Genomic DNA, 55006 nt, shown 5'->3' on the forward strand with positions numbered 1-55006 from the left:
TGCTGCTGGGCGCGGTGCTCGGGCCCGGAGCGCTCGCCCTGCCCCACCTGCCGGCCGCCGCCGCGGGCCCGGTCCCGATCGTGGCCTGGGCCGCGCTGCTGGCGCTCAGCGTGCCGGTCGCGCTGACCTTCGCGGCGCTGGGCGGCCGGTTCCCCGACGGCGGCTGGGCGGCGGAGTTCGCCGCCCGGGCCTTCGGGCCCCGCACGGCCGCGGTGACCGGCTGGTGGTTCTACTTCGCCGTCCCGGTCGGAGTGCTGGCCGGAGCGATGATCGGCGCCGAGTACGCCGCCTCGGCCCTGGGCCTCGGCGCCGCCGGGACCGTGGCGGTGACCTGCGCCCTGCTGGCGGCGGCGTTCGCCGCCAACCACGCCGGCCTGCGCTTCTCCGGCGGGCTGCAGCTCCTGCTGGCCGCGCTGCTGGCCGCGCTCCTGGTCGCCGCCGTCGTGACGGCCCTGCCCGCCGTACGGCCCGGCAACTTCGCGCCGTTCGCCCCGCACGGCTGGGGCGGGGTCGCCGAGGCGGCCGGGGTGCTGTTCTTCGCCTTCGTCGGCTGGGAGGCGGCCAGCCACCTGTCGGCGGAGTTCGCCGACCCGCGCCGCCGGCTGCGGCAGGCCACGGTGCTGACCCTGGCCGTCGTCGGCGTGCTCTACCTGGGACTGGCCGTGGCCACCGTGGGCGTGCTCGGCGGGCGGGCGGCGACCTCCCCGGTGCCGCTCGCGCTGCTGCTGGAGCGGGGCGCCGGAGAGGCGGCCGGGCCGGTCACCGCCGGGGCGGCCCTGCTGCTGAGCTTCGGCGCGGTCAACACCTACATCGCCGGGGGCGCCCGGCTCGGCGCCGCGCTCGCCAGGGACGGGGCGCTGCCCGCCCGGCTGGCCGCGGGCGCGGCCCCGGGCGAGGTGCCGCACCGCAGCCTGCTCCTGCTGGCCGTGCTGACCGGCGTGCTCACCGCGGTGGCGGCGGGCTCCGGGATCGGGCTCGACCCGCTCATGCGGACCACCTCGGCCTGCCTGGCCGCGGTCACCGCGGTGGGCGTGGCGGCCGCCACCCGGCTGCTGGCCGGGCCCGGCCGCCGGCTCGCCGCCGTGGCCACCGCCTTCACCGGGGTGCTGCTCGTCTCCTGCGGGCCGTACCTGCTGGCGCCCGCGCTGCCGGTGGCGGCGGTCGCGGCGGGCGCGGTGGTTCAGAAACTCCGGGGCAGGCCCAGGACCCGGGTGGCGAGATAGTTGAGCAGCAGCTCCTCGGTGACCGGGACGACCTTGCCGATGCGGGCCTCGGCCAGCAGCCGGGCGACCGGGTACTCCAGCGAGTAGGCCATGCCCCCGTGGGTCTGGAAGGCGCGGTCGGCTGCCTCCCAGGCCGCCTGGGAGGCGGCCAGCTTGGCGATGTTGGCCTCCGTGCCGCACGGCAGCCCGTTGTCGAAGAGCCAGGCGGCCTTGTAGGTCATCAGCCGGGCCAGTTCGATCTCCGCCTTCACCCGGGCGAGGGGGAGGGCGACGGCCTGGTTGGCGCCGATGGGGCGGCCGAAGACCTCGCGCTCGGTGGCGTAGCGCACGGCGGCCCGCAGCGCCACCTCGGCGCCGCCGAGCGCGGAGGCGGCCAGCAGGACGCGCTCGGGGTTGAGGATGTCCCACAGTACCCGCGCGCCCCGGTCCACCTCGCCGACGACGTTCGCCGCCGGCACGCGCAGGTCGTCGATGAAGACCATGTTGGACGGGGTGGTGTTGGACCCCATCTTGGGGATCGGCCGGTAGGAGAGCCGGCCCGCGGCGACGGCCTCCGGCACGTTCACCAGCAGGACGGTCAGGCCGTGGCTGCGGGGCTCGGCCTCGGCGGCGGGGACGGTCCGGGTGACCAGGAGCATCCAGGTGGCGCGCTGCACGCCGGTGATCCAGATCTTCCGGCCGCTGACGACGAACGCGTCGCCGTCGCGGCGGGCGGAGGCCGAGATGCTCAGCGCGTCCGAGCCGGCGTCCGGCTCGGTCAGCGCGAAGCAGGTCTCGATCTCGCCGGTGGCCAGCCGGGGCAGCAGCTCCGCGCGCTGCCGCGCGCTGCCGTGCCGGGCCAGGGTCATCGCGCCGAACCCCGGCGTGAGCACGTAGGTGAACGCCGAGCCCCCCGCGGCGCCGGACGCCGAGAGGGTCTCGGTGGCCACGGCCAGCTCCAGCAGGCCCTGGCCGCCTCCGCCGTGCTCCTCGGGTACGGCCAGCCCCAGCCAGCCCCCCTCGGCCAGCTCCGCCCAGACCTCCTCGGGCCAGCGCTTGCCGCTCTCGCAGCGCTGCCAGTAGTCGAGGTCGTAGCGGGCGCAGATGTCGGCGATGCCGCGCTGGACGGCGAGCGCGCTCTCCGGAAGCGTGAAGTCCACCGTGGTCGGCTCCGTTCTGGTTGCACGCGCAAATACCCGGTTGTGCGCGCAATAGTAGAACGAAGTTCGGTTCGTGGCGAGGATCACACGCGCGGCCGGGAGCGCGGGGAGACCTGCGGAGCGGGGGCTCCGGCCGGGCGCGGAGGCCCCGGGGCGCCGTCCGGGACGCCGCCGGGGCCGTGCGCGTCACACGCGGGGCCGCCGCGCGTGGTACACGAAGGCGGGGGGCACGTTCCCCCACACCGTCCGGCCCGCGACGACCTCCTCGAAGGTGGCGTGCAGGCGCCGCCGGAACCGCCGCGCCGGCGGCAGGTGCCGGGCGAAGCCGTAGGCGAAGGTGGTGAAGGCGGAGTTCGGACCCATCACCGCGGCGACCGCCTCCAGCAGGCGGACCTGGACGTCCTCGGAGAAGGCCGCCCACGGCAGCCCGCTCACGACCGCGTCGGCCCGCTCCAGGCCCCGCTCCCGCAGCAGCTCCGGCAGCTCCGCCGCGTCGGCGACCACGACGTCCACCCCCGGGTGGCGGCCGGACAGGAACTCCGCCAGCCGCGGGTTGATCTCGACCGCGAGGTGGTGCCCCCGCCCGCCCAGCCGCCGCTGGATCTCGGTGGTGAACGCGCCCGTGCCAGGACCGAGCTCGACGATGACGGGCTCGCCCTGGTGGGGGACCGGTGCGGTCACGGCCTCGGCCAGCCGGCGGGAGCTCGGCGCGACCGCCCCGGTGGTGCCCGGGGCGCGCATCCACTGCCCGAGGAAGAGCGCGGTGTCGTTGGTCATGGCGTGAAGGATAGGGATTCCTGACGCCGTATTGACCGGTCTTCCGGCCGATCTTCCGGCCAGTAGGAGGAGGCGCCCCCCTTCCCGGGGAGGAGCGCCGCCTCTCCCGGAGGAGCGCCGCGGGGGCGCGGGCGGATACCTTTTCGCCATGAGATCGCGCGGTCCGGTGCTGAACGCCTCCCTGGCACTCGCCGGGGTCGCCCTCGGCCTCTTCGTGTCGGGCAAGACGGGCGGGCCCGTGCAGTGGCCGGTCGCGGTGCTGCTGTCGCTGCTGGCCGGGATCCCCCTGGGGTTCGTCTGGCGCCATCCGCTGGCGGTCTGCGCCTACCAGTCCGCCCTGCTGATCGTCTCCGACCGCTTCTCCGTGTTCACCACCGACACCGTGCAGACCCTGCTCCCGGTCGTGGTGGGGCTACTCGCCTACCGCGGCACCTGGCGCGCCATCGTGCCCGGCGCGGTGCTGGCCGGGGCCGCCACCGCGGTCAACCTGGCCGACGCGGGCACCGCGCTCGACTTCGGCTTCTGGTACTTCCCGCTGGGGATGAGCGCCGTCCCCGTCATCGTCGGCCGCTACCTGCGCAGCCCGATCGAGACGGTGGCCGAGGTCGAGCGCCGTCCCGGGCTCGACCTGCTCCTGGCCTGCTGCGGCGTGGCGTTCATGGTCCTCGACACCTGGACCGGCTGGCACGCCGGGCCGTGGCCGGTCTGGGGGGTGGGCTGGTTCGTGATCGGCTGCGGCCTCACCGCCGGGCTGGTCCGGCTGCTGCCCGGCACGGCCTTCGCGCTGCAGGCCCTGCTGGTGGTGCTGGCCGACCAGAACGCGCAGTTCGCCGCGAACTCGCTGCAGGGCCTCTTCCTGGTCACGCTCGGCGCGTTCGCGATGTACGCCTCCTGGTCCTGGACCTTCGTCGCCTACCTCGTCGCGAGCGTGGTGACGGCGCTGAACATCGTCGACGGGACCACGGAGGTGACCCCGCTCCGGGTCGCCTCCCTCATGGCCATGGTGGCCGCGCCGGTCATCGTCGGCCGCTACCTCGGCGTGCGCCGGGCGGCCGCGGAGCTGCAGCTGGCCATGGCGGAGGAGGCCCGGCAGCTCGCCGCCGAACGCACCCGGGCCGACCTGCTGGCCGAGCGCGAGCGCATCGCCAGGGACGTGCACGACATCGTGGCCCACCACGTCGGCGCCATGGTGCTGCGGGCCGGCGCCGCCCAGTACGCCGCGCCGTCGGGACCGGTGGCCGAGGCGCTGGCCGACATCCGCACCACCGGCCACCGGGTGCTGGAGGACCTGCGGGGCCTGCTCGACGTGCTGCGCGACCCCGGGCAGGCCCATCTGCCCGTCGCCGACCCCGAGGAGGTCGTCCGCGACGCGGTGGAGCGGATGAACGCGGCCGGGCTGGAGGTCGAGCTCCGCCTCGGCCCGGGGACCGAACTCGCCCCCCTGGTCACCCGCGCCTCGGCCGCCCGGATCGTCCAGGAGGGGCTGACCAACGTGCTCAAGCACGCCGGGCCCGGGACCCGCGCGGTCGTCGAGCTGAAGGAGAGCGGCGGCGCGCTCCAGGTGAACGTGCTCAGCGGCCCGCCGCCCGGCCCCCGTGACGCGCTGCCCTCCTCGGGGCGGGGCATCACGGGCATGCGGGAGCGGGCCCGGGCGCTGGGCGGGGACCTGTCCGCCGGCCCCGGACGGGACGGGGGCTGGCGGCTGACGGCCGTGCTGCCCGTGGAGCGCGCGGGCCACTCGTGCGGGATGACGCCGCAGCACAGGCTGCTGCCCTGGCGGCGGGAGGAAGGGGAGCTGGTGTGAACGGGTACGGTGCCCCGGAGGCGGGGGCCGGCGGAGGAGGCGGCGTCATCCGGGTCGTGGTCGCCGACGACCAGGCGCTGGTGCGCGCGGGGGTGCGGATGCTCCTGGAGGCCGCGGGGGGGATGGAGGTCTGCGCCGAGGCCGTGGACGGCGCGCAGGCCGTGCAGTACGCCGAGCGGTTCCGCCCCGACGTGCTGCTGATGGACCTGCGCATGCCCCGGGTGGACGGGCTGGAGGCCGCCCGGCGGATCCTGGCGTCGTGGCCCGCCGCGCGGATCGTCATCCTCACCACCTTCGCCGAGGACGAGAACGTCTACGCCGCGCTGCGGGCCGGGGCGATCGGCTTCATGGTCAAGGACGACGAGCCGGGGCGGATGGTCGACGCCGTGCGCCGGGCCGCCGCGGGGGAGCCGCTGCTGGCCCCGTCGGTCCTGCGCCGGGTGGTGGAGCGCGCCCTGGCGGCCGAGGAGCGGGCCGGGGCGCACATCCCGGCGGGGCTCACCGACCGCGAGGTGGAGGTGCTCTCCCTGGTCGGGGCGGGCCTGTCCAACGGTGAGATCGCCGACGCCCTGCACGTGGGCGTGACCACCGTCAAGACGCACGTCTCCACCGCGATGGACAAGCTGGGCCTGCGCAACCGCATCCAGGCGGCGGTGGTCGCGCACCGCATCGGCCTGGTCGACGCGGACTTCCGCCCGGTGCGCGGTACGCCCCGCGGGGGACCGGGGAGTCCGCCCGCAGGCTGACGACCGGGTGTCCTCCCCGCGGCCAGGATGGGCGCGGCAAAGCAACGACCGCGAGGAAGGACACCGCTCATGCAGGAGGTCGTCACCCAGGGATCCGCCGTGCGGGACCGCCCGGTCCCCGCCGGGCCGCTGTACGGCCTGCGTCTCCTGGCCACCGCCCAGGCGGCCGGCCTGATCGTCGCCGCCTCGTTCGCCGGCCAGGCCGTGAACGGCGGGGCGGACCTGGCCGAGACCCACGTGATGGTGGGGATGGTGGTCCACCTGATCGCCCTGCTGCAGATCGTGGCGGCGGTGCTGGTCTGGCGGCCGGGCCGGGGCGCGGGCTGGCCCGCGGCGGCCAGCCTCGGCCTGTTCCTGATCGGCATGGGCCAGCACTTCAGCTGGGAGGCGCTGGGCACCCACGTGCCCAGCGGCCTGGCCCTGTTCGGGCTGACGGTGGCCGTGCTCGTGTGGGCCTGGTCGCCCCGGGCCGCCGTGCGCCGCTCCTGACGCGGGCCGGCCCCCGCCGCCGGGGCCCGCGGGCCCTCGGCGGGGAGGCCGGGAGAGCGGCGGGAGCGGCTCAGTAGCGGAAGCGGGAGACCAGCTCGTGCAGCCGGTTCGACAGCCCGGCCATCTCGGCCGCGGCCCGCCGGCTCTCGCCCACGCCCTCGGCCGTCACCCGCGCCGCCTCCGCCAGCACCGCGATGCCGGACGCGATGCCGGAGCTGCCCTGCGCGGCCTCGGCCACGCTGCGGTTCATCTCGCCGGTGGTCGCCGTCTGCTCCTCCACCGCCGAGGTGATCGTCAGCTGGTAGTCGTTGATCCTCTCGATGATCTCCGCGATCTCGGCGATCGCCGCCACCGCGCTCTCGGTGTCGGCCTGGATGGCCTCCACCCGCTTGGAGATGTCCTCGGTCGCCTTGGCGGTCTCCTGCGCCAGGTCCTTGACCTCGCCCGCCACGACCGCGAAGCCCTTGCCGGCGTCCCCGGCCCGGGCCGCCTCGATGGTGGCGTTGAGGGCCAGCAGGTTCGTCTGCTCGGCGATCGAGGTGATCGTCTTGACCACGTCGCCGATCTCGGCGCTGGAGGCGCCCAGCTTGGCGACGGTCTCGTTGGTGGCGGAGGCGACGGCGACCGCCCGCGAGGCCACCTTGGCGCCCTCGCCGGCGTTGCGCGCGATCTCCTGGATCGAGGCGCCCATCTCCTCCGAGCCGGCCGCGACGGTCTGCACGTTCTGCGAGACCTGCCCGGCGGCGGCCGCCGCGCGCCCGGCCTGCGCCGAGGCCTCCTCCGCCGAGGCGGCGATCCGGTCGCTGACCTCGGTCAGCCCGCCGGAGCCCGCCGCCAGGGTGTCCGCGCTGGCGGCCATCGAGGCGACGGCCTCCCGGATGGCCTCGTTGGCCTGGTTGACCGCCACGGCCATCTGGCCGACCTCGTCGCGGGAGGTCACCTCGGCCGTCCGGGTCAGGTCTCCACGCGCCATCGCGGCGAGGGTCAGGGACAGGGCCCTCATCCTGCTGACGATCATGCTGGTGACCAGGCGGGCCGCTCCCACCGCGAGCAGGAGGCCGCCCACCAGCAGCACGATGACCGCGATGCGGGCGCTGCCGTACCGGTCGGAGGCGTCGGCGGCCATCTCCGTGCCCACCTGCCGCTCGTGCTCGGCCAGCGTGTCCATGATGGTGTTGATCTCCGTGGAGGACGCGGCGAGCCGTTCGACGGCCGCCGCGGCGTCCACGCCGGCCGGCAGGGGCGCCCCGAACATCACGGCGTCGCGCATCGTCCGGAACTCCTGCCAGGTCTCCTCGAAGGCGGCCAGGGACTCCTGCGAGCCGGGCAGGCCCGAGACGCCGGCCTCGTACGCCTCGAACGCGTCGGTCACCTTGTCGGTGGAGTCCTGCACCCGCTCGACGAGGGCGGCCCGCGCCTCCGCGGAGGACGTCTCGATCACGGATCCGACGGAGTAGTTGTACATGTCGGCCATGCGGGCGCGGATCTCGCCGAGCCGGGACAGGTTGACGTTGGACTGGTGCATCACCTGCGAGTTGTCGTTCATCGTCGACATGCGGTTCAGCGCGGTCAGGCCGATGGCCCCCGCCATGAGGGCCACCAGCCCCACGGCGACGAGCACCTTGGTGCCGATGCGCAGGTCGGCGATCCAGCCGAGCAGGCGGTTGCGGCGTACGGTCACCACGGGCGCCGGGGCGCCGGCGACGGGGTCGGTCATGGTCGGGGTCCTTTCCGGGGCGGGCCTACGGCCGCCGGGGAAGGTCGCGGACGGCGCGGCTCAGCTTCCATCGGCACGCGGACGCCTCTCCTGAGGAGAAGCGGCGGGCCCGCCCGAGGAGGCCCCGCGCCCCGGGCGGCGGAGCCCGGGGCGCCGGCGGGCGGCGGAGCCCGGGACCCCGCCGCGGCCGTCAGTCGGCCAGGGGGAGGTAGACGCGGTGGCCGCCGGCCGCGAACTCCTCGGCCTTGGCCCGCATCCCGGCCTCGACCTCCTCGGGGGGCAGGGCCGCGCCGCCGTACGCCGCCGCGATGTCGTGGCTGATCCGCATCGAGCAGAACTTCGGGCCGCACATGGAGCAGAAGTGGGCCGTCTTGGCCGGGGCGGCGGGCAGGGTCTCGTCGTGGAAGGACCGGGCGGTGTCGGGGTCCAGCGACAGGTCGAACTGGTCCTCCCAGCGGAACTCGAACCGGGCGTCGGACAGGGCGTCGTCCCATGCCTGCGCCCCCGGGTGACCCTTGGCGAGGTCGGCCGCGTGCGCGGCGATCTTGTAGGTGATCACGCCGGTCTTCACGTCGTCCCGGTTCGGCAGGCCCAGATGCTCCTTGGGGGTGACGTAGCAGAGCATGGCGGTGCCGTACCAGCCGATCATCGCCGCGCCGATCGCCGAGGTGATGTGGTCGTAGCCGGGGGCGACGTCGGTGGTCAGCGGGCCGAGGGTGTAGAACGGCGCGTCGTCGCAGAGCTCGCGCTGCAGGTCGACGTTCTCCTTGATCTTGTGCATGGGGACGTGGCCGGGGCCCTCGACCATCACCTGCACGTCGTGGGCGTGGGCGACCTTCACCAGCTCGCCCAGCGTGCGCAGCTCGGCGAACTGCGCCTCGTCGTTGGCGTCGGCGATCGACCCCGGGCGCAGGCCGTCGCCCAGGGAGAACGCCGCGTCGTAGGCGGCGAGGATCTCGCAGATGTCGGCGAAGTGCTCGTACAGGAAGCTCTCGCGGTGGTGGGCCAGGCACCAGGCCGCCATGATGGAGCCGCCCCGGGAGACGATGCCGGTCTTGCGGCCCGCGGCCAGCGGCACGTGGGCCAGACGGACCCCGGCGTGCACGGTGAAGTAGTCGACGCCCTGCTCGCACTGCTCGATCAGGGTGTCGCGGTAGACCTCCCAGGACAGCTCCTCCGGCCGGCCGCCGACCTTCTCCAGCGCCTGGTAGAGCGGGACGGTCCCGATCGGCACCGGGGAGTTGCGGATGATCCACTCGCGGGTGGTGTGGATGTTGCGGCCGGTGGACAGGTCCATCACGGTGTCGGCGCCCCACCGGATCGCCCACGTCATCTTCTCGACCTCCTCCTCGATGGTGGAGGTCACGGCCGAGTTGCCGATGTTGGCGTTGATCTTCACGAGGAAGTTGCGGCCGATGATCATCGGCTCGCTCTCGGGGTGGTTGACGTTGGCCGGGATGATCGCCCGGCCGGCGGCCACCTCGGCGCGGACGAACTCCGGGCTCACCCCCTCGCGGACCGCGACGAACTCCATCTCCCTGGTCACGACGCCGCGCCGGGCGTAGGCGAGCTGGGTCACCGGCGCCCCCGAGGCCCGCAGCGGGCGGTGCCCGCCGCCGGTGAAGACGGCGTCCAGGGAGCGCAGGTCGCGGTTCCAGGAGGCGGGGTCCCGGTGGCCGTCGTCGGCGGGGACGACCGGCCGGCCGTCGTAGCGGGCCACGTCGCCCCGGGCCAGGATCCACTCCTCGCGCGGCCGGGGCAGGCCGCGGGTGATGTCGACGGAGACGGCGGGGTCGGTGTAGGGGCCGGAGGTGTCGTACAGGGTGACGGACTCGCCGTTGGTCAGCCGCACCTCGCGCATGGGCACGCGCAGGTCACCGGAGTAGATCTTGGAGATGGACGGGCGCGCGTCGGACATCGCGCAAACTCCCTTCGCCGGCATTATCCGGAGCAGGTTCTGGCGGTCGGCGGCCGTTCCAGCCGTCCTCTCAGCCCGGTTCTCCGGGCTCCCGCGTTGGTCGGCCGCAACCATAACCCGATCTCCGCGCGGGTGGCCACCTGCCGTCCGGGTGAGGCGTTCGTCACCCGCCCGCCGCGGCGCGCGGCGCCGCCACCGGCGTGGTCCCCGCCGCGGCGCGCGGCGCCGCCACCGACCCAGTAGTGTCACCATGAAGTGCGGGGAGGGAGAAAAACGGTTGAAAGTGGAAGTGTCGGGAGCCGAGGACCGGATCTGGACGGTTCCCAACGCGCTGAGCCTCGCCAGGCTCCTCGGCGTGCCGGTCTTCCTCTGGCTCGTGCTCGGCCCCGAGGCCGACGGCTGGGCCGTCGCGCTGCTGATGGCCGCCGGGTTCTCCGACTGGCTCGACGGCAAGCTCGCCCGCGCCTGGAACCAGACCAGCAAGCTCGGCCGCCTGCTGGACCCGCTGGCCGACCGGCTCTACATCCTGGCCACCCTCCTGGGCCTGGCGCTGCGCGGGATCATCCCGTGGTGGCTGGCGCTGGTCATCCCGCTGCGCGACGTGATGCTGCTGGGCATCCCGCCGATCCTGCGCCGCCTCGGGTACGGCCCGGCGCTGCCGGTGCACTTCCTCGGCAAGGCCGCCACCGCCAACCTGCTCTACTCCTTCCCGCTGCTCTTCCTGGCCCACCACGACGCGTGGTACGCCGACCCCGCCCGGATCGTCGGCTGGGCGACGGCCATCTGGGGCGTGGGGCTGTACTGGTGGGCCGGTGTGCTGTATTGGGTACAGGTGCGGCAACTTCTCAAAGGAGCTGGAACGCCTTAATGAGGTGATTCGTGAAGGCCGTCGTGATGGCGGGCGGGGAGGGGACACGGCTGCGGCCGATGACCGCGAACCAGCCCAAGCCGCTGCTGCCCGTGGTCAACCGGCCGATCATGGAGCACGTGCTGCGCCTGCTCAGGCGGCACGGGCTCACCGAGACGGTGGTGACCGTGCAGTTCCTGGCCTCCCTGGTCCGCACCTACTTCGGTGACGGCGAGGAGCTCGGCATGGACCTGTACTACGCCACCGAGGAGATGCCGCTCGGCACGGCCGGGAGCGTCCGCAACGCCGCCGACCGGCTCCGCGACGACCGGTTCCTGGTCATCTCCGGCGACGCCCTCACCGACATCGACCTGACCGACATGGTCCGCTTCCACCGGGAGCAGGGCGCCCTGGTCACCATCGGGCTCAAGCGGGTGCCCAACCCGCTGGAGTTCGGCATCGTCATCGCCGACGAGCGGGGCCGGGTGGAGCGGTTCCTGGAGAAGCCCACCTGGGGCCAGGTCTTCTCCGACACCGTCAACACCGGTGTCTACGTGATGGAGCCCGAGGTCCTCGACGAGGTCGCCGCCGGCGAGCCGGTCGACTGGTCAGGGGACGTCTTCCCCCGGCTGCTGGCGCGCGGCGCCCCGATCTTCGGCTACGTGGCCGACGGCTACTGGGAGGACGTCGGCACCCACGAGAGCTACCTGCGGGTCCAGGCCGACGTGCTCTCCGGCCGCGTCGCGGTGGACCTCGACGCCTTCGAGCTGTCGCCCGGCGTCTGGGTGGCCGAGGGCGCCGTGGTGGACCCGGAGGCGGTGCTCAAGGGCCCGCTGTACATCGGCGGGTACGCCAAGGTCGAGGCGGGCGCCGAACTGCGCGAGTACACCGTGCTGGGCAGCAACGTGGTGGTCCGGGAGAACGCCTTCCTGCACCGCGCCGTCGTCCACGACAACGTCTACGTCGGCCCGGGCGCCCACCTGCGCGGCTGCGTCATCGGCAAGAACACCGACCTGATGACGAGCGCCCGCGTCGAGGAGGGCGCCGTGGTCGGCGACGAGTGCATCATCGAGGCCGAGGCCTACGTCTCCTCCGGGGTCAAGGTCTACCCGTTCAAGACGATCGAGGCCGGGGCCGTCGTCAACACCAGCGTCATCTGGGAGTCCCGGGGCCAGCGCAGCCTGTTCGGCCCGAGGGGCGTCTCCGGGCTGGTCAACGTCGAGATCACCCCCGAGCTGTGCGTACGGCTGGCCAGCGCCTACGCCACGACCCTGAAGAAGGGCACCGCGGTCGTCATCTCCCGGGACTCCTCCCGCGCCGCCCGGGCCCTGAAGCGGGCGGTGGCCAGCGCCCTGAACGCCGGCGCCATCGACGTGCTCGACCTGGAGGCCACCCCGCTGCCGGTCGCGCGCTTCCACACCGCCAAGGAGAACGCCGGCGGCGGGATCGCGCTGCGCACCACCGCCGGCGACCCGCAGAGCGTGGACATCGTGTTCATGGACGCCGGCGGCGCGGACCTGTCGCAGTCCGCGCAGCGCAAGCTGGAGCGGGTCTTCTCCCGGCAGGAGTTCCGCCGCGCCTTCCCCGGGGAGATCGCCGAACTCGTCTTCCCGCCCCGGGTGATCGAGGACTACACCCGCGACCTGCTGCGCTGCGTGGACATGACCGGGGTGCGCGACGCCGACATGAAGGTCGTGGTCGACTGCGCCGGGGGCACCTCCTCGCTGGTGCTGCCGAGCCTCCTGGGCCGGGTCGGGGTGGACGTGCTGACCGTGAACAACCGGCTGGACGAGGCCTCGCCCACCGAGACCTTCGCCGAGCGCCGCCGCGACCTGCAGCGCCTGTCGGAGCTGGTGGGCTCCTCCAGGGCGGCGTTCGGGGTGCGCTTCGACCCGGTGGGGGAGCGGATCTCGCTGGTCGACGAGACGGGCCAGCTGATCAGCGAGGAGCGCGCCCTGCTGGTCGTGCTGGACCTGGTCGCGGCCGAGCGGCGCGGCGGCCGGGTGGCGCTGCCGGTGACCACCACCCGGGTGGCCGAGCAGGTCTGCCGCTTCCACGGGGTGCAGGTCCAGTGGACCTCCACCGCGCTCGACGCGCTCACCGCCGCCGCCCGGGAGCCCGACATGGTGTTCGCCGGGGACGGGCGGGGCGGGTTCATCGTGCCGGAGTTCGGCGCGGCGGTGGACGGCCTGGCGGCGTTCCTGCGCCTGCTCGGCCTGGTCGCCAGGACCCGGCTCTCGCTCAGCCAGATCGACGCCAGGATCCCCGAGGCGCGGCTGCTGCGCCGTACGGTGCCGACCCCCTGGGCGGCCAAGGGCGCGGTGATGCGCTCGGTGATCGAGGCGGCCGAGCGCCAGCGCATCGACACCACCGACGGCGTGCGGGTCGTGGGCGAGGACGGCGGTTGGGCGCTGGTGCTGCCCGACCCCGCCGAGGCCGTCACCCACCTGTGGGCGGAGGGGCCGGACGCCGACTCCGCGCAGGCCCTGCTCGAGCGCTGGGCGCAGGTCGTGGAGCGGGCGGCGGGCCTGTGAGGGGCGGGGCCGCCGGGCGGGCGCCCGCGCGACGCGCCGGGCTTGCCGAAGATATGGACCTTGGACCGTGCTCGCCTGTAACTTTGTCACGACCGAACCCCCGGTCCAGTGCTCGCCTTGACCTTTGCGCCTCAGGGGGCGTAAGTTGCTGCATTCGCAGTTTGAGCAAACACTTGAGAAGCGAAGAAGCGAGGCGCGCATCCCCGAGCACCGTTGCCGCGCCTTCGCGGTAGGAGGCCGAGCCGATCGATGCCGAGCGTCTACTGCACGCAGTGCGGTCATGCCAACCCCGAGGACGCCCGTTTCTGCTCCCGTTGCGGATCGCCGCTGACCCGAGTCGAGACACCCGGAGACAGCACGACGACGATCTCCCTCTCCGGGATCGAGAACTACGAGGCGGAGACAGGGGAGACGCTTCTCGCCGAGAGGCAGGCCGTCGAGCAGTTGCCCCCGGGCACGGCGCTGCTCGTCGTCCAGCGCGGCCCCAACGCCGGCAGCCGCTTCCTGCTGGACAGCGACCTCACCACGGTGGGCCGCCACCCCGAGAGCGACATCTTCCTGGACGACATCACCGTCTCCCGGCGCCACGTGGAGTTCTACCGCCGTGGCGGAGGCGTGTTCACCGTCCGTGACGTGGGCAGCCTCAACGGCACCTACGTCAACCGCGAGCGGATCGAGGAGGTCCCGCTCTACAGCGGCGACGAGGTGCAGATCGGCAAGTTCCGGCTGGTGTTCTTCACCCGCGGTGCCGCTGGAGGATGATGAGCTCGCAGGCCGCTCGTACGCACATGAGCATCGGGGAGGTGCTCGCCCTGCTGCAGGGCGAGTTCCCCGACGTCAGCATCTCCAAGATCCGTTTCCTGGAGGGCGAGGGGTTGATCGAGCCGGAGCGCAGCCCCTCCGGCTACCGCAGGTTCACCTACGCCGACGTCGAGCGGCTCCGCTACATCCTCAGCGAGCAGCGCGACCGCTACCTGCCGCTCCGTGTGATCAAGGACCGGCTGGACGCGGCCGACCGCGAGGAGCGGCCCGTCGCCCGGCCGCGCGCCCTGCCCTCCGAGGCGCAGCAGGAGGTCCGCCTCAGCCGCGAGGAGCTCCTCGCGGCCGCCGAGATCGACGAGGAGACCCTGGCCGAGCTCGAGGACTACGGCCTCGTCGCGGCGGTGGCCCGCCACTACGACGCCGACGCCCTGGCCGTGGCCCGCAGCGTCGGCGCGCTCGCCGCCTTCGGCCTGCGCGCCCGGCACCTGCGGGCGGTCAGGGCCGCCGCGGAGCGGGAGGCCGGGCTCGTGGAGCAGGCCGTGGCCCCGCTGCTGCGCCGCCGCGCGCCGGGCGCCATCGACCGGGCCGACGAGGCGGCCAGGGAGATATCCGGCCGGTTGCTGGAATTGCACGCGGCGCTGCTGCGTTCCGGTGTGCGTGGGGTCCTGGGCAGGTGAGGGCCTGACCGGGCACTCGCGGCCCCGCGGGTGTTACGTTGAATGAGACGGTTGGAACCCAGCGAAAGACGGAGCAGCCCGTGTTGCAGATGGAGGTCGTGGGCGTCCGGGTCGAGATGCCCTCCAACCAGCCGATCGTCCTGCTGAAGGAGACACACGGGGAGCGCTACCTGCCGATCTGGATCGGGATGACGGAGGCGACGGCGATCGCCATGGCCCAGGCGGAGGAGCCGCCGCCCCGGCCCCTCACGCACGACCTGTTCCGCGACGTGCTCGACGCGCTCGGGGTCCGGCTGAACACGGTGAACATCGTGGCGCTCCGGGAGGGGATCTTCTTCGCGGACCTGGTGTTCTCCAACGGCGCCGAGGTGAGCGCCCGCCCGTCGGACTCGATCGCCCTGGCGCTGCGCACGGGCGCCCGCATCTTCGCGAGCGAGGACGTGGTCCGCGAGGCCGGAGTGATCATCCCGGAGGACCAGGAGGGCCAGGAGGACGAGGTGGAGAAGTTCCGGGAGTTCCTTGACCAGATCTCGCCGGAGGACTTCGGCCGTGCGGGGTAGGAATTTCGGTGCATTTACGCTTCACGACGCGCCGAGTGGGGTCGTTGACTGAGGCAGATCCCAGTCTTACGGTGCGAGTGAACCTGTGGCCGTGCACAAACCCCCAGATCAGGCCACGGGATGAGAGAAAGCCGGAGGTCCGCAGTGGCGGTCAGCAGCGGCGAAGGAAAGGCGGCCGGCCAGGATGATCCGGTGCGGCGCCGGTCGGCGCGCCAGCGCGCCGGTGAAGAAGGTCTGCTGTTCGACGGGCGACCGGTGAGCCCGCCCGCCGACGTCGGCTACCGAGGCCCGACGGCCTGTGTCGCTGCCGGCATCACCTACCGGCAGCTCGACTACTGGGCCCGCACCGGGCTGGTCGAGCCCACCGTCCGGGCCGCGCACGGCTCGGGCTCCCAGAGACTGTACGGCTTCCGCGACATCCTCGTGCTGAAAGTCGTCAAACGACTGCTCGACACGGGCGTCTCCCTGCAGCAGATCCGGATCGCCGTGCACCACCTGCGCTCCCGCACGGTCAGCGACCTCGCCCAGATCACCCTGATGAGCGACGGCGCCAGCGTCTACGAGTGCACCACGCCCGACGAGGTCATCGACCTGCTCCAGGGCGGTCAGGGGGTGTTCGGCATCGCGCTGGGCCGGGTCTGGCAGGAGGTGGAGGGCTCGCTGGCGGAGCTGCCCGGCGAGCGCGCGCAGGGCGACGAAGGCCCTTTAGGCGGGCACCCCGCCGATGAGCTGGCCCGTCGCCGCCAGGCCCGTCGCACGGGGTAAAGTTGGTCTCGCCGATGACCCTGTGCGGGAGAGACCCCGACATGATCGGGGCGCCGAAGGAGCAACCTCCCCGGAATCTCTCAGGCACCCTGTACCGCACGGACGAGGCGACTCTGGAAAGCAGGCGCGCCCGCCAGGTGCGCCTCACCGACGGTGAAAGCCGCCCCGGCAGGGGTCGGTGAAGCTCTCAGGTCGAGATGACAGAGGGGGAGATCCGGCCGTACGCCGCGCCCAGCGCCGGTCTCCACCGCCTCGGGAGGCTTTCCATGACCGACCTGTCACCGCTCAGCGAGCTCACCCCCCCGCCGTTCGCGACCCGCCACATCGGCCCCGACGGCGCCGACCAGACCCGCATGCTGGAGGCGGTCGGATTCGACTCCGTCGCCGACCTGACCGCGGTGGCCGTACCCGAGGCGATCCGCGCCGCGGACCGGCTCGACCTGCCCGCCGCGGCGAGCGAGACCGAGGCCATCGCGGAGCTGCGTGCCCTGGCCGCCCGCAACACCGTCCTCACCTCCATGATCGGCCTGGGCTACCACGACACGGTCACCCCCGCCGTCATCCGCCGCAATCTGCTGGAGAACCCCGGCTGGTACACCGCGTACACGCCCTACCAGCCGGAGATCTCCCAGGGCCGCCTGGAGGCCCTGCTCAACTTCCAGACGGTCGTCTCCGACCTGACCGGCCTGCCCATCGCGGGCGCCTCCCTGCTGGACGAGGCCACCGCCGCGGCCGAGGCGATGACCCTGGCCCGCCGCGCCGCCAGGGCGAAGTCCGACGTGTTCGTGGTCGACGCCGACGCCCTGCCGCAGACCAAGGCCGTGCTGCGCACCCGCGCCGAGCCGCTCGGTATCGACCTGGTCGAGAGCGACCTGACCGCCGAGCTCCCCGAGTGCTTCGGCGTCCTGGTGCAGTACCCCGGCGCGAGCGGCCGCGTCCGCGACTTCCGCGCCGTCGCCGAGGCCGCCCGGGCCCGCGGCGCCCTGACGGTGGCCGCCGCCGACCTGCTCGCCCTCACCCTGCTGGCCGCGCCCGGCGAGCTCGGTGCGGACATCGCGATCGGCTCCTCGCAGCGCTTCGGAGTCCCGCTGGGCTTCGGCGGCCCGCACGCGGCCTACATGTCGGTCCGCGAGGGGCTGCAGCGCCAGATGCCCGGCCGCCTGGTCGGCGTCTCCCAGGACGCCGACGGCCGCCCCGCCTACCGGCTCGCGCTGCAGACCCGCGAGCAGCACATCCGCCGGGAGAAGGCGACCAGCAACATCTGCACCGCCCAGGTGCTGCTCGCCGTGATCGCGGGCATGTACGCCGTCTACCACGGCCCCGAGGGCCTGCGCCGGATCGCCCGGCGCGTCCACCGGCACGCCGCCGTGCTGGCCGAGGGGCTGCGCCAGGGCGGGGTGGAGGTCGTGCACGACGCCTTCTTCGACACCGTGCTGGCGCGGGTGCCGGGCCGCGCCGAGCAGGTCGTCGCCGCCGCCCGGGAGGGCGGCGTCAACCTCCGCCTGGTCGACGCCGACCACGTGGGCGTCAGCTGCGACGAGAGGACCGAGGCGCTCCACCTGGAGAAGGTCCTGGCCGCCTTCGGTGCCGGCGCCGCGGTCCTGGCCGACCTGGACACCGCCGCGCACGACGCGCTCCCCGCCGAGCTGGCGCGCACCGGCGACTTCCTGACCCACCCGGTCTTCCACTCCCACCGCTCCGAGACCGCCATGCTGCGCTACCTGCGCCGGCTCCAGGACAAGGACATCGCGCTCGACCGGTCGATGATCCCGTTGGGCTCCTGCACCATGAAGCTCAACGCGACCACCGAGATGGAGCCGATCACCTGGCCGGAGTTCGCCGGGATCCACCCGTACGCGCCGCAGGACCAGGCGCGCGGCTACCTGGAGCTGATCGGGCAGCTGGAGCGCTGGCTGGCCGAGGTCACCGGCTACGACGCCGTCTCGATCCAGCCCAACGCCGGCTCCCAGGGCGAGTTCGCCGGACTGCTGGCCATCCGCGCCTACCACCGGGCCCGGGGCGAGGAGGGGCGCGAGGTCTGCCTCATCCCGTCCTCGGCGCACGGCACCAACGCCGCCAGCGCCGTCATGGCGGGCATGAGGGTCGTCGTGGTCGCCTGCGACGAGAACGGCAACGTCGACCTCGGCGACCTGGTCGCCAAGATCGACGCGCACCGCGACCGGCTCGCCGCGATCATGGTGACCTACCCGTCCACGCACGGCGTGTACGAGGAGACCATCACGGAGGTCTGCCGGCTGGTCCACGAGGCCGGCGGCCAGGTCTACGTCGACGGCGCCAACCTCAACGCGCTGGTCGGCCTGGCCAAGCCCGGCGAGTTCGGCGCGGACGTGTCCCACCTGAACCTGCACAAGACCTTCTGCATCCCGCACGGCGGCGGCGGCCCCGGCGTCGGCCCGGTCGCGGTCCGCGCCCACCTGGCCGACTACCTGCCCGGCCACCCGCTGCACGACGGCTCGGCGGTCGGCCCGGTCGCCGCGGCGCCGTACGGCTCGGCGAACATCCTGCCCATCTCCTGGGCCTACATCCGGATGATGGGCGGCGACGGCCTGCGGGCCGCCACCGAGCAGGCCGTCCTGTCGGCCAACTACCTCGCCCGCAGGCTGGCGCCGTACTACCCGGTCCTCTACACCGGCCGGGGCGGACTGGTCGCCCACGAGTGCATCGTCGACCTGCGCCAGATCACCAAGGAGACCGGCGTCACCGTCGACGACGTGGCCAAGCGCCTGATCGACTACGGCTTCCACGCGCCGACCATGTCCTTCCCGGTGGCCGGCACGCTGATGATCGAGCCGACCGAGAGCGAGGACCTGGCCGAGCTCGACCGGTTCTGCGACGCGATGATCGCGATCCGGGGCGAGATCGACAAGGTCGCCTCGGGCGCCTACGACCGGGCCGACAACCCCCTGCGCAACGCCCCGCACACCGCCGACTGCGTCACGGCCGACTCCTGGGACCACCCCTACGGCCGGACCGAGGCCGCCTACCCGGTGGCCTCGCTGCGGGAGGGCAAGTACTGGTCGCCGGTGCGCCGCATCGACCAGGCCTACGGCGACCGCAACCTGGTGTGCTCCTGCCCGCCGCCGGAGGCCTTCGAGGACTGATCCGGGACCCGTACGGGCCGCGCCGCCGGACCGTACGGATCGCGCGTATGCGCAGGACGCGGACGGCACCGAGTCGTTAGGCTCGGTGCCGTTTCCTTACCCGGGGAGGATCTTGAATGCCGGACGTCGACACGCACCCGCTGGAGGTCGCGCGCAGGCTGGCCGAGGGCGGCGACCTGGACGGAGCCGCCGCGATCTTCGCGGAACTGGCCGCCGACGCCGACGGGCCCGACCGGGCCCAGGCCGCGGTGGGGCTGGCCGTGGTGCTGCAGGAGCGCGGGGACGTGCCGGGGGCCCGTGCCGCCGCGCGCACCGCGCTGGCCACCGGGCACCCCGAGTTCGCCGCCCAGGCGGCCTGCCTGCTGGCGGGAAGCTTCGAGAGCGAGGAGCTGACCGACCAGGCCAGGGCCGCCTGGCAGGCCGCCCTGGGCCTCGGCAACCCCGCCTACGCGCCGCTGGCGCACATGGCGCTGGCCCGGCTCGCCGGGGACGAGCAGGAGATGGCCGAGGCGCTGCGGGCGGCCCTGGCCACCGGGGACCCGGAGATCGGCTCCCGCGCGGCCCAGCGGCTGGCGGAGCTCTTCCTGGACGAGGGAGAGCCCGCGGAGGCGGCGGACGTGCTCCTGGAGGCGCTGGCCATCCCCGGGGTCGCGGACACGCCGAGGCTGCGGGTGCTGCTCGGCGTCGCGCACCTGGAGCTGGCGTGCGCGGAGTTCGAGGGCGCGGTGGAGGAGGGCGCGGCGGAGGGCGGGGACGCCGAGACCAGCGCCCTGGCCATCGAGCTGCTGGCCCGCACGCTTCCGCTGCGGGGCCGCGACGAGGACGCCGAGCGGGTGTGGCGCTACGGTCTCGAGCACGCCGACGCGCGCCTGGCCGAACAGGTCCGCCTCCGCCGGGACCGCGACCTGTGAGGGACCGCCGGCGTCCCGCCTGAGACCGGGCCGGGGGCCGGTGCGGTCAGTGGCGGTGGCGCAGGCGGCCGAGGGAGTGGGCGAGGTTGACCGCGACGATGCCGGCCCAGGCGAGCAGCAGCCCGCCGGCCCCCGCCTCGGCCGCCGCGACGGCGGTCAGCGGGATCCCGATGCCCAGGGAGCCCAGTGCGACGGCGACGGAGCCGTTGCCCTTGGGCTTCGGCTGGGGCGGGGCGTACGGGGAGGGCCCGTACGGGGAGTACGGCGCCGCTCCGGCCGCGTGCAGCTCGGCCTGCACCCGGGCGGCGATGGTGGCGTCGATCCGCTCGACGAGCGACTCGACGAGCGCCGCCTCGTACTCCGGTCCCAGCTCGCGCCGGGCGTGGAGGGTGGCGTGCATGTCCTGGCGGATGTCGTTGCTGTTCTGCACGCCTCCAGTCTGCACCCGGGAACGCGAGACGGCATCGGCCATGAGGACGAGATCTCCGGACCGCCCCGGTACGGTTCCCCCATGGAGATCGTGACACCGCACGGGCCGGCGCGGGTGGAGGTCGACCCGGTTCCGGACCCCCGGTTCCTGCTGGTGCTCACCCACGGTTCGGCCGGGGGAGTGGACGCGCCGGACCTGCTGGCCGTACGGGACGCGGTGGCGGGGATCGGGGGGCTGGTCGCCCGGGTGACCCAGCCGTTCAGGCTGCGGGGGGCGCGGGCGCCGGGCTCGCCGGCCAAGCAGGACGAGGCGTGGGCGGCGGTGGTGGAGGAGGTCCGCCGGAGCCGTCCGGGCCTGCCCCTCGTGCAGGGCGGGCGGAGCAACGGGGCCCGGGTCGCCTGCCGTACGGCCCGCGCCGTGGGGGCCGAGGCGGTGGTCGCGCTGGCCTTCCCGCTGCACCCGCCGGGGAAGCCGGAGCGCTCCCGCGCGCCGGAGCTGCGCGGGGCGGGCGTGGACGTGCTGGCGGTCAGCGGGGACCGGGACCCGTTCGGCGTGCCGGAGGCGGCGGACGCCGCCCGCCTGGTGGTGCTGGCGGGCGAGGGGCACGACCTGAAGAGGGATCCCGCCCGGGTGGGCGAGGCCGTGGCGGGGTGGCTGGAGGAGAGGATGCCGCGCAGCCCGCGGTGACGCCTGCGGCGCCGGGGCGCGGGCTGTCGGGCGGCCGGGTGCGCCCGCGGGCGCACCCGGGGCTCAGGAGACGCCTGCCAGGGGGCGATGGGGCTCGATCACGGCACCGTCGGGCAGGAGCTCACCGGTGTCCTCGAACAGCACCACACCGTTGCAGAGCAGGCTCCAGCCCTGTTCGGGGTGGGAGACGACCGTGCGGGCGGCTTCGCGGCCCGGCCCATCGGCGGACGGGCAGGACGGCTCGTGCGGGCACATCGGCGTGCCTCCAGATCTCTCGTGTCGGCTCGCCGGGATCGGCGGCGGGAGATCGGCGGGACCGTCCCCCGACGGGACCCCGTTCCCTCGCGGGAGGGACGAGCGGTTGCGGTTATCTACGGCCGTGCGCGCCTCGGGCAGGGTGAGGCGTGCACGTTGGACAGGTCCAGTGTGCGGCAGGTCACACCTGTGGGACATAGTCAGTTCGGACCGTTTGAGGACCATTGGAAGTGGTCCTCCAGGTCCCGTCCGGGGATTGTGGCCTATGACACAGGGTGCCTCATCCGCCGATAACCGGCCAAGCGCGACACGCCGGGGACGGCGGGTCGCGGGCGCCTCGCACGCTCCCGCGACCGCCCGGTCTCCGCGGGCGCGGGCGGCGTCTCGCGAGGAGGGGCTCAGGCCCCGGCCAGGCCGGCCAGCAGCGCGTCGAGCCCCCGCTCGAAGTCGGCGTCGGCCTCCGCGCTGCCCCCGCCGCGCGACGGGGGCAGCCACGGCTCCGCCTCGCCGTCCCCGCCGGGCGGCTCGGCCCAGCCCGACTGCTGCACCTCCACGGCGACCGCGCCGAGGACGTAGGCCCGCAGGGCCCGCACGGCCGCCGGCGCGTCCGGCACGCCGGCCTCGGCGAGCTGCTCGATCTGCTCCCTGACCGCCGCCGCGGCCCGGCCCTTGGGCGGTTTGGTGAGGGCGAGCGCCAGCACGCCCGGGTGCTCCCGCAGCGCCGCCCGGCTCGCCCGGCACCACGCGCGCGCCGTCTCCTGCCAGCTGCCGGCGGGCTCGGCGTGGACGGCGGTGACGTGCTCGGCCAGGGCGTCCATCAGCGCGTCCTTGCCGCGGGGCAGGTGGTGGTAGATGGCCATCGCCTCCACCTGGAGGGCGTCGCCCAGCCGCCGCATGGTCAGCCGCCGCAGCCCCTGGCCGTCGGCGATGTGCAGGGCCGCCTCGATGATGCGCTCCCTGGTCAGCGGGATCGGTGGTCGTTTGGCAGGCATGGGGGCCATCCTGCCACCCGCTGCCTTACTGTGTAAAGGAAGGGGTGCGGTGACGCGGGGCCTGAGTACGGGCGGACATCGGGAACGGCGTAGGCTACGGCTGTCACCGGCAAGACAGTCAGGGGAGAGAGGGCAGACGATGGCGTTTTTCCGACCGCGGGTGAGCCGGGAGGCGGAGGTCCGCTACCACGCCGACCAGGAGGTCGGGAAGAGCTTCCCCGAGCTGCTGCGCAAGGCCGTCGCCGCGGAGGCCGCGCTGCGCGAGGTGCAGGTCACCACCACCTCCTCCGCGGAGCGGCGGGCCGCCGCCCTGGTCCTGGACAGGGCCCTCACCGAGGCGCTGCGCGCGGCCGAGGCCAACCAGCGCGTGGCCTACGGCCCCGGGGCCTACGACGACCGGATCCGCCGCCGCAAGGGCCGGGCCACCCCGGAGGGGGCCAGGTGGACCACCGAGGTGGAGCGCCTGCGCACGCTCCGCGAACGCAACCGCCTGGTCAACATCCCGAGGGACGTGCTCCCCGTCGGCACCGCGAACCGCGCCGGCACCACGCCCTGACACCGCTTCCCGGGCGCCGCGGAACGACGAAGGCGCCGCCGCGGACGATGCCGCGGCGGCGCCTTCGTTCGTGTTCCGCCCGCGGGCCGTACCCGTCGTACGGCCCGCTCCGGGCTCAGCTGGCCCAGTCGAGCAGCGGACGGGTGTTGCTCGGGTGGCGCAGCTTGGACAGGGACTCCTTCTCCAGCTGCCGGATGCGCTCGCGGGTCAGGCCGAGGTGCTTGCCGATCTCGTCGAGGGTGTGCGGCTTGCCGTCGACGAGGCCGAAGCGCAGCGCCATGATCCGGGCCTCCCTGGGGGAGAGGTTGCCGAGCACGCCGCGCAGCTGCTCGGCCAGCAGCTGGCGGTCCACCACCTCCGAGGCCTCGGGGGAGTCGACGTCCTCGATGAGGTCGCCGATGGTGGTCTCACCGTCCTCGCCGATGGTGGCGTTGAGGCTGAGCGGCTGGCGGCTGGTGCGCAGCAGCTCCTCGATCTGGTCGGGGGTCTTGTCCAGCTCGACCGCCAGCTCCTCGGGCGTGGGCTCGCGGCCCAGCCGCTGGTGCATGTCGCGCTCCACGCGGGAGAGCTTGGAGAGCATCTCCAGCACGTGCACGGGCAGGCGGATGGTGCGGGCGGAGTCGGCGAAACCCCGCTGGATGGCCTGGCGGATCCACCACATGGCGTAGGTGGAGAACTTGTAGCCCTTGGTGTAGTCGAACTTCTCCACCGCGCGGATCAGCCCGAGGTTGCCCTCCTGGACCACGTCGAGCAGGGCCATGCCGCGGTCGGTGTACTTCTTGGCGACGGAGACGACGAGCCGGAGGTTGGCCTCCAGCATGTGGTCCTTGGCGCGCCTGCCGTCCTCGGCGATCCACTCCAGCTCCTCGCGCAGGTCGGCGGGGATGCCCGGCTCGGACTCCAGCTTGGCCTCGGCGTACAGGCCGGCCTCGATCCGCTTGGCGAGCTCCACCTCCTGGGCGGCGGTCAGCAGCGTGCGGCGGCCGATCGACTTGAGGTAGGTGTGCACCGAGTCGCCCATGACCGAGGACTGGTCGTCCAGGTCGACGGCCTGCTCGGCCTCCGCCTCGATCTCGGCCTCATCGGTGGGGGTCCACTCCTCGTCCGCCAGCGGCGCCTCGAGGTCGTCGGGCATGCCGGGCTCGGCCGCCGTCCCGCCGGGGCGGGCGCTCCCGGCGGTCCTGGTCTTCCCGTCGGTCGCGGTCTTCCCGGCGTCCGCGGTCCTGCCCGCGGGAGCGCCGTCGGCCGTGCGCGAGGCGGACGCGCGGGTGGTCGTCTTGCGGGCGGGCGCCTTGGCGGCGGCCTTCTTGCCCGAGGTCTTCCTGGTCGCGGCCTTCCTGGTCGCCGCGGCGAGCGTCGGCTCGTCCTCGGCGCCCAGGCTCACCCCGGCCTCGGTGAGGTCGCGCAGGATCGTCCGCCCCTCGGCGGGGCTGATGCCCGCCTCGGCGAAGGCGTGACGGAGCTCCGCGAGAGAAAGGTGACCCTGGACTCGCCCTCGGTCAAGGAGCTGCTCAAGGGTCGTCGGGGCCTCGGGAGAGGTCGCGGCGGTTTGGGGCATGAGGACACCTCCTCCATGACGGAGTCGTCTGTGTGCAGGCTGTAGGTGTTGACACGCTGCCAGGTGGGGCGGCCGGGGGACCGCTCAGCGCACCAGTACCAATAACCCCGCCGAAGACCGTTCTGTTCCCGACTTGACGGGGAAAATATGATGGGGTGGTTCGGCACCAACCGATCCACCCCGTCTCTGCCCCGGAAGCGGCCGCCTATTCGGTCGCGTCCACCGGGCCCTCTCCGGCGCCGACCGGGCCGTCCCCGCTCACGTCCGCGGGGCCCTCGACCACCGGCATGGGCATCGGCTGCGCCGCGTCGAGGCGCTGCTCGGTCCAGTAACGCGCGACCTTCTCCGGGTCGGGGCCGACCTCCGTGGACACCACGTAGTCCTCCGCCGGGGCGGTCGGCTCCGGAGCGGCGGGCGGGACCGTCGGCGACGGAGGCGCCGCCCCCTCGGGGGCCGGGAGGCCGGGCTCCACCGCGGGCGCGGGATCACCGGTCCCCCCGATCCCGGCCGCGGAGGCGGCCGCCGTGACGGACGCGCCACCGGTGAGGATCACGGCGACGACTCCGGCGGAGACCCACGTCTTGCGGGTTGGCTTCATCGGGCTCGTCCTTCCTGCCGGTGTCGTCTCTTCGACGTGCGGGACGCCTTCACGGTTCCCGCCGGCGGCCGTGGCGGAGCGCGGCGAGGTCCGGCTTGCCGTTCGGCAGGAGCGGCAGTTCGGGCAGGACGACCAGTTCGGCGGGGGCGGCGTAGGCGGGCAGCCGCTCCTTGACGAAGGCGCGCAATTCGGCCAGGGACGGGGGAGCGGGGGAGGCCACGACGGCGACCACCCGCTCGCCCCACTCGGGGTCCGGGCGGCCGACCACCGCCGCGTCGGTCACCGCGGGGTGCTCGGCCACGACGGAGGCCACCGCTGCCGCGACGACCTTCTCGCCGCCGGTGTTGATCACGTCGTCGGCCCGGCCCAGCACGCGCAGCCGGCCGCCGTCCAGCTCGCCCAGGTCGGAGGTGACGAACCAGCCGCCGTCGCGGGCGGCGGCGGTGAGGTCGGGCCGGAGCCGGTATCCGGAGAACAGCACGGGACCGCCGAGGCGGATCCGGCCGTCGTCGCCGATCAGCAGATCTACATTGTCAAGGGGGCGGCCGTCGTAGACGCAGCCGCCGCAGGTCTCGCTCATGCCGTACGTGGTGACGACCCGGGCGCCGGCGGCCCGGGCCTCGGCGAGCAGGCCGGGGGGAGCCGCGGCCCCGCCCAGCAGGATGGTCCGGAACACCGACAGGTCCGCCGAGACGGCGAGCAGGCGGCGGAGCTGGGTCGGCACCAGCGAGACGTGCTCGGCCCCCGAGCCGAGCACCGCCCGCGGGTCGAAGCCGCCGTGGACGACCGGCTCAGTCCCGCCCAGCAGGGACCTGACCAGCACCTGCAGGCCGGAGACGTGCGAGGGCGGCAGGCAGCACAGCCAGCGCTCGCCGGGCCCGGCTCCCAGCCGGGCCAGGGAGGCCGAGGCCGAGGCGCGCAGGGCGGCGGCCGACAGCTGCACCCCCTTGGGGGCGCCGGTCGTGCCGCTGGTGGCGATCACCACGGCCACCTCGGGGGGCACGGGCTCGCCGTCCGGGCAGGGGCGTCCGTCGAGGCGGGTGGGCCGCAGGGCCGCGAGCGCCGCACGCAGCGCGGGGGCGGGCAGGCCCGGGGCCAGGGGCAGGAGCGCGGGGCCGTCGCCGTCGAGCGCCGCGGCGACCGCGCGGAACAGCTCGGGCCCCGGCGGCAGCGTCACGGCGTGCAGCTCCCGGCCGGACCGCCCGGGGGCGGAGCCGGCGGGCGGCTCCACGTGCACGGCCCCGTCCATCACGGTCGTAAGGTTAATGCCGACACGCCGGACGAGGACCAACGGGCCGGCACGGCGGAAGGGACAAGGCGATCGTGACGGTCGACTGCAGGCGGTCGGGGGGCGAGGGGGCCCGCGAGGGCCGCGGCGCGCCGGAGGAGAGGCGCGCGTCCGCCGTCGCCGCCTCCCCGCGCCGGCCGTGATGGGCGCGATCCCGGGGTCCGGCGTGCGGTCCGGTCGCGCGCGGCGGGAGGCGGGGGAGCGGTCCGGCGGGGCGCCGCGGGTCTTCCGGATCCCGATGCGGACCCGCTTCCGCGGGCAGACCGTCCGCGAGGGCGTGCTGCTGCACGGCCCCGCCGGGTGGGGGGAGTTCTCGCCCTTCCCCGAGTACGGCCCGGCCGAGTGCGCCCGCTGGCGGGCCTGCGCGGAGGAGGCCGCCTTCACCGGCTGGCCCGCGCCGCTGCGCGATCGGGTCCCGGTCAACGCCATCGTGCCCGCCGTCGGCCCCGAGCAGGCGCACGCGATGGTACGGCGGGCCCGCTGCGGCACCGTCAAGGTGAAGGTCGCCGAGCAGGGCCAGGCGTTCGCCGACGACCTGGCCAGGGTCGAGGCCGTACGCGACGCCCTCGGCCCGGCCGGCAGGATCCGGGTGGACGCCAACGGAGCCTGGGACGTCGGCACCGCGGCGGCCCGGATCGCCGAGCTGGACCGCCGCTTCGGCCTGGAGTACGCCGAGCAGCCGTGCGCCACCCTGGACGAGCTGGCCCGCGTGCGCAGGCGGGTCGAGGTGCCGGTCGCGGCCGACGAGTCGATCCGCCGCGCCGAGGACCCGCTGAAGGTCAGGGCGGCCGAGGCGGCCGACATCGCGGTGGTCAAGGTGCAGCCGCTCGGCGGCGTCGCGGCCGCGCTGCGCGTGGTCGAGGCCTGCGGGCTGCCCGCCGTGGTGTCCAGCGCGGTGGAGACCTCCGTCGGACTGGCCGCCGGGGTGGCGCTCGCCGCCGCGCTGCCCGAGCTGCCCTACGCCTGCGGCCTGGGCACCGCAGCCCTGCTGGAGGGGGACGTGGTGGCCGACCCGCTCGTCCCGGTCGACGGGATGCTGGCGGTGCGCCGCCCCGGGGTGGACGAGGCCGCCCTGGCGCGTTACGAGATCGAGTCACCCGGCTGGGTGCGGCGCCTTGAGGAGGCGGTGCAGTGAACCCCGCGACCGCGCTCGCGACCGTCCTGGTCGACGAGCTGGTGCGCTGCGGCCTGACGGACGTGGTGATCGCGCCAGGTTCGCGTTCGACCCCGCTCGCCCTGGCCGCGCACGCCGACAGCCGGATCCGGCTGCACGTGCGCATCGACGAGCGCTCGGCGTCCTTCCTCGCGCTGGGCCTGGCCCGGCGCGGCGAGCGCCCGGTCGCCCTGGTCTGCACCTCCGGCACCGCGACCGCCAACTTCCATCCGGCGGTCATGGAGGCGCACGAGTCCGGGGTGCCGCTGCTGGTGCTGACCGCCGACCGCCCGCCCGAGCTGCGCGACACCGGAGCGAGCCAGACGACGGACCAGCTCAAGCTGTACGGCACGGCGGTGCGCTGGTTCGCCGAGGTGGGCGTCCCCGAGGAGCGGCCCGGTCAGATCGCCTACTGGCGCTCCCTGGCCTGCCGCGCCTACCAGCGCGCGCTGGGGCCGTACGACCCCGGTCCGGTCCACCTGAACCTGGCCTTCCGCGAGCCGCTGGTCCCCGACGGCGACGCCTCCTGGTGCGAGCCGCTCGACGGCGGCACGGCCGGGCCGTGGGTCCGCGCGCGGGTCGCGCCCCCGGCGGCCGCGCTGCACCTGCCGCCGACCCGCAGGGGCGTGCTGGTGGTCGGCGACGGCGCCGTCGGCACCCGCAGGTACGTCGCGGCGGCCGGCATGGCAGGGTGGCCGGTGCTGTCGGAGCCGCACGGCGGCGCCCGCTACGGCGACAACGCGATGTCGGCCTACCACCACCTGCTGTCCACCGCGGAGTTCGCCGAGGCGCACCGCCCCGACGTGGTGGTCACCCTGGGCCGGCCCAGCCTGTCCAAGCCGCTGCTCGCCTGGTTGCGGCACGTCCCCGAGCACATCGTGGTCGCCCCCGACCTGACCCGCTGGCCCGACCCGACCCGCTCGGCGACCCAGGTGGCGCAGGCGGTGGAGATCCCGGTCGCGGCCGGGGACGACGGCTGGCTGGCCTCGTGGCGGCGCGCCGACGCGGCGGCACGGGCCGCGGTCGACGAGGTCCTGGACGGCTCGGGGCTCAGCGAGCCGCGCCTGGCGCGCGACCTGGCGGACCTGATGCCCAGCGGGTCGCTGCTGCTGGTCGGCTCGTCCATGCCGATCCGCGACCTGGACCAGGCGATGCGGCCGCGGCGGGGGTTGAGGATCATGGCCAACCGGGGCGTCGCCGGGATCGACGGGGTGGTGTCGACCGCGATGGGCGCGGCGCTGGCCCACAACGGCCCGGCGTTCGCGCTGATGGGCGACCTGACCTTCCTGCACGACCAGAACGGGCTGGTCCTCGGCCCGCTGGAGCCCCGGCCGGACCTGTGCCTGGTCGTGGTCAACAACGACGGGGGCGGGATCTTCTCGATGCTGCCCCAGGCCGCCTTCCGCGACCCGTTCGAGCGTCTCTTCGGCACCGCGCACGGGGTGGACCTGGCCTACCTGGCCGCGGCGACCGGCACGCCGTACACGTCGGTGAGCGAGCCGGAGCAGCTGGACAAGGCGCTGCGCGGCAGCGGCGTGCGGATCGTGGAGGTGCGCACGGACCGGGCGGCCAACGCGGCGCTGCACGCCGCGGTGCGGGAGGCGGCGGGCGCGGCGGTCCGCGCGGCCCTGGCCGGCTGACCGGCCCGGGGGCGGTCAGCCGGAGGACTGCGCCGCCCGGTAGCGCGACGGGGAGATCCCGTAGCGGGCGACGAACGCCTGGCGCAGGGTCTCGGCCGACCCGAAGCCGCAGCGGGCGGCCACGCCCGCCACGGGCAGGGACGTGGAGGCCAGCAGGTGCGCGGCGGCCTCGGTGCGGGCCCGCCGGACGAACCGGCCCGGCGTGAGGCCGAGCCGCCTGAGGAACAGCCGGGTCAGATGCCGCTCGCTCACGCCCGCGCCGGCCGCCAGCGCGGACGTGCTCAGGTCGGCGGCGAGGTTGCCGGTGATGTGCTCGACCACCCGCCTGACCAGGCCGTCCGCGGGCGGCGGCGCGGCGGTGAACATGCTCATCTGCGCCTGGTTGCCGGGGCGCTGCAGGTAGGTCACCAGGTGGCGGGCGACCTTCCGCGCCAGCTCGGCGTCGTTGTCCTCCTCGACGAAGGCGAGGGTGAGGTCGAGGGCGCTGGTGACGCCCGCCGCCGTGGCGATGTTCCCGTCCCGGATGAAGATCGGGCCGGGGTCGACGGCGATCTCCGGGTGGCGGGCGGCGAAGTGGCGGGCCCACCGCCAGTGGGTGGTGGCGCGCCGCCCGTCGAGCAGGCCGGCGGCGGCCAGGATGCTCGCCCCGGTGCACACCGACGCGACGCGGCGGCTCTCCCGGGCCAGGCGGCGGACGTGGGCGACGATCAGCCGGTCGGCGGCCGCGTCCAGGTGCCCGATCCCGCCGGCCACGACGAGGGTGTCGAGCGGACCGGTGACGCGCTCCAGGGCCTGCTGGGCCTGCAGGACCATGCCGTCTCCGCAGGTGACGGGGTTGCCGCCGGGGGTGGCCAGGGACACCTGGTACGGCGGCGCGGCGCCGTGGACGTTGGCGCCGATCAGGGTGCTGGTCACGCAGGCGATGTCGAGGAGCTCCGCCGCGTGGTAGGCGACGACGGTGACGCGCCGTTCGGTCATGGGGCGACTGTATGTCGGAAAGACAGGGATCCCAAGTTTCCGGACCTGAACCGATGTACCCCTGGGGGGTTCCTTCGCCGGACCCGCAGACTCGTGCCATGACGACGAAGACCTCGCAGAAGATCACGCCGGAGACGCCGGCGGAGGCCCCGGCGGTGGAGGCCGGCACTCCCGCCGCCCCCGCGGCCGGCTCCGGCCCCGCGGCCGGCTCCGGCCCCGCGCCCCGCCGCGCGCACGGCGGGCACACGACCCGCACGGCGCCTCCGGCGTCGCCCGCCCGCAGGTGGGGCCGGTTCGCCCTGCACTACGTGGAGATGGTCATCGCCATGTTCGCGGGGATGGCCCTGCTCGGGATGCTCCTGGACGCCGCGGGGCTGGGCCTGTCCCACCGGGAGGACCCCGAGCCCGCCTACCTGGTGATGGCGCTGAACATGTCCGTCGGCATGGCCGTCTGGATGCGCTACCGGGGCCACGGCTGGGCGAGCACGCTGGAGATGTGCGCCGCCATGTTCGTGCCCGTCGTGCCGCTCTTCCCGCTGCTGTGGGCGGGCGTCATCGACTCCGGCGGCCTGATGGCGGCCGCGCACGTGGCGATGTTCCCGCTCATGCTGGCCGCCATGCTCCGGCGCCGCGAGGAGTATCTCGGCTGCGCCGGCTGAGGCCCGCCGCGGGGGCGGCAGGCGGGGCGGGGCACGCCCCCGCCCCCGCCCCCGGCCTCGCCGCCCCGCGGTCCGCGGCGCCGTGGTGCCACGGCGCCGCCGCACGGCCGCGGTCCGGTCCCCGCCGCCCCTCGCCGCCGGCCGGGTGAGGCGAGACCCGCACCACCGGCTCTCCGGCGTGACAAACTGATCGCCGTCAGTGACGGACGAGAGGGAGTCGCCGGATGCGCGATCACGACGACCAGGCCGCGGACCCGCCCGCCGGCCGGCCCTCGGCGCCCGCCGGCGCCGGTGGCGGTCTCCCCGGGACCGATCCCGGGTACGGCCGGCCGTACCGGGCCGGCCGCCCGCCGTACCGCCGGCGCGCGGCGGGGGACGGGGGCGGCCGGGAGGACGACACCCCGGTCACCTGCGATCCCCTGGTCGGCCCGGCCGGCCGGGCCGAGCGGGAACGCCGCCCCGGCGGACACGCGGACGGGGACGGTCATGCGCACGGCGGCGGGCGGGCGCCCAGGTCCGTCCCGGTCTGGTACGGTCCGCCGCCCCGCATCCGCATCCGCGACCGCCGGCCCTACCCCTACGCCCTGGCCGGTGCGGTGCTCGCCACCGCCGCACTGGTCGTCGTGGCGACCGCTGACTTCGGCGCCTCGGGCGGCGGGACCGCCCCCGCGAGCCCGGTCCCGGTCCCCCGGCCCGGCGGGACGGCCGCGGTGCCCGGTGCCGCCCCCGGCCCCCCGGCGGCGGTCCCGGACCGGCCGGGCCCGGAGGCGTCCCCCGCGCCGCGGGCCCGCGCCCACCCGGGCGAGGACCGGTCGCCGGACGCGGGGGAGCGCGGCGCGGGCGGCGCCGGGAACGCGGACGGAGGCGGGAACGCGGACGGAGGCGGCGTCGAGGGGCGCAGGCTGGACGGCGGCGTCTGGCGGGTGCCGTCACCGCTCCGGGTCGGACCGGTCCGGCCCCGCCCGGGGACCGGCCGCCCCGCGGCGGGGGGCGGCGGGCACGGCCGCGGGACCGCCGGCGGACCCCGCCCCGGGGCGGACCGGCCCGCAGGGGGGCAGGGCCCCCACGCGACCGGCCCCGCCCACCGCCCCCGGCCGCAGGGGTCGGGACCGGCGCCCGGGCCGGGCCCGCGCTGGCTGTACGACGACGATCCGTGCGCCCGCTACCAGCCGTTCCAGCGGCCCTTCTGCAACTCCCTGCTGGACACCGGCCGCTGACCTCCCGCGGCGGCCGGGCGGCGGAGGAGAGGTCAGCCGCGGGGGTGCCAGCCGCGGGTGTCGACGGCCAGGCGGAGCGGGCGGGCGACGTCCTCCCAGGCGACGAACTTGAAGTTCGTGTTCTCCCGCTCGCCGTCGGCCGGGGTGTTCACGCCGTCGTGGACGACCAGGAGGCCCCTGCCGTACCGCCCGCCGAGCGGCACGTTCAGCACCGCCGCGCCGTCGCTGTGCTCGGCCCCGTCGATGCCGCGGCCCGCCCCGACGCGGAAGCGGCCGAGGTGGCCGCCCGCGCCCTCGAGCCGGTAGACGGAGAAGGTGCCGTCGCCCTGGCTGGAGGCCAGCAGGTAGCCCCGCCCGCCCGAGCGGTGGTAGATGGTCAGCCCCTCGGCGTCGGCCGTCAGGTGCTCGCCGCCGAAGCCGGGGTCCTCACCGTAGGCGCACTCCTCGGTCTGCGGGTCGTAGGCGCCCGGCACGCCGTACCCGCGCACCTTGTCCATCAGCACCGGAGTGCCGGTCAGGTCGGCGCGGATCCGCCAGATGCCCACCGTCTCCTGGGCGGCGTAGAGCACGTCCCGCCCGGCGTCGACGACCATGCCCTCCACCTGCGGCTTCTCGCCCGGCTCCAGGCACGGGCTCCAGACGGCGCCGCCGGGCAGGGTGAAGGAGGCCGGCAGGTCGATCCGGCGGACTTCCTCGTAGCCGACCCTCCCGCCGGTGACGGCCTTCAGGCGCAGCAGCGCGACGGTGGTCGTGTGCCGCCGGCTGACCAGCACGTAGACGCCGGTCGCGTCCTGCCAGGCGGCCAGGCCGTAGGCGGTCTCGGCGTCGTTGACCCCCTGCTGGGTGTCGTTGAAGACGAACGGCGCGGCCGGGTCGGTCACGTCGGTCAGCGGAGCCCGGCCCGCCGCGGCCCGGGCGGCGTCGACGGCGTAGAAGCGGATGTGGTCGCGGCCCCGGTCGGAGACCACGACCAGGTCCCGGCCGCCGAAGCCGTAGACGACGTCGGCGTTGTTGAACCGGCCGGGCTCGTCGCCGCGCCCGGGGGCGGCCGGGGCGGGCACGTGCTGGATCCGGTCGCCCTTCAGGTCGTGGACGTGCAGGCCGCCCTCCTTGGCGGTGGCGACCACCAGGCTCCGGGCCGGGACGGTGGGGTGCACCCAGATCGCCGGGTCGTCGCCGTTGGCGTTGCCGCCCGCCTCGTCGTCGAAGAGGGCGGGGGTCTCGGCCGCGGGCCGTACGGCGGGCGGGCCGGAGCCGGGGGCGGGCTGTGCGGCCTGTGCGGCCGGCACGGGGACGATGGCCAGGCAGGAGGCCAGGACGGCCAGGGCGGTGAGGGAGAGCCGGGACAGGGGACGCATGGCGCCTCCGGGAGGGGTTCGGGTCGGTCGGCGCCCGATCCTGGTGACCGCAGGTGAACGGCGGGTCAACGACCGGGCAACGCGCTGCTCTGGCGCCGTGGCAGGACGGTGAATCCCGCGCTCCCGGCGCTCTCCCGCCGGGGACGCGCGGTCGCGGGTCAGCGGGTGAACAGCTCGAAGCTCACGGCGGGCCGGCCGCCGAAGCGGGCGGCGGCCCCGGAGACGACCTCCTCGACGAAGGCGCGGCAGTACTCCTCCGGATCCCGGTCCGTCAGGGCCTCGATGTAGGCGCGGTGCTCCAGCAGGGAGCGGACGGCGGTCTCCAGGTGCCCGTCCACCCCGACGGCGTGGGTGGGGGAGGGGGAGCCGCTGACGGCGACCCAGCGCACGCCGTTCCAGGGGGCCGGGCCGTCCCAGGACCGGTCGGGGAAGATCCAGCGGTTGCCCGCGTCGGCGGCGGCGTCCAGCACCGCCCGGCCCACGGCCCGGTGGTCGGGGGTGTTCCAGGAAGTCCCGCCCCAGGTATCGTGGTGATTGATGGTGATCAGCAGTTCCGGCCGGTGACGGCGGATCGCCCTGGCGATGTCCCGCCGCAGGGCGGTGCCGTACTCGATCACCCCGTCGCGGTGGCCGAGGAACTCGACCGAGGTCACCCCGACCACCGCGGCGCTGGCGCGCTGCTCGCGCTCGCGCACGGAAGCGGCCCTGACCGGGTCCAGGGTGTCGATGCCGGCCTCGCCCCTGGTGGCCAGCACATAAAAGATCTCACGGCCCTCGCCGGTCCAGCGGGCGATCGCGGCGGCGGTGCCGTACTCCAGATCGTCGGGGTGGGCGACGACCGCCAGCGCCCGGGTCCAGTCGGTCGGCATCGCTTCGAGCTGTTCGGGCACCGGGACCTCCGATATCGATCTACGCGGTGAAGGCGTCGGCCGTGGCCGGCCGTCCGCACGCGAACGGATCATCCGATCCTGGCAGATCCGCCCGGTGGCGGAAAGGAGCGGGACCGGCGCCGGGGGAGCAGCAGGAGTTCCTCCAGTTCGTCTATCTGGTCACGGACTGGCGGGAATGGCAGGTCGATCCAGGGAAGGCGAGGGAGGAGCGGATCCGCGACTGGATCGTCTACAAGCTGCTCGTGGCCGGCGCGGAAGAGGAGAGAAGGGGGAACGCCTGGCCGGCGGCGCCCGGGAAGGGCCTCGCGCCGTCGTCGCCGGACTGGCATCCGAGCGGTGATCCGGACGAGGCCGTGCGCGGAATCCTCGAGTCCCCGGGGCGCGGGTGCCCGCGTCCCGGGAGAACCCAGCGCCGGGAGAGCCCCGCAGGCCCCGGTTCCGGGGGCGCGGCGTCCGGCCAGGTCGCCACGCTCTTGATCTATGTTGTAAAGCGGGATGCGTGAATACACTGACCGGGTGGCCGAGCCGTACCTGACACCGGAAGAACCCGTCGAGCACGAGATCGAGATCAAGCGGTCCCGGTTCGTCTGCGCCGTCGCCCCCGTCACCTCGGAGCGCGAGGCGCGGGCCTTCGTCGCCGCGCGCAAGGAGCTGCACCCCGACGCCACGCACAACTGCTCGGCCTACGTGATCGGCGACCGGCGGCTGCAGAAGGCCGACGACGACGGCGAGCCCGGCGGCACGGCGGGCACCCCCATGCTGGAGACGCTGCTGCGCCGGGGGCTGGGCGACGTGGCGACGGTGGTCACGCGCTACTTCGGCGGCGTCAAGCTGGGCGCGGGCGGGCTGGTCCGCGCCTACGGCGGGGCGGTCGGCAAGACCCTGGACGTGGCCCGGACCGTGGAGATGGTGCCGGCCAGGGTCATGACGGTGACCGTGGACCACGTCCGCGCCGGGCGGCTGGAGAACGACCTGCGGGTCTCGCCGTACGAGGTGCGCGGGGCGGCCTACGGGGCGCGGGTGGAGCTGCGGGTGGCGGTGCGCGAGTCGGAGCTGGCGCTCTTCCCCGACTGGGTGGCCACGCTGACGGCCGGACAGGCGGAGATCGAGCCGGGGGAGAGGGTCTACCTCCGCAAGGCGTGACGGTGATCTCCGGCTCGGGAAACTATGAGATAGGTCACATTCTCCGACGGTGCCGGCCTCCGCCGCGCGGGCCGGGGCACCGCCGCGGGGACGGGCGGAACCGGCCGCGGCCGCCGGGGGTCCGCCGCACTGGCGCCCGGAGTGCCGCTCTGACGTGCGAGGACGTCGAGAAGCAAGGCCCCCTGTGAGTGGAGCACCGGCGGCCGGAGATCACGTGGCGTCCGCTTGGGGTTTTCCGCACCCTCGGACTGCGGTCGAGTCCATCCGAGGAGGGCGGTGTGCCTCATGCATGGCATATCCCGGGTTCCCTAGCCTTGTCCCATGAGTTCAACGACTGTCGACGGAGTCGCCGGGTGGGCGATCGGCCTTATGGAGACCCTGGGAGCGCCCGGGGCCGGGATCGCGATCGCGCTCGAGAACCTGTTCCCGCCCCTGCCGAGTGAGGTGATCCTGCCGCTGGCGGGCTTCACCGCGAGCCGGGGGAACATGACCCTGTTCGACGCCGTGCTCTGGACCACCCTGGGGTCGGTGATCGGCGCGCTGGCGCTGTACGCGATCGGCGCGCTGCTCGGCCGGGAGCGGGTGGTCCTCATCGCCTCCAAGCTGCCGCTGATCAACGTCGCCGACATCGAGAAGACCGAGGCCTGGTTCGCCAGGCACGGCAAGAAGACGGTCTTCTTCGGGCGGATGATCCCCATCTTCCGCAGCCTCATCTCGATCCCGGCCGGGGTCGAGCGCATGCCGATCTCGATCTTCACCCTGCTCACCCTGATGGGCAGCCTCATCTGGAACACGGCCTTCGTGATGGCGGGCTACGCGCTCGGCGAGAACTACCACCTCGTCGAGGACTACATGGGCATCGTCTCCAAGGCCGTCCTGGGCGTCGTGCTGCTCGCGATCGTGATCTTCATCGTGGTCCGGCTGAAGGACCGGCGCAAGGGCAAGCACCACGCCCGCTGACCGCCGCGGCCGCCGCGCGGACGAGGCCCCGGCCGCGCGGCGCCCGCGGCCGGGCTCACCGGGGCGGTCAGCCCTCCAGGGCGTAGCGCATGGCACGGAACTTCGCGCGGGTCTCGGCCAGCTCGGCGGCCGGGTCGGAGTCGCCCATGATGCCGCCGCCGGCGAACAGCCGGGCCCGGGAGCCCTCGATCCGGGCGCAGCGCAGCGCGATGCCCCACTCGCCGTCGCCGCGGGCGTCCACCCAGCCGACCGGCCCGGCGTATCCGGCGCGGTCCATGCCCTCGAGCTCGCGGATGACCCGCAGGGCGGCCGGGGTGGGGGTGCCGCCGACGGCCGCGGTGGGGTGCATGGCGGCCACCACGTCCAGGACCGAGAGCCCGTCCGCCAGGCGGCCGGTCACCGGGCTGGCCAGGTGCTGGACGTTGGGGAGCACGAGCAGCTCGGGCTGGGAGGGGACGTCCAGTTCGGCGCAGAGCGGGGTGAGGGTCCGTCGGACGGAGTCGACCGCGCAGGCGTGCTCGTGGCGGTCCTTGGCGGAGGCGAACAGGGCCGTGCCGCGCGCGACGTCGTCGGCCGGATCGGCGCCGCGCGGGGTGGTCCCGGCCAGGACGAGGGACTCGACGGTCTGGCCGGTGCGGCGGACCAGCAGCTCGGGGGTGGCGCCGACCAGGCCGGCGCAGGAGAAGGTGTAGCACTCCGGGAAGCGCGCCGACAGGCGGGACAGCAGCAGCCGGACGTCGATGGGGTGCTCGGCGACGGCGGTCAGGTCGCGGGCGAGCACGACCTTCTCCAGCGCGCCGGAGCGGATCCGCCGTACGGCCTGCGCCACGGCCTGCTCCCACTGGGAGGCGGTCAGGCTGCCGTCGCCGTACCGGATCGCGCCGGGGGAGCGGAGCGGGGCGGCCTCGCCGAGGGCGCCCTCGCCGACGGTGGTCAGCCAGGCCCGGCCGCCGCGGCGGGCGAGGATCGTGCGGGGGACGACGAGGGACGAGCCGGGGGAGTCGGCGTCGAAGGTGAAGGAGCCGAAGGCGACGGGGCCGGAGCCGGGGGCGTGCACCTCGTCGTCGATGTGGGCGGCGGCGAAGACGGCGGCCAGCCGCTCGCGGGCCCGCTCGAAGCGCCGAGGGCCGGGCGGCACGTCCACCCGGACGGCCTCGCCCCAGGCCACCAGGCCCTCCCCGCGCCTGATCCAGGCGTAGGGGGCGGCGGCGGGGAGCCGGGTGAGCAGGTCGCCCGGGTCGGCGACGGGTGTGGTTCTCACGACGAGAGGACGGGTCAGTCCGGGCGCGACTCTCACCCCTGACACTCTAGGCGGAAACTGAACGCGTTCGACGGCGACCCCGGCGCGGAGGGCACGCCCCCGGCGCTCCGTCAAGGGAACCAAAGGAGTCGGTCGACTTCCGGCGCCGCGGCGACCTGCGGTGATACATCCGTAGCAGGAGCGATCACGCGGCCGGAGGTGTCATGGCCCGCAGGACTGTGATGGTGTTCACAGCGGTGTCGGCGGCGTCGGCGCTGCTGGCGGCAGGATGGACGGCGCCGGAGCCGGCGGCCGCCGCGGTGTGGCGGCCGGCGGTCATGGCGGCCCTGGGCGACTCGATCAGCGCCGGGTTCAACGCCTGCGGCTGGTACGTCTCGTGCACCTCGCGCTCGTGGTCGGCGGGGGACCACGAGCAGGTGCGCAGCCACTACCTGCGGCTGCTGGCGCGGGACGGCGCGGTCGAGGGGCACAACGTCAACCTCGCCGTCCCCGGGGCGACCAGCGCCGACCTGGCCGGGCAGGTGGCCAGGGCCGTCGCGCGGCGGGCCGACTACGTGACGGTCCTGGTCGGCGCCCAGGACGCGTGCGTGGCGGAGGAGCGCAAGATGACGCCGGTGGCGGTCTACCGGGAGCGGGTGGCCGCGGCGCTGCGGAAGCTGAAGGAGGGCAGGCCCGGAGCCCGGGTGTTCGTGGCCGGCATCCCCGACGTCAAGCGGCTGTGGCGGGTGGGCAAGGGCAACGCGGCGGCCCGTGCCGTCTGGGCGGTCGGCCGGATCTGCCCGGTGATGCTGGCGCGGCCGCTGTCCACCGCCCCGGCCGACCGGGCGCGCCGCGACCGGGTGCGGGCGCGGGTGGCGGCCTACAACCGGGCGCTGGCCGAGGTGTGCGCGGCGTACGGCCCGTCCTGCCGGTCCGACGGCGGCGCGGTGTTCGGTTACCGCTTCACCTTGGAGCAGGTCAGCGGGTGGGACTTCTTCCACCCCAACGCCGCGGGGCAGCGGCAGCTGGCCCGGCTGACCTCCGCGGCGGCCCGGGAGTGGTTCGCCGAGCCGGCCGGGGAGCCCGCCGCCCGGCGGTGAGGGGGCGCGTGCGGCCGGGTGTCCCCGCTCCCCGGCCGCACTATTCGATCTACATTGTAAAGTCGTCGGGACGGATCAGAATCCTCAAGACCGTCCCGCCAGAGCACCGAGGAGATCGGCGAGGTCGGCGGGCCTGGAGAACATGGGCCAGTGGCCGGTGGGCAGCTCCGCGAAGCTCCACTCCGGCCCGGCCAGCGCCGCGAAGAACGGGTGCCCGGCGGCGATCATCGCGTGGACCTGCTCCAGCGGGAACGAGCAGGCCACCAGCGTCTTGGGCAGGTGGTCGGCCGCGCCGGTGAGCCGCAGCGGCTGCGTCATGGTCCGGTACGGCTGCGCGGTGGCGCGGGCGGCGAAGAGCGCGCGCTCGGCCTCGCCCAGGCCCTCCGTGCTGGCGCCGGCCTTCTCCTGCTCCTCCCAGGAGAGCGGCGGGTAGGCGGTGCCGCCGCCCCGCTCGGCGACGCGCCGCTCGATGAAGGCGTTCCACTCGGGCTCGTTCATGTCCAGCTGGGTCATGCCGTCGGCGAGCGGGCCGCTGTCGACGTATACCACCCGGGCGATGCGCCCGGGGACGCGGTCGGCGGCGCCGGTGACGGGCGCGCCGGCGCCGCTGTGGGCGACGAGGATCACGTCGTGCAGGTCGGCCCGGACGATGGTGTCGACGATGTCCTGGATGTGGGTCTCCAGGTCGGTCTCCGGGGTGGCCGGGTGGGCGCGGTCGCCGAGGCCGGTGAGGGTGACGGGGTGGACGTGGTGGCCGGCGGCGCGCAGGCGGGCGGTGACCTTCTCCCAGGCCCAGGCGCCGAGCCAGAAGCCGGGCACGAGGACGTAGGTGCCCGTGCCGGCCGGGGTCGCGGTGCCGTACTGGGAGGCGGTGGTCTCGTTCATGGTCGTCATCCGTTCTCTCGTCGTCTGGTCTCACCGTAGGATCGAATCCGGGCAGTTCCGGTCCTGATTTCCGAGGAGTTTTCGATGACGGCCGCCCGGGTTCTGGCGCTGCTGGAGTTGCTGCAGGCGGCGCCCGGTCTGACCGGCCGGGAGCTGGCGGCCCGGCTGGAGGTGGACGAGCGCACCGTGCGCCGCTACGCGGTGAGGCTGACCGGGCTCGGGGTGCCGGTGGAGGCCGAGCGGGGCCGTCACGGCGGCTACCGGCTGCTGCCCGGCTACCGGTTGCCGCCGCTGATGCTCACCGACGACGAGGCCACGGCGGTGGTGCTGGGGCTGCTGGCCGGGCGGCGGACCGGGCTGGCGGTGGGGGAGACGGCGACCGAGAGCGCGCTGGCGAAGATCAACCGGGTGCTGCCGCGGGCCCTGCGCGAGAGGGTCGAAGCGGTCTGGCAGACCCTGGAGCACACCCGCGACCCGGTCCCGGCGCCGGCGCCGAAGGCGGGGCCGCTGCTCGCGCTGGCCGACGCCGCCCGGCGGGGGCGCACGGTACGGCTGGCCTACCGGTCCTGGCGGGGGGAGCCGTCGGAGCGGGACCTGGACCCCTACGGCATCGTCTTCCACTCCGGGCGGTGGTACGTCGCCGGGTACGACCACCGCAGCGGCGAGGTGCGCACCTTCCGGGTGGACCGGGTGGCGGGTGCCGCGCGCACCGAGCGGGCCTTCGAGGTCCCGGAGGGGTTCGACGCGGCGGGGCACGTGGTGCGGTCGCTGTCGGCGGTGCCGTACCGGCACGAGGTGCGGGTGCTGCTGGAGACGACGGTGGAGCAGGCGCGGGCGCGGATCCCGGCGTCGTTCGCGGTGCTGGCCGAGGCGCCTGAGGGGGTGCTGCTGACGGCCCGGGTCGAGCGACTGGACGGGATGGCGCAGCTGCTGGCCGGGGTGGGGTGGCCGTTCACCGTGCTGGCGCCGGAGGCGCTGCGTGAGGAGGTCGGCGCGCTGGCGGCGCGGCTGCTGGCGTGGGCGGCGCCCCCGGAGTCCCAGAAACCGCCGCAGTCCCCGTATTCCCCGTAGTCGTGGGCGGGTCTCGGGGGTTGAGCAGCAATGGAACGGCCAGTGGCGTTAGCGAGCCCTCAGGGCGCGGCTTACCGCCACTCGTCGTTCCGATCCAGGTGGAACGTCGAATAGGCGGGGATCTCGTAACGGTTTGATCGCTGTGGGTGGTCTGTCCGTCGGTTGGCCCTACTTTGCGGGCATGCCGGTGGAGTTCTTGGCCGATGATGAGGCTGCCGCGTACGGGCGGTTCGCGGGGCCTCCGCCGCGGGCGGATCTGGAGCGGGTGTTCTTCCTCGACGACGAGGATCGGACGCTGGTCGGACGGCGGCGCGGCGAGCACATGAGGCTCGGGTTCGCGCTCCAGCTGGTGACGGTGCGGTGGCTGGGGACGTTCCTGGAGGATCCGCTGGATGCCGGGTGCGGTGCTGGAGTTCGTGGCCGAGCAGCTGGAGATCGAGGACCCCTCGCAGGTGAAGCGGTACACCGAGCGGCGTGAGACGCCGTTCGATCATCAGCGGGACATCCGGCGGGCGTACGGGTGGAGGGACTTCACCGACGTGGAGGAGGAGTTCGCGGCGTGGGTGGCGGCCCGGTCGTGGACGTCGGGTGACGGCCCGAAAGCGATCTTCACCGATGGGGTGGGGTGGCTGCGGGAGCGCAAGGTGCTGCTGCCGGGCGTGACGACGTTGGCGCGGCTGGTTGCGCGGGTGCGGGATGAGGCGACCATGCGGCTGTGGGGGGATGCTGGAGGGGCTGCTGACGGCCGGCCAGCGCTACGTCCTGGACCAGTTGCTGGAGGTTCCTGCCGGGGCGCGGGTGTCGGATCTGGGGCGGTGGCGCAAGGGGGTGACGCCACGGGCGTCCGGTCCGACGATCATCAAGGTCCTCGACCAGGTGGCGGAGATCGGGAACCTGGGGCTCGCGAACCTGGGGGCCGAAGCCCTGGTGCCGCCGCGCCGGTTGGGGGAGCTGGCCAAGTACGGGATGCGCGCGGATGCCTCGGCGCTGCGCCGGCATCCGGACGGCCGCAGGCTGGCGACGCTGCTGGCCATGGTCCGGCATCTGGAGGGCAAGTCGGTCGACGACACCCTGGAGCTGCTCGATCTGCTGATGGCGACCGAGCTGGTGAACAAGGCGCAGAACGCCTCCGACAAGGAGAAGGTCCGCAAGCACCCCAAGCTTGCCAAGGCCTCCGCGCGGCTGGCGGTCGCGGTGCAGGCATTGTTCGCCTCCGACGGTTGGGGCGGCCCGGAGGAGGAGGTCCGCGTGGCGGAGGTGTGGGAGGCGATCGAGGCGGTCGTCTCTCGCGCCGATCTGCGTGCGGCGCTGGTGGTGGTGAACGACAGTGTGCTGCCGGCGGACGCCGCCGATCCCGATGACTGGCGGGCCGAGCTGGTCGGCCGCTACACCACGGTGTCGGGGTTGTTGAAGGTGCTGCCCGGGGTGATCGTCTTCGGCGCGAACGCCGAGGGTACGCCGGTGCTGGAGGCGATGAAGGCGCTGCCGGGTGTGCTCGCCTATCGCAGTCGCCTGCCCGCTCCGCTGATCCCGGGCCGCCTCATCGACGCCGGCGTGGTGAACGGCCCGTGGAAGCGCCTGGTGTTCGGCCATCCAGTGCGCGCCGGCGCTTCGGTGAGCCGGCACGCCTACGCTTTGTGCGTGCTGGAGCGGTTCTGGCGGGCCCTCAAGCGCCGCGAGATCTACGCCGAGGCCTCTACCCGGTGGCGCAACCCGCAGGCCGAGTTGCTGGAAGGCGCCCAGTGGGAGGCGGTCCGGACTGAGGCGCTGACCGCGCTCAGCCTCCCCTCCGACCCCGACCGCCTGCTGGCCGAGCACGCCCGCACCCTGGACGCCGCCCTGGGGGTCGCCGTAGTACTCGGGAAAATTCGGGCGGATATGCGGCGGTAGGCTCCTGAGCCGGGGATCTTCGGGCTCTGGCAGGAGGTTGCTGGGTGGTCGCTCCGGTGTTCACGGAAGAGGAGCTGGAGGGCCTGCGGAGGTTCCCGGAGATCGGCCGGGAGGAGCTGTTCCGGTTCTTCACGTTGACCCCGGCGGACGTGGCGTTCATCGATCCCGGCCGTGGTCGGGGGCTGGCGGACCGGCTGGGGCTTGCTGTCGCGTTGTGCACGCTGCCGTGGTTGGGGTTCGTGCCGGACGACGTGGCGTCAGCGCCACGGGCAGCGGTGGCACGGCTGGCCGAACAGCTCGGCGTCGATCCGGACGTGATCCCGTTCCTACGGGCGTCGCGTGAAGACCCGTACGGACCATCTGCGGCTGGTCGCGAAGTACCTGAGATGGCGGCCGGCGGGCTCGCCGGAGCTGAAGGAGCTGGATGAGTTCCTGCTGGCGCGGGCGATGGAGCACGACTCGCCGACGCTGCTGTTCCGGCTGGCGGGTGAGTACCTGATCTCGGCGAAAGTGCTCCGGCCGGGGCCGGTGACTGTGGTGAAGCGGGTTGCGCACGCCCGCGAGGTTGCACGGCAGGAGACGTTCGACCGGCTGGCACACGAGTTCACCGACGAGCGCCGCGTCGGGCTGGGCGGGCTGCTGGTGACCGATCCGGCGATCGGGATGACCCGGCTGCGGTGGCTGGGCAAGGGTCCGGTGGAGGCCTCGCCCGCCGAGGTGAAGGCCGAGATCGCGAAGCTGGAGTTCCTGCGCGGGATGGACGCGCACGCTCTGGATCTGTCGGTGCTGCCGGCGGAGCGGCGGCGGTTTCTGGCGATGGTGGGCCGCCGGTTGACGGCGCAGGCGTTGCAGCGGCGTGAGTCGGAGCGGCGGTATCCGATCCTGCTGACGTTGGTGGCGCAGTCGGCGACCGAGGTGCTGGATGAGGTCGTGCAGTTGTTCGATCAGGCAGTGTCGGCGCGGGAGAGCAAGGCGGCGCACCGGATGCGGGACGCGCTGGCCGAGCGTGCCAAGTCCGGGGAGGACCGGCAGGCGCTGTTGGACGCGATCTTGGCCATCGTCGCCGACCCGACGGTGCCGGACGAGGAGGTCGGCGGGCTGATCCGCGGTGAGCGGATCGGGTGGGAACGGCTGCGCTCGGCGCAGTCGGGCGCTCTGCCTCCATTGCCGCGTGATCATGGACACCTGGCCGCGCTGAAGGGCTCGTACGGGTATCTGCGGCAGTTCACGCCACAGGTGCTGGAGGCGGTGCCCTTCGCTGGCGGCACCGCTGCGGTCCACCTGTTGACGGCGGTGGAGATCCTGCGGGAGTTGAACGCCACCAGCGCCCGCAAGGTCCCGGCGGACGCGCCGACAACCTTCGTGCCGGCCCGCTGGCGCGGCTATCTGAAGACTGCGGCCACCAGGGGCAACACCAGCGCTTATCGGCACTATTGGGAGCTGTGCGTGCTGCTCGCGCTGCGAGACGCCCTGCGGGCGGGAGATGTGTGGGTGCCGGGTTCGCGCCGTTATGCCGATCCGGCCGCATACCTGCTGACCCCGGCCAAATGGGCGGATCAGAGGGTGGAGTTCTGCCGGCTGGTCGGCAAGCCCGCCGACGCCACCACGGGTCTGGCCCAGGTGGCCGACGAGCTGCACACGGCGCTGGGCGAGCTGGAGCAGACCCTGACCGCCGGTGACGGCCCGGTCCGCTTGGACGAGGCAGGCGATCTGGTGATCTCCCCGCTGTCGGCGGAGGACATCCCCGCCGAGGCGGTGGCGTTGAAGGCCGAGCTGACCGAGATGCTGCCGTTCGCGCCGATCGTGTCGCTGTTGATCGAGATGGACAAGCGCACCGGCTTCCTGGACTGCTTCACCGACGCCGGCGGCAAGCAGGCCCGCACCCCGGAGTTGAAGCGGAACCTGATCGCTGTGCTGATCGCGTATTCCACCAACCTCGGGCTGACCCGCATTGCGGACGCCTGCGGGATCTCCTACGACGTCCTGGCCTGGACGCCGAGTGGTATTTGCGGGAGGAGACGCTGCGCGCGGCGAACCTGGCGCTGATCGGCTACCACCAGAAGCTGCCGCTGACGGCGGTCTTCGGCTCCGGCACCTTGTCCTCCTCTGATGGCCAGCGGTTCCCCACTCGCGGCAAGTCCGTCACCGCCAAGGCGTTGAGCAGGTATTTCGCGCACGAAGGGCTGTCGACGTACACGCACGTGACCGACCAGCACACCACCTACGGCACGAAGATCATCGTGGCGACCAAGCGCGAGGCGCACTACGTGCTGGACGAGATCCTCGGCAACGCCACCGACATCCCGATCACCGAGCACGCCACCGACACGCATGGCGTGACGCTGGTCAACTTCGGCCTGTTCGACCTGCTCGGGCTGCAACTGTCCCCACGCATCCGGGACCTGGGCAAGATCACCCTCTACCGGACCGGCCTGAAATCGCAGGTCGAGATGGCGTTCCCGCTCGCGGGGCCGCTGCTGACCCGCCGAGCCAACCTCGATCTGATCGCAGCGCACTGGGACGACCTGCTCCGCCTTGCCGGGTCGCTCAAGTTCGGGCACGCCACCGCCTCACTACTGGTCGGCAAGCTCTCAGCCTCCAGCCGGCAGAACGCCCTCGCCGCAGCACTGAAGGAGTACGGGGCGCTCCGACGCACCATCTACGCCGCCCGGTACCTGTCCGATCCGGCGTACCGGCGGAAGATCTCCCGGCAGCTCAACAAGGGTGGGTCGCTGCACGCGCTCAAGCGGGACCTGCTGTATGCCCACGAAGGAACGATCCGCGCCCGCCACCTGGAGAGCAGACCGAATAAGCCTGGTGCCTCACGCTGGTCACCAACGCCGTGGTCACCTGGACGACCGAGTACTACGGTCTGGCGGTGGAATCGATGCGCCACGCTGGGCGCCGCATCGACGACGAGGCGCTCGCCCACATCTCCCCAGCCCACAGCGAGAACATCAACTTCTTCGGCTCCATCGACGTTGACATCGAAGGGGAACTCGCCCAGCTCGGCCCCACCGGGTACCGGTCCCTGCGCGTGCGCGACACCCTGTTCTGACGCTTGGCCGCGACGGGGGAGCTTCCCGCAGGGCGATCGGGGAAAGGGGCTCCCGCCGACGCGCAGATAGTGGGAGTTGGAAGACCTCATCGAGTGTGACGGCATCTGCTGAGCATCTGCTCTCCGACGTCGACATAGCTGGCGAACAGCCCGATCACGTCGTGGAGCCGATCTTGTGCCGGGCCAGGATTGACCAGGTCTTCGCCGTCGCGCAGGGCGGCGATCAGGGTTCTGGCCCGCGCATGGCTGGCCTCCAACAGCGTCTCGATCCCGGCGGTGGCTTCGATGAGAAGTCTGCGGCTGCCGGGCTGCGGGATCACTCGGGCAAGCCCCCAGGAGTCCAGCTGCCGTACCGAGGTGCTCACCGCCCCCTTGCTCAGTTCCAGTTCGGCGGCGATCGCGTCGAGAGAGGCGGGCTCCTCGGTGACCAAGAGCAGCCCATAGACGCGGCCGGTCGCGTGCGGCAGATTCCACGAGGCCAGCAGGTCACCTACCGACGTGATGAACGCGCGGCGCCTGGCCACGCTCATCACTGTGCCCGCCTCGATGCCGACACCGTACGCAGGAACACCTCGATCGCCTTATTCACCGTCTGAGGGGCATCCTGGTTCGCGATGTGGCCGGCACCGGGGATGACGACCTCCTCGACGCCTTCAGCCTGAGCCCATCGGGGCATGGCCGAGGCGATGTTGCCGGTCCGGTCGTGCTCGCCACGGATCAGACACAGCGGCACCGGCGTGCGAAAGCCGGGAGCGGGGGTGAGGAACTCGACGGTTGCCCGCCACACCTGGAGGAACTCCTTCTTCGACAACTGCGAGAAGGCACGCTGGGCATCTGCCCGCGCGGCCTTGCTCACCGCGGAGGCCTCCGCCATCAGGCGGGGAAGGTTCTTGGCCGGGATCATCGCCAGGCTCGGCGCGGCCATCTTCACCAGCAGATACTCCTTCCACGACAACGGCGCCGTGTTCCACGCCGCGCCGATCACGATCAGCGCCCGGGCCAGGTCCGGATACCGCCGCACGATCGCCTGACTGAGGTTGCCGCCGAGCGACTGTCCCACCAGCACCGGCCGATCAAGCGCGAGGTGCTCGATCAGCGCGCGCAGGTCTGCGATCGCCCGTTCGGCGGTGAAGCCGGCACCGGCTGGGCGAGATAACCCGTGGCTGCGCATGTCCCACACGACGACCCGATATCCCCGGGCATGCAAATACTCGCGCTGAGCGTCAAACATCACATGATCGGTCCCAGCGCCGTGCGAGAACACCAGTGGCACACCGTCACCGCCGCTGTCGGCGTAACGAAGAGCGCAACCATGCAGCGACAGCGTCGCCGACAAATTCACCATTTACTAAATATAGCAAATTTCGGGCCAGATGCGGGGATGGCCATCACCGGCGGGCACGGCCAGAACGAGGCGGAACTCCTGCACGCCCAGGCCACCTATGTAACCCGCAAGAACCCCCGGCAGGCGATCACCATGGTGGTGAACGCCACCCTGAGAGGGCGGTTCGCGAGTTGATGTCCCCTTCGCCACTGGGATTGGGCAAGGCGAGCTGGTCGGAGGCTCGTCACCGGACTACGGGCGCGGCCGAACGAACAAGCCCGGCTCGGTCTCGATGAGGACGCCGCGGCCGACCAGGCGCTTGAGCTTGGAACGGATGTTCTCGGTGTGCTTGGCCACGATGGGCAGGTCCAGGGCCTGGCACAGGTCGCGGGCGCGCAGAGGCCGGTCGGCATCGGCGAAGATAGCCAGAATCTGCTGGTAGGCAGGATGGCTGGGCAGCGCAGGCGGTGGTGCGGCTGGTTCGGCGCCGCCCTCGCCGCCAAGTGCTCCATCTCGGTCAAGCCGCCCCTGGTCAGCAAGAGAGTGTTCCGTAAGAAGTTCGCCACCTTCGTGGAGAACAACACGAGCCAGAAGCAGAAGTTCTCCTTCACCGCGACGAAGACGGGAACCGAGACCTACTCGGTCGGAGCCAAGGTCAGCGGTGAGATTTCCGCAGGGGTGTTCGCCAAGATCTCGGCCGAGGTCAACGCCGGCATCGAGAAGAGCATGTCGACGAGTTACGGTGTCAAAACGAGCGGCACGGTCAAGGCCCGCTCCACGATCAACGGCGATCACGGCATCTACGTCCAGCAGCAGGGGTGGCGCTCCTCCAGTTGCGGGTCACTGGGCAGCAGCACCACCGCAACGGCCAAGGCGCCCTACAAGACGGGCTGGAAGATCTACTACTCCTGAGGTGGTGACGCCGCCTCGGCCTCGGGCATCGGACCCGTGTTCCTGCCGGACGGTCTCGGCCGTCCGGCAGGAACCTGCGCACTCGAGCGAGGAGAGACGTGGACAAGCTGCTTAGAGGGTGACTCATTTGGTGAGTCGGCGGTAGCAAATGAGGGCCGCGGCGATGGCGACGAAGGACGCGAAGTGATCGGCTCGACGCTCATAACGCCGATGGAGGCGGCGGTAACCGACCAGCCAGGAGACGGTTCGTTCCACGACCCAGCGGTGCCGGCCGAGCCGTCGGCTGGATTCGATGCCGCGGCGGGCGATGCGCGGGATGATGCCCCGGCCGCGGAGAAAGGCCCGCAGGTGGGGGTAGTCGTATCCCTTGTCACCGTGCAGCATGGCGGGCTTGCGGCGTCGCGGTCCTCGGCGCGAGCGGATCGGCGGGATGCTCCGGACCAGCGGTTCGGCGGCCAGGCTGTCATGGGTGTTGGCGGCGCTGATCGCGACAGAGATCGGCAGACCGGTCCGCTCGGTGATGAGATGGATTTTCGACCCGCTCTTGCCGCGATCGACAGGATTCGGACCCGTCAGCTCCCCCCTTTGACCGCGCGCAGGCTGACCGCGTCGATCGCGCACCGCGACCAGTCCAGCTCGCCCCGGGCACCGAGTTCGTCCAAGATGATCCGGTACAGCTTGGCCCATACCCGGGCAGCACTCCACTCGGCGAAACGGCGATTGACGGTCTGCCAGGAGGCGCCGAAGACCGGCGGCAGTTGCCGCCAGGCGCACCCGGTCGTGGCCACGTACACGATCGCCGCCAGGATCATCCGATCGTCTGCGCGCCGGCGTCCGCCGCCCTGCGGCCGGGTGGGCGCCGGCGGGACCACGCGCTGGAACAGCTCCCACAACTCATCGGGGACCAGTCGCTGAAGGAACGCATCCATGCCACGTCCAACGAGCGACCGCCAAATGAGTCACGCTCTTAAGACGACCGCTGTAGTGATCACATCGTCCATCGCCGTTTTGATGCTCACCGGGTGTTCCGAGCGCGAGGGCTCCGCATCTGCCGGGAAATCCGCGTCGCCGTCAGCTTCCCGGTCCGTCACCGCGCCGCCCGCGCCGGTTCCCGGTGAGGACGGCCTCACCCTTGAGCTGCCGTCTGACCGGTCGGTGATCGTACCTGAGATGAGGGGCGGCGGATCGACGGACGTGCCGGCCTTCACGCCGGTCAGCGGGGTGTACACGATCTACTTCGTGTGCTCCGGAGGGGGAAGGGTCTCCATCAAGGCCGTCCCCGGCGGCAAGGAGAACGCGGCACGATGCGACGGCACCCAGACCTACGGGATCATCATCCATGAGGGTGGAGCACAGCGCGTTGAGGTCCGGGCCCAGGGCAAGGCCGAATGGAGGCTTGCCGTTCTCGACGGAACGCCGCCCTGGGCGGAGATCGGATAGTGCCCTTCCTTCCCGCGGGGTAACCGCTACGGCGGGGGCGTTGCCGTCCCCGCTCCTGCTCTTCCAGGCCGGTCGCTCCGGTCGCCGGCGGATTTCCTCTACGTCCGTAGCCATCCCGTACCGGCCTCGCTGTAGTCCCGGGGAAATTTCCAACGGATTTGCCTGACCTGGACTGATGGATCCACGAGAGCCTCAGCGCGTCTTGGCGGGCGGCACGTTGTCGGGACCGACCGGCCGGGGATTGCCGGAGTTTCCGGAGCCCTTCACGCGCATGCGCGAGACGGCCGCCAGAGGCCTGCGGTACGGCCTTTTGGCCTGGGGAAACGCCCGCCCGCGGGAACATAGTCCACGTTATGTTCCCCGGTCGGGGCGCTGACCCGGGTGGATGCGGGACCGCGGGCGGACCGTGGTCCCGTGGCCGATCCCGGGCCTTCGCGCTTGAGCGGGAACCGAACGACCGGTGACGGTAACGGGCCGCCGGGGCCCCGCCTTACCGCCACCGGCCGTTCCGATGCGGGTGGACGCCGGACAGGCCGCGGTCCCGTCTCCTACGCTGGCCCGATCCCTGATCAATCCCCGCGAAAGGGCACACCGATGACATCATCCCGGCAGGAGCCCACCTGGCAGCCGATCAGCATGCTGGCCACCTTGACCGCGCACATGGAGCAGGGCGTGATCTTCGCCCGCGAGCACCGCGCCACCCTGACCGACGGCCTCCAGCGGCCCTACGCCCTCGATGATGCCACCGTCGCCGACGCCAAGCGGGTCTTCACCCAGACCGCCGCCGACAACGAGCTGTTCGCCGAGCAGGGACGCCGGTGGGCGGCCGAAGACCTCGACCCTGTCTAGCGGCGCGGTGTCGAGCGCTACACCGCCCTGGTGGAGCAGATGCGCACCGAGACCACCGCGATCCTGGCGCTGGCCGACGAACTGGCCGGGATGACGATCGAGACGCTGTGACCAAGAGCGACCTGGAAGTCGGCATCGAGGCCCTGCTGCGCGGCGGGCGCCTTAGTTTCCGGCCTTCTCGGCCCACCCCTACGCGCGGGCGCACGAGGCGGTCGTGCCCGCGATACGGGGCGCCACCGTCGGCCGGCCCCCGTGGCCCGGGTCTCGCCTGCAGGCGAGTCGGGCCGCGCACCGCATCGTCCGGAACCGGCATGGCCTGCACGATCGCCCCCGTCCGGCCGATGCGCTCTAAGCGGCGCCACCGGCCGCGACGCCACAGCGCCACGGCGGGCGCACCACCGAACGCCCTCCCCGGCCGGTGTCCCGGAAACGGTCGTTTTCGGGACGGCTCCCAGACCCGATTCCGGTCCGCAGCGCGTCGTTCACAGTGACGGCGGGGGAGCGCCTCCGAGGAGGCGCCGTGCGATGAGCAGGGCCTCGTCCGCGGGGGTGGCGTTCGCGCCGGAGCCGGGGCCGTCGGCCGCCGGGGCGGAGATGAAGGCTTCGATGGCGTCCATGTGCTCGGGCTGCAGGCCTCTGCTGGGTGACGGCGCGATCAGCAGGGCCCGGCCGCCCTTGGTCAGCTCGTCATGGACCGGCCCGCTCGCGGGCACCTCGACGTCGTCGGTCCAGATCAGTCGCCGCCCCCGCGCCAGGACGTCGCGGGCGGCGGCGAGTTTGGCCGCCGCGGCGGCGCCGGCGGACAGGTGACCGGACCAGGCGCGGGCCAGGCGGGGCAGGGCCAGCAGTCGCTCCAGCTGGTCGGCGTCGGCGCACCAGGTGCTGCACCAGCGGATCTCGACGCCGCCTGCCCGGTGCAGGGCGCGGATGCGGTCGAGCAGCGTCGGCGCCCAGCGCATGCGGTAGGCATCGCTGCCGGAGTAGGCGGTGCCGCTGCGCGGGGGGCCGCCCCAACCGGGCCGGGAGGCGTTGATCACGCCGTCGACGTCGAGCAACCACACCGGCCGATCCATCAGCCGGCGTGTCCGTTGTGCGCGCGGTGGAGGGCGGCGGCGTTCATGCTCTGTCTCCGGTGGGCTGCGAGGTGAGGTAGCGGTGCAGGGAGGTCTTGGGGATGCCGGTCTTGGCGGCGATCGCACCGAGGGACTCGCCCCGGGCCTTGAGGAGCCGAGCGTACTCGATCTTGTCGGCGGGGTGGGCGACGGGCCGGCCGATGCGGCGGCCGCTCGCTTCGGCGACGGCGCGGGCGTGGGCGGCGCGCTCGGCGGTGTAGGTGCGTTCCATCTCGGCGAACAGGGCCAGCAGCAGGAAGGCGATGCGGCCCATGCCCGCGTCGGTGGTGTTGATCGGCAGCGGGTCGGCCAGGGAGCGCACGCCGATGCCGCGTGTCGACAGGTCGTGCACCAGGTTGAGGACCTCGCGCAGGTTGCGGCCCAGCCGGTCCAGGGTGTGCACCACGATCGTGTCGCCCGCGCGGGCGTAGGCCAGCAGCGCGGCCAGGCCCTCGCGCTCGATGCTGGTGCCGGTCTTGCGATCGGTGTAGATGCGCTCGGCCGGGATGCCGGCGGCGGCCAGGGCGTCGAGCTGGCGTTCCAGACTCTGTTTGGTGGTCGAGACGCGGGCGTAGCCGAGCTCGAGACCGCGCGCGGGGTGATCGAAGGCCGGAGGCATGCCGAGATCGTACTGGAAACCGTCTCCGTACGGTCCTTGTGGAACAGTATTTGTGGAACGGCTTCTGGAACGGATTCCGGCCGGTTTCGGGGGTCCGGCGGGAGGGGTCGGCAAGCTGTTCCACTTCCAAGGAAGTGGAACAGGCGGTGCCGGAGGCGGAGGCGCGACGGCGACCGCGCCGGATCAGAACATTCCTCCAGATGGTGCGGCGGGCCCGGCAGGGCCGGCACCCGGGCGACACGTCACAGGCACCACGGCCGAACGACAGGACAGACGGAATAGGAACCTGGCGGGCCCATCCAGCCGCCGGAACGGGCCGGCTGCCACCGGGCTACCGTTGCTCCGCATGACGCATACCGAGATCGAGATCACCGCGGAGCTGGTACGGGAGCTGCTGCGCGACCAGCACCCCGACCTGGCCGATCACCCGGTGCGGCTCGGCGCGCGCGGCTGGGACAACCAGCTGTGGCGGCTCGGTGACGACCTCGCCGTCCGGCTGCCCTGGGCGACGCGGGACGCGGACGCGCTGCTGGGCAAGGAGCACGCCTGGCTGCCCGCCCTCGCCCCGCGCCTGCCGCTGCCGGTTCCCGTCCCGCAGCGCCTCGGCGAGCCCTCCGCTCTGTTCCCGCGGCCCTGGATCGTCACCACCTGGGTGCCGGGCGAGCCGACCGACCGCGCCCCGTCACGCGCGCGGCGGAGGCCGCCGACACCCTGGCCGCCTTCCTGACGGCGCTGCACCGGCCCGCCCCCGCCGAGGCGCCCGCCGGCCGCTTCGGCCGCGGAGGACCGCTGGCCGACTGCTCCGAGGGGTTCGCCCGCCAGCTCGCCGCCGCCACCGAGCGGGGGCTCATCCCCGACCCGGACGCCGTCCGCGCGGTCTGGGACGACGCCGCCGCCGCGCCCGAGTGGGCCGGCCCGGCGCTGTGGCTCCACGGCGACCTGCATCCGGCCAACGTCCTGACCGCGGACGGCACCCTTTGCGGCGTGATCGACTTCGGTGACCTGTGTGCGGGCGATCCGGCCTGTGACCTCGCCGCCGCGTGGATTCTGCTGCCGGACAGCGTCGTCGACCGCTTCCATGATGCCTACCAGCTGGCCTTGGACGCCGCGACCCTGCGCCGCGCCCGCGGATGGGCGGCAGGCCGCGCCCTCAGCGGCATCCTCATCGGAGACGTCGGCGTCCGCGGCCGCCCGGGTGGCAAGGCCACGTGGGGCCCACCTGCCCACGCCTGTCTGCGACGCCTCATCGCGACCCATCGCTGATCAATAGGCGTTCGTCTAATGGTCGTTTCCGGGACGGTCTCCGGCGAGGGGTCGGCCGGTCGCGTTTCCGCAGGAGCGATTCCCGCCGACCGTCCCGAAACCCATCCCGGAACATCGCCCTTCGAGATTGAATTATGGGACGGTCCGCCCCCGCCACGGCCCCGGCCGAGCCCGCGCCGGCCAACGCGATCCGGATCGGCTACGCCCGCGTCTCCACCCGCTCCCAGGACCACCAGCTCCAGATGGACGCGCTGGCGGCGGCGCACTGCCGCGAGGTCGTCGAGGAGACCGCCAGCACCCGCACCCACCGGCCGAAGCTGCACGCGACGATCGCCCGCATGCAGCCCGGCGACACCCTGGTCGTCTACAAGCCCGACCGCATCGCCCGCTCCGTGAAGGAGCTGCTCGTGCTCCTGGAGGACGAGCTGGCCCCGCGCGGCATCAACCTGCACATCTTGAGTGGGGTGTGCGCGGGCCTGCACCGGCCTGGCGGGCAGAGCGTCGCCGACAAGATGCTCTTCCTCGTCGCCGCGATGGCCGCGGAGATGGAGCGCGACCTGATCCGCGAGCGCACCCGCGACGGCCTGGCCGCCGCGGCCGCCCAAGGGCGCAGGGGTGGCCGGCCGTCGGCGATCGACGACGACAAGCTCGCCATCGCCCGCGCCCGCCGGAAGCGCGGCGAGTCCGTCACCGCCATCGCGCGTGCTCTCGGCGTCGGCCGGTCGACGCTGTACCGGGCGCTGGAGGACGACCCCCTGCCCGCCCCGGCCGACGACGGCCAGGACCGGCCCGCCACCGCACCGGCCGGTCGGTAGACCACGACCCCCGACCCTGCCCGGATGAGCGAGGACGAGCTCGCCAACGTCGTCACCTACGCCCTGCACCGCGGCCTGGCACGCCGGCCGGACATCCACACCGAGGTCATGGGCGACCTCACCCCGGATGAGCGGGACGAGGTCGCCCGCGCCTGCGACCGCCATGCCGAGCGGGTCCGCCGGGTCACCACCACGACGCGGCCGAAGGCGCCCCGGTCCGCCGGCAGTTGACCCGAGCGGTCGACGCCTGCGCCCCGCCCCGGTACGAGCCGCGCGGCGGGGCGTTGTCGTGTCCGGCGGACCGCCGTTCCGGGGAACACGTTGGCAGACACATCGGACGTAACTCCGCAGGGGTGAGCCAGGGGTTTTCGGCCCCGGGGCCGCCGCCGGCCCCGCGCTCGGCGCCGGGGTTTTCCCCGCCGCGGTCACCGGCCCGGCGCGCTTCGTCCCGGGAAACCGCTCCCCCGGATCGGGGGTAGCAAGATATGCGCTCAGCCCGGCTGATCGCCTCCCGCCCGTACCGCGCAGCCGCGCCCTGCCCGGCCCCTGGCGCTCCGGCCGGGCGGAGCGTAGCCGTCGCGGGCCGCCGGTCAAGGCCGCTCCCTCGCCAGGGCTCGGTCGACGGCCTTGACCGCCGGACCCGCCGACGGCTCGTGCCCTTTTTGTTGCGCGCGGACTTGATGTCAGTGGATGCGCGGGATTGCTGTCAGTGAAATCGGCACCGCCGTACGGCACGACCCCGGCCAAGCCAGCAGGCCCGCCCTGGGCTGCCCAGCGGTGACATACCGGATAACGTGCCCAAGTCGCACAGCGCGCCCGGGTACAGATCGCCTGCTCGGTAGCGAGTGGGGGTGGCGTATGTACGGGATAACTGCTCGTTATCCCGTACATACGCCGGGATCGTTACCGGTCCAGGTCAGCCGGGGATCTCAGACGGTGAACTGGTCCACGATGCCGTGCAGTTCGGCGGCGACCTCATCGAGCTGACCGGCGGTCCGGCGGGCCTCGGCCACCCCGGCGGTGGTGGTCTGCGCGGCGCTGGCGACCGCGGTGATGCCGGCGGCGATGTCGTCGG

Annotated in this window: 53 protein-coding genes, 3 pseudogenes and 2 riboswitches (1 of these 58 cut by a window edge); of the genes and pseudogenes, 35 read left to right on the plus strand and 21 right to left on the minus strand. The window is 73.6% G+C overall.

The window, feature by feature from the left end:
• The coding region (locus ABD823_RS24280) for an APC family permease (RefSeq protein ID WP_344863369.1) at window positions 1-1223 on the plus strand (1223 nt) is incomplete at its 5' end.
• Here ABD823_RS24280 and ABD823_RS24285 read toward each other — a convergent pair.
• Window positions 1181-2362, minus strand: coding sequence for an acyl-CoA dehydrogenase family protein (locus tag ABD823_RS24285; protein WP_344863371.1), 1182 nt, complete (start codon window positions 2360-2362; stop codon window positions 1181-1183). The genes ABD823_RS24280 and ABD823_RS24285 overlap by 43 nt on opposite strands.
• 186 nt (window positions 2363-2548) lie before the next feature.
• Complete coding sequence (locus ABD823_RS24290) at window positions 2549-3139, minus strand: class I SAM-dependent methyltransferase (RefSeq protein ID WP_344863373.1); 591 nt, start codon at window positions 3137-3139, stop codon at window positions 2549-2551.
• A 148-nt stretch (window positions 3140-3287) separates the two neighbouring features.
• On the opposite strand from ABD823_RS24290, the gene ABD823_RS24295 reads away from it, so the two are divergent.
• The 3 genes from ABD823_RS24295 to ABD823_RS24305 all read left to right on the plus strand — a co-directional run bounded on the left by ABD823_RS24295 (window position 3288) and on the right by ABD823_RS24305 (window position 6178).
• Window positions 3288-4943 carry a sensor histidine kinase gene (locus tag ABD823_RS24295; protein ID WP_344863375.1) on the plus strand — a complete coding sequence of 552 codons (1656 nt, stop codon included), beginning with the start codon at window positions 3288-3290 and terminating at the stop codon, window positions 4941-4943.
• Window positions 4940-5689: a response regulator gene (locus ABD823_RS24300; RefSeq protein ID WP_344863377.1), complete on the plus strand. Its 750-nt coding sequence runs from the start codon at window positions 4940-4942 to the stop codon at window positions 5687-5689. The genes ABD823_RS24295 and ABD823_RS24300 overlap by 4 nt, the downstream gene beginning before the upstream one ends.
• 69 nt (window positions 5690-5758) lie before the next feature.
• Window positions 5759-6178: a hypothetical protein gene (locus tag ABD823_RS24305; protein ID WP_344863379.1), complete on the plus strand. Its 420-nt coding sequence runs from the start codon at window positions 5759-5761 to the stop codon at window positions 6176-6178.
• Between the two features lie 70 nt (window positions 6179-6248).
• Here ABD823_RS24305 and ABD823_RS24310 read toward each other — a convergent pair whose 3' ends face one another.
• Both ABD823_RS24310 and thiC read right to left on the minus strand, forming a co-directional pair.
• On the minus strand, window positions 6249-7895 hold the full coding sequence (locus ABD823_RS24310) for a methyl-accepting chemotaxis protein (protein WP_344863381.1): 1647 nt from the start codon (window positions 7893-7895) through the stop codon (window positions 6249-6251).
• Between the two features lie 190 nt (window positions 7896-8085).
• Entirely contained in the window at window positions 8086-9813 is a 1728-nt protein-coding gene (gene thiC, locus ABD823_RS24315; RefSeq protein WP_344863383.1) for a phosphomethylpyrimidine synthase ThiC, read from the minus strand.
• Window positions 9806-9918, minus strand: a riboswitch (TPP riboswitch). Its footprint overlaps the gene before it by 8 nt.
• Window positions 9919-10096: 178 nt before the next feature.
• Between thiC and clsA the strand changes: the two genes are divergently transcribed.
• The 8 genes from clsA (at window position 10097) to ABD823_RS24355 (ending at window position 19991) form a co-directional block, all read left to right on the plus strand.
• Window positions 10097-10681 (plus strand): cardiolipin synthase ClsA, encoded by a 585-nt coding sequence (clsA, locus tag ABD823_RS24320; RefSeq protein WP_344863384.1) that lies wholly within the window; start codon window positions 10097-10099, stop codon window positions 10679-10681.
• 11 nt (window positions 10682-10692) lie between these two features.
• Window positions 10693-13194 (plus strand): sugar phosphate nucleotidyltransferase, encoded by a 2502-nt coding sequence (locus ABD823_RS24325; protein ID WP_344863386.1) that lies wholly within the window; start codon window positions 10693-10695, stop codon window positions 13192-13194.
• Window positions 13195-13443: 249 nt separating this feature from the next.
• Complete coding sequence (locus ABD823_RS24330; RefSeq protein ID WP_344863388.1) at window positions 13444-13956, plus strand: double zinc ribbon and FHA domain-containing protein; 513 nt, start codon at window positions 13444-13446, stop codon at window positions 13954-13956.
• 26 nt (window positions 13957-13982) lie between these two features.
• Window positions 13983-14633 carry a transcriptional regulator FtsR gene (gene ftsR, locus ABD823_RS24335; RefSeq protein ID WP_344863390.1) on the plus strand — a complete coding sequence of 217 codons (651 nt, stop codon included), beginning with the start codon at window positions 13983-13985 and terminating at the stop codon, window positions 14631-14633.
• Between the two features lie 80 nt (window positions 14634-14713).
• A complete protein-coding gene (locus ABD823_RS24340; protein ID WP_344863392.1) occupies window positions 14714-15193 on the plus strand; it encodes a bifunctional nuclease family protein in 480 nt (159 codons plus the stop codon).
• A 144-nt stretch (window positions 15194-15337) separates the two neighbouring features.
• Entirely contained in the window at window positions 15338-15958 is a 621-nt protein-coding gene (locus ABD823_RS24345; RefSeq protein WP_344863394.1) for a MerR family transcriptional regulator, read from the plus strand.
• A 15-nt stretch (window positions 15959-15973) separates the two neighbouring features.
• Window positions 15974-16065, plus strand: a riboswitch (glycine riboswitch).
• A 159-nt stretch (window positions 16066-16224) separates the two neighbouring features.
• Entirely contained in the window at window positions 16225-19080 is a 2856-nt protein-coding gene (gcvP, locus tag ABD823_RS24350; RefSeq protein WP_344863396.1) for an aminomethyl-transferring glycine dehydrogenase, read from the plus strand.
• A gap of 116 nt (window positions 19081-19196) precedes the next feature.
• The gene (locus ABD823_RS24355) at window positions 19197-19991 is read left to right on the plus strand and encodes a tetratricopeptide repeat protein (protein ID WP_344863398.1); all 795 of its coding nucleotides are present in this window, start codon (window positions 19197-19199) and stop codon (window positions 19989-19991) included.
• Window positions 19992-20037: 46 nt separating this feature from the next.
• Here ABD823_RS24355 and ABD823_RS24360 read toward each other — a convergent pair whose 3' ends face one another.
• The gene (locus tag ABD823_RS24360) at window positions 20038-20421 is read right to left on the minus strand and encodes a hypothetical protein (RefSeq protein ID WP_344863400.1); all 384 of its coding nucleotides are present in this window, start codon (window positions 20419-20421) and stop codon (window positions 20038-20040) included.
• Between the two features lie 81 nt (window positions 20422-20502).
• Between ABD823_RS24360 and ABD823_RS24365 the strand changes: the two genes are divergently transcribed.
• Window positions 20503-21108: an alpha/beta hydrolase family protein gene (locus tag ABD823_RS24365; RefSeq protein WP_344863402.1), complete on the plus strand. Its 606-nt coding sequence runs from the start codon at window positions 20503-20505 to the stop codon at window positions 21106-21108.
• 63 nt (window positions 21109-21171) lie between these two features.
• Here the strand turns inward: ABD823_RS24365 and ABD823_RS24370 are convergent, their stop codons facing one another.
• Both ABD823_RS24370 and ABD823_RS24375 read right to left on the minus strand, forming a co-directional pair.
• Window positions 21172-21363 (minus strand): DUF5999 family protein, encoded by a 192-nt coding sequence (locus ABD823_RS24370; RefSeq protein ID WP_344863404.1) that lies wholly within the window; start codon window positions 21361-21363, stop codon window positions 21172-21174.
• Window positions 21364-21761: 398 nt separating this feature from the next.
• Window positions 21762-22355, minus strand: coding sequence for a TetR/AcrR family transcriptional regulator C-terminal domain-containing protein (locus tag ABD823_RS24375; RefSeq protein ID WP_344863406.1), 594 nt, complete (start codon window positions 22353-22355; stop codon window positions 21762-21764).
• A 139-nt stretch (window positions 22356-22494) separates the two neighbouring features.
• Between ABD823_RS24375 and ABD823_RS24380 the strand changes: the two genes are divergently transcribed.
• Window positions 22495-22911, plus strand: coding sequence for a hypothetical protein (locus ABD823_RS24380; protein WP_344863408.1), 417 nt, complete (start codon window positions 22495-22497; stop codon window positions 22909-22911).
• Between the two features lie 115 nt (window positions 22912-23026).
• Here the strand turns inward: ABD823_RS24380 and ABD823_RS24385 are convergent, their stop codons facing one another.
• The 3 genes from ABD823_RS24385 to ABD823_RS24395 form a co-directional block, all read right to left on the minus strand.
• Window positions 23027-24469, minus strand: coding sequence for an RNA polymerase sigma factor (locus ABD823_RS24385; protein ID WP_344863410.1), 1443 nt, complete (start codon window positions 24467-24469; stop codon window positions 23027-23029).
• A gap of 205 nt (window positions 24470-24674) precedes the next feature.
• The gene (locus tag ABD823_RS24390) at window positions 24675-25067 is read right to left on the minus strand and encodes a hypothetical protein (protein ID WP_344863412.1); all 393 of its coding nucleotides are present in this window, start codon (window positions 25065-25067) and stop codon (window positions 24675-24677) included.
• 49 nt (window positions 25068-25116) lie between these two features.
• On the minus strand, window positions 25117-26316 hold the full coding sequence (locus tag ABD823_RS24395; RefSeq protein ID WP_344863481.1) for an AMP-binding protein: 1200 nt from the start codon (window positions 26314-26316) through the stop codon (window positions 25117-25119).
• A 181-nt stretch (window positions 26317-26497) separates the two neighbouring features.
• On the opposite strand from ABD823_RS24395, the gene ABD823_RS24400 reads away from it, so the two are divergent.
• Both ABD823_RS24400 and menD read left to right on the plus strand, forming a co-directional pair.
• The gene (locus ABD823_RS24400) at window positions 26498-27490 is read left to right on the plus strand and encodes an o-succinylbenzoate synthase (RefSeq protein WP_344863414.1); all 993 of its coding nucleotides are present in this window, start codon (window positions 26498-26500) and stop codon (window positions 27488-27490) included.
• Window positions 27487-29148 carry a 2-succinyl-5-enolpyruvyl-6-hydroxy-3-cyclohexene-1-carboxylic-acid synthase gene (gene menD, locus ABD823_RS24405; protein ID WP_344863416.1) on the plus strand — a complete coding sequence of 554 codons (1662 nt, stop codon included), beginning with the start codon at window positions 27487-27489 and terminating at the stop codon, window positions 29146-29148. Before ABD823_RS24400 ends, menD begins: the two co-directional genes overlap by 4 nt.
• Before the next feature lie 15 nt (window positions 29149-29163).
• On the opposite strand, the gene ABD823_RS24410 is transcribed toward menD, so the two are convergent.
• Window positions 29164-30126, minus strand: coding sequence for a GlxA family transcriptional regulator (locus ABD823_RS24410; RefSeq protein ID WP_344863418.1), 963 nt, complete (start codon window positions 30124-30126; stop codon window positions 29164-29166).
• Window positions 30127-30224: 98 nt separating this feature from the next.
• Here ABD823_RS24410 and ABD823_RS24415 point away from each other — a divergent pair, with 98 nt between their 5' ends.
• Together ABD823_RS24415 and ABD823_RS24420 are read left to right on the plus strand one after the other, a co-directional pair.
• On the plus strand, window positions 30225-30785 hold the full coding sequence (locus ABD823_RS24415; protein WP_344863420.1) for a hypothetical protein: 561 nt from the start codon (window positions 30225-30227) through the stop codon (window positions 30783-30785).
• A gap of 224 nt (window positions 30786-31009) precedes the next feature.
• On the plus strand, window positions 31010-32002 hold the full coding sequence (locus tag ABD823_RS24420; protein WP_344863422.1) for a hypothetical protein: 993 nt from the start codon (window positions 31010-31012) through the stop codon (window positions 32000-32002).
• A 32-nt stretch (window positions 32003-32034) separates the two neighbouring features.
• On the opposite strand, the gene ABD823_RS24425 is transcribed toward ABD823_RS24420, so the two are convergent.
• Window positions 32035-33360 carry a phytase gene (locus tag ABD823_RS24425; protein WP_344863423.1) on the minus strand — a complete coding sequence of 442 codons (1326 nt, stop codon included), beginning with the start codon at window positions 33358-33360 and terminating at the stop codon, window positions 32035-32037.
• A gap of 158 nt (window positions 33361-33518) precedes the next feature.
• Window positions 33519-34250, minus strand: a complete 732-nt coding sequence (locus ABD823_RS24430; protein ID WP_344863425.1) for a PIG-L deacetylase family protein — start codon at window positions 34248-34250, stop codon at window positions 33519-33521.
• A 26-nt stretch (window positions 34251-34276) separates the two neighbouring features.
• Here ABD823_RS24430 and ABD823_RS24435 point away from each other — a divergent pair, with 26 nt between their 5' ends.
• The 3 genes from ABD823_RS24435 (at window position 34277) to ABD823_RS24445 (ending at window position 36353) form a co-directional block, all read left to right on the plus strand.
• Window positions 34277-34753 (plus strand): hypothetical protein, encoded by a 477-nt coding sequence (locus ABD823_RS24435; RefSeq protein ID WP_344863427.1) that lies wholly within the window; start codon window positions 34277-34279, stop codon window positions 34751-34753.
• Window positions 34746-35393 carry a YigZ family protein gene (locus ABD823_RS24440; protein WP_344863429.1) on the plus strand — a complete coding sequence of 216 codons (648 nt, stop codon included), beginning with the start codon at window positions 34746-34748 and terminating at the stop codon, window positions 35391-35393. Before ABD823_RS24435 ends, ABD823_RS24440 begins: the two co-directional genes overlap by 8 nt.
• A gap of 321 nt (window positions 35394-35714) precedes the next feature.
• On the plus strand, window positions 35715-36353 hold the full coding sequence (locus ABD823_RS24445) for a DedA family protein (protein ID WP_344863431.1): 639 nt from the start codon (window positions 35715-35717) through the stop codon (window positions 36351-36353).
• A gap of 67 nt (window positions 36354-36420) precedes the next feature.
• Here ABD823_RS24445 and ABD823_RS24450 read toward each other — a convergent pair whose 3' ends face one another.
• A complete protein-coding gene (locus ABD823_RS24450; RefSeq protein ID WP_425566653.1) occupies window positions 36421-37650 on the minus strand; it encodes an isochorismate synthase in 1230 nt (409 codons plus the stop codon).
• A 167-nt stretch (window positions 37651-37817) separates the two neighbouring features.
• On the opposite strand from ABD823_RS24450, the gene ABD823_RS24455 reads away from it, so the two are divergent.
• The gene (locus tag ABD823_RS24455) at window positions 37818-38693 is read left to right on the plus strand and encodes a GDSL-type esterase/lipase family protein (RefSeq protein WP_344863435.1); all 876 of its coding nucleotides are present in this window, start codon (window positions 37818-37820) and stop codon (window positions 38691-38693) included.
• Window positions 38694-38777: 84 nt separating this feature from the next.
• On the opposite strand, the gene ABD823_RS24460 is transcribed toward ABD823_RS24455, so the two are convergent.
• The gene (locus tag ABD823_RS24460; RefSeq protein WP_344863437.1) at window positions 38778-39578 is read right to left on the minus strand and encodes an alpha/beta fold hydrolase; all 801 of its coding nucleotides are present in this window, start codon (window positions 39576-39578) and stop codon (window positions 38778-38780) included.
• Window positions 39579-39662: 84 nt separating this feature from the next.
• Here ABD823_RS24460 and ABD823_RS24465 point away from each other — a divergent pair, with 84 nt between their 5' ends.
• The 6 genes and pseudogenes from ABD823_RS24465 (at window position 39663) to ABD823_RS24490 (ending at window position 45667) form a co-directional block, all read left to right on the plus strand.
• A complete protein-coding gene (locus tag ABD823_RS24465; protein ID WP_344863439.1) occupies window positions 39663-40649 on the plus strand; it encodes a helix-turn-helix transcriptional regulator in 987 nt (328 codons plus the stop codon).
• A 181-nt stretch (window positions 40650-40830) separates the two neighbouring features.
• A complete protein-coding gene (locus ABD823_RS24470) occupies window positions 40831-41127 on the plus strand; it encodes a DUF4158 domain-containing protein (RefSeq protein ID WP_344863441.1) in 297 nt (98 codons plus the stop codon).
• A pseudogene (locus ABD823_RS34700) lies at window positions 41042-41281 on the plus strand (DUF4158 domain-containing protein); the annotation flags it as partial. The gene ABD823_RS24470 and the pseudogene ABD823_RS34700, both read left to right, overlap by 86 nt.
• Before the next feature lie 91 nt (window positions 41282-41372).
• On the plus strand, window positions 41373-42539 hold the full coding sequence (locus tag ABD823_RS24480) for a hypothetical protein (protein ID WP_344863445.1): 1167 nt from the start codon (window positions 41373-41375) through the stop codon (window positions 42537-42539).
• A gap of 44 nt (window positions 42540-42583) precedes the next feature.
• Entirely contained in the window at window positions 42584-42967 is a 384-nt protein-coding gene (locus ABD823_RS24485) for a DUF4158 domain-containing protein (protein ID WP_344863447.1), read from the plus strand.
• Window positions 42879-45667: pseudogene (locus ABD823_RS24490) on the plus strand (Tn3 family transposase). The gene ABD823_RS24485 and the pseudogene ABD823_RS24490 overlap by 89 nt, the downstream one beginning before the upstream one ends.
• Window positions 45668-45683: 16 nt before the next feature.
• On the opposite strand, the gene ABD823_RS24495 reads toward ABD823_RS24490, so the two are convergent.
• Both ABD823_RS24495 and ABD823_RS24500 read right to left on the minus strand, forming a co-directional pair.
• Entirely contained in the window at window positions 45684-46127 is a 444-nt protein-coding gene (locus ABD823_RS24495) for a GbsR/MarR family transcriptional regulator (RefSeq protein ID WP_344863449.1), read from the minus strand.
• Window positions 46127-46942 carry an alpha/beta fold hydrolase gene (locus ABD823_RS24500; RefSeq protein ID WP_344863451.1) on the minus strand — a complete coding sequence of 272 codons (816 nt, stop codon included), beginning with the start codon at window positions 46940-46942 and terminating at the stop codon, window positions 46127-46129. The genes ABD823_RS24495 and ABD823_RS24500 overlap by 1 nt, the downstream gene beginning before the upstream one ends.
• On the opposite strand from ABD823_RS24500, the gene ABD823_RS24505 reads away from it, so the two are divergent.
• Both ABD823_RS24505 and ABD823_RS24510 read left to right on the plus strand, forming a co-directional pair.
• On the plus strand, window positions 46910-47116 hold the full coding sequence (locus tag ABD823_RS24505) for a hypothetical protein (protein ID WP_344863453.1): 207 nt from the start codon (window positions 46910-46912) through the stop codon (window positions 47114-47116). The two genes, ABD823_RS24500 and ABD823_RS24505, sit on opposite strands and share 33 nt — an antisense overlap.
• 150 nt (window positions 47117-47266) lie before the next feature.
• Window positions 47267-47833 (plus strand): hypothetical protein, encoded by a 567-nt coding sequence (locus ABD823_RS24510; RefSeq protein ID WP_344863455.1) that lies wholly within the window; start codon window positions 47267-47269, stop codon window positions 47831-47833.
• 123 nt (window positions 47834-47956) lie between these two features.
• On the opposite strand, the gene ABD823_RS24515 is transcribed toward ABD823_RS24510, so the two are convergent.
• Window positions 47957-48762, minus strand: a protein-coding gene (locus ABD823_RS24515) for an IS5 family transposase (RefSeq protein WP_344863457.1) whose coding sequence is annotated in 2 segments (ribosomal slippage) — window positions 47957-48411 and window positions 48411-48762 — 807 coding nt in all. Because the reading frame shifts where the segments join, the coding sequence is not laid out codon by codon here.
• Window positions 48763-48787: 25 nt separating this feature from the next.
• On the opposite strand from ABD823_RS24515, the gene ABD823_RS24520 reads away from it, so the two are divergent.
• Window positions 48788-49273 (plus strand): hypothetical protein, encoded by a 486-nt coding sequence (locus ABD823_RS24520; RefSeq protein WP_344863459.1) that lies wholly within the window; start codon window positions 48788-48790, stop codon window positions 49271-49273.
• 594 nt (window positions 49274-49867) lie between these two features.
• Window positions 49868-50122 carry a hypothetical protein gene (locus ABD823_RS24525; RefSeq protein ID WP_344863461.1) on the plus strand — a complete coding sequence of 85 codons (255 nt, stop codon included), beginning with the start codon at window positions 49868-49870 and terminating at the stop codon, window positions 50120-50122.
• A 482-nt stretch (window positions 50123-50604) separates the two neighbouring features.
• Here the strand turns inward: ABD823_RS24525 and ABD823_RS24530 are convergent, their stop codons facing one another.
• Both ABD823_RS24530 and ABD823_RS24535 read right to left on the minus strand, forming a co-directional pair.
• A complete protein-coding gene (locus ABD823_RS24530; protein WP_344863463.1) occupies window positions 50605-51183 on the minus strand; it encodes an HAD domain-containing protein in 579 nt (192 codons plus the stop codon).
• A 55-nt stretch (window positions 51184-51238) separates the two neighbouring features.
• Window positions 51239-51853: a recombinase family protein gene (locus ABD823_RS24535; RefSeq protein ID WP_344863465.1), complete on the minus strand. Its 615-nt coding sequence runs from the start codon at window positions 51851-51853 to the stop codon at window positions 51239-51241.
• A 346-nt stretch (window positions 51854-52199) separates the two neighbouring features.
• On the opposite strand from ABD823_RS24535, the pseudogene ABD823_RS24540 reads away from it, so the two are divergent.
• From ABD823_RS24540 to ABD823_RS24550, 3 genes and pseudogenes are all read left to right on the plus strand, one after another.
• Window positions 52200-53116 (plus strand): annotated as a pseudogene (locus ABD823_RS24540) (aminoglycoside phosphotransferase family protein).
• A 134-nt stretch (window positions 53117-53250) separates the two neighbouring features.
• On the plus strand, window positions 53251-53931 hold the full coding sequence (locus ABD823_RS24545; protein WP_344863467.1) for a recombinase family protein: 681 nt from the start codon (window positions 53251-53253) through the stop codon (window positions 53929-53931).
• A gap of 24 nt (window positions 53932-53955) precedes the next feature.
• A complete protein-coding gene (locus ABD823_RS24550) occupies window positions 53956-54162 on the plus strand; it encodes a hypothetical protein (RefSeq protein ID WP_344863468.1) in 207 nt (68 codons plus the stop codon).
• Window positions 54163-54860: 698 nt separating this feature from the next.
• Here ABD823_RS24550 and ABD823_RS24555 read toward each other — a convergent pair.
• Window positions 54861-55006 carry the 3' end of a methyl-accepting chemotaxis protein gene (locus tag ABD823_RS24555; RefSeq protein WP_344863469.1) on the minus strand. The gene runs 1465 nt beyond the window's last position, so only the last 146 of its 1611 coding nucleotides appear in the window; its start codon lies off the right edge, out of view; the stop codon is at window positions 54861-54863.

It is taken from the genome of Planomonospora alba (assembly GCF_039534085.1).
Classification (GTDB): Bacteria; Actinomycetota; Actinomycetes; order Streptosporangiales; family Streptosporangiaceae; genus Planomonospora_B; species Planomonospora_B alba.

What these genes read in the sequence shown, in the direction of transcription:
- ABD823_RS24425 (WP_344863423.1), bottom strand. Translation starts at nt 33,360, where the DNA reads ATGCGTCCCCTGTCCCGGCTCTCCCTCACCGCCCTGGCCGTCCTGGCC.
- ABD823_RS24525 (WP_344863461.1), top strand. Translation starts at nt 49,868, where the DNA reads ATGACATCATCCCGGCAGGAGCCCACCTGGCAGCCGATCAGCATGCTG.
- ABD823_RS24355 (WP_344863398.1), top strand. Translation starts at nt 19,197, where the DNA reads ATGCCGGACGTCGACACGCACCCGCTGGAGGTCGCGCGCAGGCTGGCC.
- ABD823_RS24455 (WP_344863435.1), top strand. Translation starts at nt 37,818, where the DNA reads ATGGCCCGCAGGACTGTGATGGTGTTCACAGCGGTGTCGGCGGCGTCG.
- ABD823_RS24385 (WP_344863410.1), bottom strand. Translation starts at nt 24,469, where the DNA reads ATGCCCCAAACCGCCGCGACCTCTCCCGAGGCCCCGACGACCCTTGAG.
- ABD823_RS24395 (WP_344863481.1), bottom strand. Translation starts at nt 26,316, where the DNA reads ATGGACGGGGCCGTGCACGTGGAGCCGCCCGCCGGCTCCGCCCCCGGG.
- ABD823_RS24535 (WP_344863465.1), bottom strand. Translation starts at nt 51,853, where the DNA reads ATGCCTCCGGCCTTCGATCACCCCGCGCGCGGTCTCGAGCTCGGCTAC.
- ABD823_RS24520 (WP_344863459.1), top strand. Translation starts at nt 48,788, where the DNA reads ATGAGTCACGCTCTTAAGACGACCGCTGTAGTGATCACATCGTCCATC.
- ABD823_RS24545 (WP_344863467.1), top strand. Translation starts at nt 53,251, where the DNA reads ATGGGACGGTCCGCCCCCGCCACGGCCCCGGCCGAGCCCGCGCCGGCC.
- ABD823_RS24465 (WP_344863439.1), top strand. Translation starts at nt 39,663, where the DNA reads ATGACGGCCGCCCGGGTTCTGGCGCTGCTGGAGTTGCTGCAGGCGGCG.
- ABD823_RS24305 (WP_344863379.1), top strand. Translation starts at nt 5,759, where the DNA reads ATGCAGGAGGTCGTCACCCAGGGATCCGCCGTGCGGGACCGCCCGGTC.
- ABD823_RS24410 (WP_344863418.1), bottom strand. Translation starts at nt 30,126, where the DNA reads ATGACCGAACGGCGCGTCACCGTCGTCGCCTACCACGCGGCGGAGCTC.
- ABD823_RS24400 (WP_344863414.1), top strand. Translation starts at nt 26,498, where the DNA reads ATGGGCGCGATCCCGGGGTCCGGCGTGCGGTCCGGTCGCGCGCGGCGG.
- ABD823_RS24505 (WP_344863453.1), top strand. Translation starts at nt 46,910, where the DNA reads ATGCAGCGACAGCGTCGCCGACAAATTCACCATTTACTAAATATAGCA.
- ABD823_RS24390 (WP_344863412.1), bottom strand. Translation starts at nt 25,067, where the DNA reads ATGAAGCCAACCCGCAAGACGTGGGTCTCCGCCGGAGTCGTCGCCGTG.
- thiC (WP_344863383.1), bottom strand. Translation starts at nt 9,813, where the DNA reads ATGTCCGACGCGCGCCCGTCCATCTCCAAGATCTACTCCGGTGACCTG.
- ABD823_RS24415 (WP_344863420.1), top strand. Translation starts at nt 30,225, where the DNA reads ATGACGACGAAGACCTCGCAGAAGATCACGCCGGAGACGCCGGCGGAG.
- ABD823_RS24480 (WP_344863445.1), top strand. Translation starts at nt 41,373, where the DNA reads ATGCTGGAGGGGCTGCTGACGGCCGGCCAGCGCTACGTCCTGGACCAG.
- ABD823_RS24460 (WP_344863437.1), bottom strand. Translation starts at nt 39,578, where the DNA reads ATGAACGAGACCACCGCCTCCCAGTACGGCACCGCGACCCCGGCCGGC.
- ftsR (WP_344863390.1), top strand. Translation starts at nt 13,983, where the DNA reads ATGAGCATCGGGGAGGTGCTCGCCCTGCTGCAGGGCGAGTTCCCCGAC.
- ABD823_RS24290 (WP_344863373.1), bottom strand. Translation starts at nt 3,139, where the DNA reads ATGACCAACGACACCGCGCTCTTCCTCGGGCAGTGGATGCGCGCCCCG.
- ABD823_RS24550 (WP_344863468.1), top strand. Translation starts at nt 53,956, where the DNA reads ATGAGCGAGGACGAGCTCGCCAACGTCGTCACCTACGCCCTGCACCGC.
- ABD823_RS24500 (WP_344863451.1), bottom strand. Translation starts at nt 46,942, where the DNA reads ATGGTGAATTTGTCGGCGACGCTGTCGCTGCATGGTTGCGCTCTTCGT.
- ABD823_RS24365 (WP_344863402.1), top strand. Translation starts at nt 20,503, where the DNA reads ATGGAGATCGTGACACCGCACGGGCCGGCGCGGGTGGAGGTCGACCCG.
- ABD823_RS24295 (WP_344863375.1), top strand. Translation starts at nt 3,288, where the DNA reads ATGAGATCGCGCGGTCCGGTGCTGAACGCCTCCCTGGCACTCGCCGGG.
- ABD823_RS24330 (WP_344863388.1), top strand. Translation starts at nt 13,444, where the DNA reads ATGCCGAGCGTCTACTGCACGCAGTGCGGTCATGCCAACCCCGAGGAC.
- gcvP (WP_344863396.1), top strand. Translation starts at nt 16,225, where the DNA reads ATGACCGACCTGTCACCGCTCAGCGAGCTCACCCCCCCGCCGTTCGCG.
- ABD823_RS24310 (WP_344863381.1), bottom strand. Translation starts at nt 7,895, where the DNA reads ATGACCGACCCCGTCGCCGGCGCCCCGGCGCCCGTGGTGACCGTACGC.
- ABD823_RS24420 (WP_344863422.1), top strand. Translation starts at nt 31,010, where the DNA reads ATGCGCGATCACGACGACCAGGCCGCGGACCCGCCCGCCGGCCGGCCC.
- ABD823_RS24440 (WP_344863429.1), top strand. Translation starts at nt 34,746, where the DNA reads ATGCGTGAATACACTGACCGGGTGGCCGAGCCGTACCTGACACCGGAA.
- ABD823_RS24495 (WP_344863449.1), bottom strand. Translation starts at nt 46,127, where the DNA reads ATGAGCGTGGCCAGGCGCCGCGCGTTCATCACGTCGGTAGGTGACCTG.
- ABD823_RS24375 (WP_344863406.1), bottom strand. Translation starts at nt 22,355, where the DNA reads ATGCCTGCCAAACGACCACCGATCCCGCTGACCAGGGAGCGCATCATC.
- ABD823_RS24445 (WP_344863431.1), top strand. Translation starts at nt 35,715, where the DNA reads ATGAGTTCAACGACTGTCGACGGAGTCGCCGGGTGGGCGATCGGCCTT.
- ABD823_RS24380 (WP_344863408.1), top strand. Translation starts at nt 22,495, where the DNA reads ATGGCGTTTTTCCGACCGCGGGTGAGCCGGGAGGCGGAGGTCCGCTAC.
- ABD823_RS24370 (WP_344863404.1), bottom strand. Translation starts at nt 21,363, where the DNA reads ATGTGCCCGCACGAGCCGTCCTGCCCGTCCGCCGATGGGCCGGGCCGC.
- ABD823_RS24470 (WP_344863441.1), top strand. Translation starts at nt 40,831, where the DNA reads ATGCCGGTGGAGTTCTTGGCCGATGATGAGGCTGCCGCGTACGGGCGG.